This window comes from Streptomyces sp. NBC_00433 (assembly GCA_036015235.1).
Classification (GTDB): Bacteria; Actinomycetota; Actinomycetes; order Streptomycetales; family Streptomycetaceae; genus Actinacidiphila.
Genome location: CP107926.1, coordinates 5218997 through 5276667 on the forward strand (window position 1 = coordinate 5218997; position 57671 = coordinate 5276667).

Consider the following 57671-nt stretch of genomic DNA (forward strand, 5'->3'; position numbering starts at 1 on the left):
CGGCGGGTGTGGGGCGGGGCGGCGGTGTCAGTGGCGGCGGTTAGCCTGACGGGGACGGGGACGGATCCGGGAGTAGGTGCGGTGGCGTGGCAAGGCGCTCATGGCCGGCGGCAGGCGCCCCCGCCGACCGCGCTCCGAGCCCGGCGCCGCAGCCGGTCGCGGTGGACCGGGGACGCCTCCTCGCCGCCCTGCCCGAGCTGGCCGCGGGCGAGGCGGCCTTCCTGCCCGCCGACCCGCCCCGCGAGGGGCAGGTGGCCTTCTGGACACCGGACGGCGACCCGCCCGACCTGGGCATCGAGCCGTCCGACCTCACGGTGGTCGCCCCGGACGGGACCTCCGTACGGCACGTGAGCGCCGTGCGCCTCCCGGTGGAGCACGCGCTGCAACTGCTCACCCGCTGCCGCGCCCTCGGCACCACCGGCCGTGCGTCGGCGACCACAGCCTTCTGGGGCGCGGCGACCACCCTGTCCTTGAGCCTCCTCGCCCGGGGCCGGGTGCAGCCCGCGGTGACCCCGGCGGGCGCGGACGCCTGGCAGGCGGGTCCGCTGGACGCCGCCGATCGCGAGCGGATCGCCGCGCTTGCGGCGACGATGCCGGTTGCCGCGTTCGCGGCGGGGACGCCGCAGGAGGTGCGGGCGGGTGCGGACGAGTGGCAGGGGGGTCCGCTGGACGACGCCGATCGCGAGCCGGTTGCCGCGTTCGCGGCGGGGACGCTGCCGGAGTCGGGCGGGTGGTCGGGGGTGGCGCAGGCGGGAGCGGGCACGTTGCGGGCCGGTCCGCTGGACGCCGCTGACGGCCGGGTGGTTGCCGCGTTCGCGGTGACGATGCCGGTGGAGCAGGGCCCGGCCCCGGTCGCGGTTCCGGCGGCCGAGTCGTTGCTGCGGGCTTTCCTGGACGCCGCGGCCGACGCGCTCACCCGTACGCCCGCCGCCAGGCACCGGCACCGCCCGGCCGGACCGGCGGTGGCCCCCGCGGCAACGGCGCGGCCTGTGGCCGGGGAACCGGCCGGGGCTCCCGCCGCCGCGAGGCTGGAGGTGTCGCTGCGCGTCGAGTTGGCGGCGTCACCGCAGGACGGCGACGCGCCCGCCTTCCGTGTCGTCGTCCAACTGCGCAGCCTGGCCGATCCGGCGGCCCTCGCCGACGCCGCCGACCTCTGGGCGGGCAGGGCCGCGGCGCCCGAACTGTTCGGCCCGCGCGCCCGGTCGGAGGTGGCGCGGGCGCTGCGCCGGGCCGCCCGCGTGTGGCCGCCGGCCGAGCGGCTGCTGGCGGCGCCGGACCCGGCCGACCTGGAGCTGTCCGGCGACGAGGCGGCCGCGCTGCTCGGCCCGGCGGCAACACGGCTCGCCAGGCACGGAATCGCCGTGCACTGGCCGAAGCATCTGGTACGCGGCCTGACCGCCACCGGAGTCCTGGAGCCGGCGGGCGAGAGCCCGCGGTCGTCCGCCGAGACCTTCCTGGCGTCCGGCGGTGTGCTGGACTTCCGCTGGCGGGTCGCGCTCGGCGAGCAGGAACTCTCCGCGGCCGAGCTGGAGAGGCTGGTGGGTACGCATCGGCCGATCGTGCGGCTGCGCGGGCAATGGGTGGTCGTGGAGGCGGAGTTGGTACGCCGACTGCGTCGCCGCAGGCCGCCGCTGACCGCGATCGACGCCCTGGGCGCGGCCCTGACCGGCAGCGTCGAGGTGGACGGCGAGCGGGTGGCGGTGACGGCCGGGGGCGTACTGGCGGAGCTGCGGGCCCGCATCGCCGAGCCTGAGCACGGGCCCCAGCACGGGCCTGAGTGCGGGCCTCCGCACGGCCCTGAGCACGGGCCTGAGCACGGGCCCGGCGCCCGCACGGAACCCGCCTCCCCAGGCCCGCCGGAGGCACTGGCCGGGACGCTGCGGGACTACCAGCTCCGCGGCCTGGACTGGCTGCACCGGATGACGTCCCTGGGCCTCGGCGCCTGCCTGGCCGACGACATGGGCCTGGGCAAGACCGTCACCCTCATCGCCCTCCACCTGCGCCGCCAGGAGCGGTCGGCCACCGCGGGCCCGACCCTGGTGGTCTGCCCGGCCTCGCTGCTGGGCAATTGGGAGCGCGAGATCCACCGTTTCGCGCCGACCGCCCCCGTCCGCCGCTACCACGGCCCCGGCCGCGCCCTGCCCGATCCGACGTCCCCCGAGAGCGCCGGCTTCGTCCTGACCACGTACGGGACGATGCGCCGCGACGCCGACCGCCTGGCGGCCGCGGGGCCCTGGGGACTGCTGGTCGCCGACGAGGCCCAGCACGCCAAGAATCCGCACGCCCGCACCGCGCAGGCCCTGCGCGCCATTCCCTCCCGGGGCCGCGTCGCGCTGACCGGCACCCCGGTCGAGAACAACCTCACCGAGCTGTGGGCCCTGCTCGACTGGACCACACCCGGCCTGCTCGGCACTCTCCCCGCCTTCCGGGACCGCTACGCTCGGGCCGTCGAGGGCGACCGGGACGAGCGGGCGGCGACCCAACTGGCCTCCCTGGTACGCCCCTTCCTCCTCCGCCGCCGCAAGTCCGACCCGGGCATCGCGCCTGAGCTGCCGCCCAAGACCGAGACCGACCGGCCGGTGTCCCTCACCAGGGAGCAGGTGTCCCTCTACGAGGCCCTGGTCCGCGAGTCGATGGCCGAGATCGAGGGCACCGAGGGCATGGCGCGGCGCGGCCTGGTGATGAAGCTCCTCACGGGGCTCAAGCAGGTCTGCAACCACCCGGCGCAGTACCTGAAGGAGCCTGCGAGCGGCGCGCGACTGCCCGGCCGCTCGGGGAAGTTGAGGCTGCTGGACGACCTGCTGGACACCGTCGTCGCCGAGGACGGCTCGGCCCTGGTCTTCACGCAGTACGCGGCCATGGGCCGCCTGCTCGAACGCCACTTGACCGCCCGCGGCGTCACCACCGCCTTCCTGCACGGCGGTACGCCGGTCGGGCGCCGCGAGCAGCTGGTCGACGCCTTCCAGGCGGGCGGGCACCGGGTGTTCCTGCTGTCCCTCAAGGCCGCGGGCACGGGCCTGAACCTGACCCGCGCCGGCCATGTCATCCACTACGACCGCTGGTGGAATCCGGCCGTCGAGGACCAGGCCACCGACCGGGCGTACCGCATCGGCCAGACCCGGCCGGTGCAGGTGCACCGGCTCATCGCCGAGGGGACGGTCGAGGACCGGGTCGCGGTGATGCTCCGCCGCAAGCGCGAGCTGGCCGACGCCGTCCTCGGCGCGGGCGACGCGGTGTTCGGCGACCTGAGCGACCGCGAGCTGGCCGACCTGGTCACCTTGCGAAGGCCGCGCCGCTGACCGCCGTCTGATCTACAGTGCTGCGGTCAGTACCGGTCACCCCCGGTGACCTGAGAAGGACACAGAAGGACCAGAAGGGCCTAGGACCATGTCGACCGAGACGTTCGAGTTCCAAGTGGAAGCGCGCCAGCTTCTGCAGATGATGATCCACTCGATCTACTCCAACAAGGACGTGTTCCTGCGTGAACTCGTCTCCAACGCCTCCGACGCGCTGGACAAGCTGCGGCTCGAAGCGCTCCGCGACGACTCCCTCGGCGCGGATGTCTCCGACCTCCACATCGCCCTGGACGCCGACCCGCAGGCCCGTACGCTGACCGTGCGGGACAACGGGATCGGCATGTCGCGCGACGAGGTGGTCGAGCTGATCGGCACGATCGCCAACTCCGGCACGGCGTCTTTCCTGCGGGAGCTGAAGGAGGCCGGCGACTCCTCGGCGGCGACGGAGGGCCTGATCGGGCAGTTCGGCGTCGGCTTCTACTCCAGCTTCATGGTGGCCGACGAGGTGACGCTGCTCACCCGGCGCGCGGGCGAGAGCCAGGGCACCCGCTGGACGTCCAGCGGCGAGGGCACGTACACGGTGGAGACGGTCGACGACGCGCCGCAGGGCACCGCGATCGTGCTGCGGCTCAAGCCGGCCGACACCGAGGACCAGCTGCACGACTACACGTCGCCGTGGAAGCTCCGGGAGATCGTCAAGCGCTACTCGGACTTCATCACCTGGCCCATCCGGATGGCCGCCCGCCCGGCCGGACAACCGGACGCCGGAGCCGATTCCGACGCGGACTCCGAGGCGGCCCCGGCGGAGCCGGAGACCCTCAACTCGATGAAGGCCCTGTGGGCCCGCTCGCGCGACGAGGTCACCGACGAGGAATACCACGAGCTGTACAAGCACATCAGCCACGACTGGACCGACCCGCTGGAGACCATCCGCCTCCAGGCCGAAGGGACCTTCGAATACCAGGCGTTGCTGTTCATCCCGGCCCACGCCCCGCAGGACCTCTTCCTCCAGGGCTACAAGCGCGGTGTGCAGCTGTACGTGAAGCGCGTCTTCATCATGGACGACTGCGAAGCGCTGATGCCGCAGTATCTGCGCTTCGTCAAGGGCGTCGTGGACGCGCAGGACCTGTCGCTGAACGTCTCCCGGGAGATCCTCCAGCAGGACCGGCAGATCCAGTTGATGCACCGCCGCCTGGCCAAGAAGGTGCTCTCCACGGTCAAGGACATGATGTCCGCGCACCCCGAGCGATACGCCACCTTCTGGCGGGAGTTCGGCCGCGTCCTGAAGGAGGGGCTGCTCGGCGACCCGGAGAACCGCGACGCCATCCTCGGTGTGTCCTCCTTCGCCACCACCCACGACAAGGACCGGCCGACGACGCTGGCGCAGTACGTGGAGCGGATGAAGGACGGCCAGGAGCACATCTACTACCTGACCGGCGAGTCCCGGCAGACCATCGAGAACTCCCCCCACATGGAGGCCTTCCAGGCCCGCGGCATCGAGGTGCTGCTGCTCACCGACCCGGTCGACGAGGTGTGGGTCGACACCGAGCCGCAGTTCGGCGGCAAGGAATTCCGGTCCGTGGCCAAGGGCGAGGTCGACCTCGGCACGGAGGAGGAGAAGCAGCAGGCCGACACCGAGCGCGAGCAGCGGCAGGAGCAGTTCGCCGCGCTGCTGACGTGGATGGCCGCCCAGCTCGCCGAGCAGGTGAAGGAGGTCCGGCTGTCCTCCCGCCTCACCGTGTCCCCGGCCTGCATCGTCACCGACACCCATGACGTGACCCCGGCGCTGGAGAACCTCTACCGCGCCATGGGCCAGGAGATCCCGCACGCCAAGCGCATCCTCGAACTCAACCCGACCCATCCCCTGATCACCGCTCTCCAGAAGGCCCACACCGCGACCCCCGACGCCTCCACCCTCCCCGAGACGGCCGAACTGCTGCACAGCCTGGCCCTCCTGGCCGAGGGCGGCGAAGTCCCCGACCCGGCGCGCTTCGTGAAGCTGATGTCGGCCCGCCTGGAACACACGCTGTGAGCCCGGCCCCGTCCCTCCCCTTCTCCGCCCACCGGGGAGGGACGGGCCTGTCGACCCGGCCGCTCAGCCCGTCTCGCCCCGCGTCATGACCGCGCGGGCCAGGGAGACGCGGGAGCGGACGGCGAGTTTGCGGTAGGCGCGGGTGAGGGCGGCCTCGACGGTCTTCACGCTGATGGTGAGGTGGGCGGCGATCTCGCGGTTGCTGGCGCCCTGGGCGACCAGGAGGGCGACGCGGTGTTCTGTGCCGGTGAGGGCGTCCAGCAGGGTGGGCGGGGCCGCGGCGTCCGCACTGCCGCCGGGCGCCAACGACGCCAGGTGGCGGGCGCGTTCCGCCGGCTCGTCTGCCGCCCCGGCGAGCGCGGCGTGCACCCGGCGGCGTACGGCGGGGGCGGCGTCCTCGTAGACGACCCGCGGCATCAGCGGCTGCGTGAAGCGTACGGTCCCGGCCGGCGACGCCTCGACGATGCCCAGCCGGACCGCGTCGCGCACATCGGCGGGCGCGGATTCGAACCCGGCGCGGCACAGCAGCGCCACGGTCGGGCGCGCGGCGGCGCTCGCCGCGAGCAGCGTGAGGCGGGCCCGCGTGGTCAACGGGGTGATCCGGCCCAGCAGTAGGCGGCGCAGGGCCGGCGGGATCGGCAGCGGGGCTGCCGGGTCCCGCCCCGTGGCGCGGCTCTCCTCGGCCAGCGCGCGGGCCAGCTCCAGGGCGGCATAGGGGTTGCCGCCGGATGCCGCGTGCAGCCGGGCCAGTTGGGCGGCCGTCCGGGCGGTCCCTTCATGTCCGGCCAGCAGCGCCGCGACCTCGCATTCGGTCATCGGCGGCACGGGCAGCGGCAGTACGGGCGCGGGGCACAGCGCCTGGGCCCGCCCGCTCCAGGCCCACGCCGGGCCGTAGGGGGTGCGTACGGCGGCGATCGCGGCCAGCGGCAGCCGGCGCGCACGGCGGGCCACGAAGGCCAGCGCCTCCGCGCTCGGCCGGTCGAGCCACTGGGCGTCGTCCAGCACGAGCAGCACGGGGGAGCGCTCGCACAGCGCGGTCAGCGTCTTGAGCACGGCCACCCGCAGCGTGAGGTCGTCGTCGTGCGCGCTCCCGTACGACCGCCCGCGCGGCGCCTCCGCATCGGAGCGGTGCAAGGCGGCCCGCAGCAGGGCCCGTTCCCGTGGCGACAGCGCCTCGAAGGGGAGTTGGCCCACCTCGGACAGCAGGTCGATCATGCCGAGGAAGGGCAGGTGCCGTTCGGCCTCGGCCGGCGCGCACCGCAGCACCAGGACTCCGGCCCGCTGCGCCGCGAGCGCGGCCAGCGCCGTGGAACGGCCGATTCCCGGCTCGCCCGTGAGCAGCACGCTGTCGCCGGCGTCGAGCGCGGCCCTGGCGGTCGTGAGCAGCGCGCCCCGGCCGGTGAGCCGCGCGTCCGCACTGCCCGGTTCGATCCGGCTGCTGACCATGCACCTGCCAACCTGAGAGGGTGTCCTCAGTGTCGGAAGTGCCGCCCCCGCGGTCAATGCCGCCTCACCCGGCACGCGAACGGCGGGCGCCCCGTCGCGAGGAGAGCGCCCGCCGCCGCCGTGCCGTGTCGGCGGCTACCCGTCGATCCGGTGCGTGGTCCAGAACGACGTCAGGTCCGTCGACGTCGCCGCCTGCGCCGCCGCCTTGAAGTCGGCGGTCGTGGACACCCCGTACCAGTGCGCCTGCGCGTACGTGCGCAGCAGCGACGTCATCGCGCTGTCACCGATGAGCCGCCGCAGGTCGTGCAGCGCGCACTTCCCGTAGCCGTAGACCACGGTGGAATACCGCGAGGAGTGCGCGTCCCAGTAGGCCATCGAGTTGGTGATCTTCTCGCTCGACGAGGCCCACGACACGCTGTTCCAGCAGTTCGTCCCCGTCTTGCCGAGCGCGAGGTCCGTGGAGTAGTCCGCGAACGCCTCGTCCAGCCAGGGGTTGTTGTACTCGTCGTCGCCGACGATGCCGTACCACCACTGGTGCCCCAGCTCGTGGGTGAGCGCGGTGTTGTCCACCAGGTCCAGCACGAAGCCCGGGTATTCCATGCCGCCGAACCAGAAGTTGTTGTCCAGCACGGCGTCCACCTCCCCGTACGGGAAGGCCCCGAAGCGCCCGGCGTGCGCGTCGACCGCCGATATCGACGTGGTGAGCATCGCCTGGGCGCTCGACGAGCTGATCCCGCTGACCGCGTAGACGTTGACCTTCACGCCGGCCGGCGACGTCCCCGACACCTTGCTGAAGGCGCCCGCCGCCCACGCGAAGTCCCGCACCTTGGCGGCGGTCGCCGTGGTGACCGTACGGCCGGAGGCCCCAGGGGTGTCCACCGACGTGCCGGTGGAGGGCACTTGGAGGCTCGTCGGGTGGTCGAGCGTCACCCGGAAGTCCGCGGCCAGCGAGTAGAACGACTCGCCGTTGTTCGTGTACGGGTCCAGGTGCCACCCGGACCCGTCCCTGATCGCCAGCAGCGGCAGCGCGTTGCCGATGAAGCTGAAGGCCCCGTCCCGCCCGAAGCGGTCGGCCCCGCTGGGCACCACGATCTTCAGGTCGAACCCGACCGTGCCCGACTGCCCTTGGGCCAGCGCCGCGGGCAGCGCGATGTCCAGCGCCGTGCAACCGACCGACAGCGCACCCGCGGTGCCGCCCGTCACATTGGTGACGGTGATCGGCGTGCTCGGGCAGGAGCCGTGGTAGTTGTCCCACAGCCGCAGATAGACGTCACCGAGCGGCGAAGCCGAGGCGTTGGTGAAGGTCACGCTCTCGTGCCCGGTCCACGTGACGCCGCTCGCGTCGCTGGTGAGGCTGACGGTGTAACCGGGAGCGGCCGGCGTCCGGGTGGAGTCCGCGGGCGGCGGGGTCGTCGTCGGCGGTGTGGTGGTCGGCGGTGTGGTGCTGTCCCCCGACGTGGTCAGCGCCACGTCGTCGATCACGAAGCTGGTCTGCAGCCCGGAGTCCTCGGCGCCGCTGAAGGCCAGGCTCACGCTCTGCCCGATGTACGCCGAGACGTCGAAGGTCCGCTGCACGTACCCGGAAGCCGAGTTGAGGTTCGAGTACGTCGCCAGCGTGCCGCTGCCGAGCTTCACGGTGAGCTTGTCGTAGGCCGTGGTGGTCGTCGTCTCGGCGGTGTCGATGTGCACCCACACGGTGAGCGACGCGGCACTGCACCCCGTCGGAATCGTCACCGACTGGCTGAGCGTGTCGGTGTGGCTGGACCCGTATCCGTCGAGCCACGCGAAGCCGCCCCCGGTGTGCGAGGTCTGGCCGCCGCCGCTCGTGATCACCCCGCTCGACGCCGTCCACGGCGAAGTCCCGTTCTCGAACCCGCCGTTGCCGACCACCTGCGTGGGCACGCAAGCCGCGGCCGCTCCGGCGCCGGGGGCGACACCGGGTGCTGCACCGGTCGCGCCCGCCGCCCCGGCCAGGCCGAGGCTCACCACGAGGGCGAACCCGGCCGCGCCCGCGCCGGCCATCAGGGAGAGAAGTCGTTTCCTCATCTACTCATCGGTCCTCTCGGAGGTGGGGGATGAGCCGGCAAGTGCCATTGCCGTAAAGGAAGCTGAGCACGACCGCTGCCCGCCGGTAAGGCCCGGCGGGCAGCGGTAGGGATATCCCTATGCGTTCCCTGTGCGCCGCGCGGGCGGCCCGTGGGGTCCGGCTACGGCGTCACGCCGCCGTCGCCGAACGACTGGCTCGGCGTCGGCGTCGGCGTCGGCGGGGCGGACGTCGGGCCGTCGGGGTCAGTCGGGGCCGTCGGCGTCCGGGTGGGGCGGGGGTCGCCGGACGGGCTGCTGCCGGGGTGCGGGGTCGAGGGAGTGGTGTGCGGGCTGGGCCACTGGCCGCCGTCCTGGTGCTGCGGGGTGGTGGCGCCGCCTTCGCCGGTCGTACCGGACGTGTCGGACGGATCGGGCGCGGGTGTGGGCCTGGTCCCGCCGGAGTGGGGCGAGTCGTGCCCGGTGACGGCGTTGCCGATGGTCGTACCGTGCCCGTGGCCGCTGATGTTCTCGCCGGCGATGGCCTCGTAGCCGGTGATCCCGCCCATGGTCAGCCCGAAGGCGATCACGAGGCCGACGACGGGCCGCTTCCAGTTCCTGCCCCGGCCGGCCCGGTAGGAGGTGGGCTCGCCGTAGGCGTCGGAGAGGGCGGTGGTGGCGGGGTCGGTGCCCGTGCCCGTGTCGGTCGCGGGACTCGTGCCGGTCAGGGGCCGGGTGCCTTCGTGGCCGGTCTCCGTGAGCGGCCGCGTACGGTCCGCGGTGTCCGTCCGCGCCGCCCGGACCCGGCGGATGGTGGGCCGGGCCTGCACGGCCACCACCTGCACCTGCCGGCCGGTGCGCCGGAAGACGTGCTGGAGCACCGACCCGCCGCACGTACCCAGGACGCTGACGACACCCGCGCCGACGATGGTCCCGTAGACCCCGAGGTTGGACGCGAGCTTGGCGGCCACCACCGCGGCGACCGCGCTCCCGGCCACCTGCGGCACGCTCAGTTCGAGCCTGCCCTCACGCCCGCCCCGGTCCGCCTTCTCCAGCGACGGCACATGCTCCGTCGGCCCCGTCTCACCCGGGCGCCGGTCACCGCCCCATGCCTCGCCCATGCCGGACCCTGCCCGCCTCTCCCGGTCGTCGTCGTGGGTTCGGACGAACAAGCGGAGGCAGGGGTTCCATTTGTCGCGTTTTCGTGAGGTAGGCCACTGTCATGGCCGCGGGTGCTCCGCGTCGCGTTGGCACGCAGCGTGACGGTCTGGCTACCTGGTGATCCGCGGCCTCGGCCTCCGCCCCGTCGCGCAGGGAGCTGATGCGGGCCTGGTGTGCGACGGCGCTGTCGACGACGTCGTCCGGCGTCTGCTCCGGTACGGAGGTGCCCGTCGCGCCGCTCTACCGCGTGTGCCCGCCGGCCAGTTCCTCGCTCAGCGCCGCGTCGAGGGCGATGGGCTCGCGGCCGAGCAGGGAGGCCAGGGTCGGGTCGACGGTGGCGAACTCGCCCGCCCGGCTGGCGGCGAAGATGCCGAGCAGCTGGTCCGCGGTCTCGCCCGGCACGCCCTGGCCCACCAACTGCTCGCGGAAATCGTCGTCCTGCGCGACGGTCCGCGTCATGGGGCGGCCCGTGATCCCGGTGGCGAGGGCGGCGATGTCGTCGAAGGTGAGCGCCTGCGACCCGGTGAGGGGCGGCGTGGGGCCGTCGAAGCGGCCTTCGTCGGCCAGGATGGCGGCGGCCGCCTCGGCGAGGTCGGCGTGCGCGGTCCAGCTGGTCGGGCCGTCCGCGGGGAGCACGAGCTGCCCGGACTCGACCGCGGGGGAGAGGAAGTGGGCCGCGCTGGCGGCGTAGAAGCCGTTGCGCAGCGCGGTGAACGGCACACCCGAGGCGCGCAGGGCCTCCTCGGTGGCGGCGTGGTCGACGCACGCCTGGAAGCGGGACGTCGTGCTGGCGCCCATCTGGCTGGTGTAGAGGATGCGGCGGGCACCCGCCGCGACCGCCCCCTCGATCGCCACGCGGTGCTGCTTGACGCACTCGTCGCCCATCTTGTCGACCGAGACGATGAGCACCTGGGTGGCGCCTTCGAAGGCGTGGGTGAGGCCGGCGGGTTCGGTGAAGCTGCCCTGCCGTACGCGGACCCCCTGGTCGGCGAGGTCCTGCGCCTTCCGCGGGTCGCGGACGCTGACGCCGACCCGGTCCGCCGGCAGGCGCGTGAGCAGCCTCTCGACGATCTGGCGTCCCAGCTGTCCGGTGGCTCCGGTGACGATGATCATGATGTGCTCCAGTGACGCGTAATGATGTTTCCAGTGGAATCATCTTAACGGTAACACTGATACTAACGATGGAACCACCAGAGCGGTATCGTTGATGCATGCCCTCACCATCGCGCGGCGGGAAGAGCGCCGCCGCCGCCGAGCCCGCGACCGCCCCCACGGGTCGGGAGCAGACCAGGCAGCGGGTCATCGAGGCCGCGATCGACCTGCTGACCCGCGAGGGCCGCGACGCGGTGACGACCCGTGCGGTCGCCGACGCGGCGGGCCTGCAGGCGCCGGCCATCTACCGGCTGTTCGGCGACAAGAACGGGCTGCTCGACGCGGTGGCCGAGCACGGCTTCGCCGCCTTCCTCGCCACCAAGCACGTCGACCCCGACCCGCAGGACCCCATCGAGGACCTGAGAGCCGGCTGGGACTTCGCGATCGAGTTCGGCCTGGCCAACCCGGCGCTGTTCACACTGATGTACACCGAGCCCGCCGCGATCACGTCCGCCGCCTTCAAGGCCGGCATGCAGATCCTGATGGGCCGCGTCCGCCGCCTCGCCGCCGGCGGCTGGCTCCGCCTGGACGAGGAGCTCGCCGCCCAGGTCATCCACGCCACCGCCCGCGGCGCCGTGCTCACCTGGCTGTCCCTGCCCGAGGACCGCCGCGACCCGGCCCTGCTGACCACCCTGCGCGAATCCATGGTCGCCGCCGTCACCTCCCACCGGCCCGCCGTCCAGGCCGCGGGCCCCGCGGGCGCCGCCCGCGCGCTGGCCGCCGCACTGCCCGAGCAGACGACGCTCAGCGGTGCGGAGCAGTCTCTGCTGCGGGAGTGGCTGGGCCGGATCGCCGCGGAGGGCTGATCGGCGGGTACGTCCCCGCCCGTACGTTCCCGCCCGTACGTCCCCGCCCGTACGTCCCCGCCCGTGCGGGGCGGCCGGACGCGGGCTTGTTCGGCCCTCCCGACGACGAGCGGGACAACGGGCGGCGGTTCCGCGAAACCCGGATCGGTGTGTAACAACGCGTCCCGGAACTGTCGTTCACCCAGGATGCCGCGGTGACAAGGCTGTTGCGGTTCGCCTCCGATACTGATCACACCTCGCCACCACGTTCGATCACCGGGAGAAACCGTGTCTCGTGCCCTGTGCACCGCCGCTGTCGCCGCAGCCGCTCTCGTCGCGTCTCTCGGCCTGTCTGCCTGCGACTCGGGTTCGTCCACATCGGCCGACTCGCCGGCGAAGCCGTCCGCGTCCACGTCGGCGAGCGCCCCCGCGGCCGCCCCCACCACGGACGCACCGGGCACGGCGGACGCGGCCGACGCGAAGCCCGACCCGGCGGGCACGAAGGCGTCGTCCTCCGGCGGCGGCGGTGAGCCCGTCGCGGCCACCGACGCCCGCTGCCACACCGCCGGGTTGAAGTTCTCCTTCGGCAACGGGGACCAGACCTACAGCAGTTCGGACGACCAGCAGCACCTTGAGGTCCTGATGACGAACAGCAGCGGATCGACCTGCACCGTCAAGGGCTTCCCAGGCGTCGACCTCAAGGCCGCGGACACCTGGTCCCTGGTCCGCTCCTCCAAGCCCACCCCCGCCGTCACCCTCAAGCCGGGCGGCAGCGCCGGCTTCGTGATCACCTACCTCCCCTGGGAGGCGGGCTCCGGCGTGGAGTTCAAGGCGAAGACCCTCGTCATCACCCCGCCCGACGAGACCACCTCCGTCACCCTCAACTGGCCCGGCGGCAGCATCCTCCGCCAGGACGGCGCCACCCACCCGGGCACGTTCGTCGGCCCCGCCACCACCGCCTCCTGACCCTCGACGCCGTATGGGCTGACGGGACCGTGTCGCTCGGACCGTTGCACACACCGGTGGGCCGGGCGTTCCCCTCCGCCGGCAGCCCGATCTCCCCGCGGCGTCGTCGCATCCCCACGTACGTATGGGATCTCTGCCCCCAGTCCGCCAAGCTGTCCGGCGGCAACGACAACGGGCGGGGCCCGACCGGAGGACGGTGCTTGCCGCGCCCCCTCCCGTCTCCCGGCGTGCCGGTGCCTCAGCGGCCGCCCTCGCCGTATGCCGACGCGATCTCCTGCGAGGTCACCCAGCGGCTGTAGGTCGGTGACTGGGGCCAGCCTTCGGGGGAGTCCTGCCATTCCTCCTGGCGGCCGTAGGGGAGGAGGTCGACCAGGCCGAAGAGGTGGCTCAGCTGTTCGGTGCCGCGGCCGTCGGTGTGCCAGGTGCGGTAGACGGTGTCGCCGTCGCGCAGGAAGACGTTGACGGCGAAGCCGCCGTTCGGCGGGGCGCCGATGTCGCTGCCGAAGGTGCTGTCCGCCGTCGAATACCACGCCATCTCGTTGCCCACCTTGCGCTTGTAGGCGAGCGCCTCGTCGATCGGGCCCTGGGTGACGATCACGAACCGGGCGTCGAACTTCTCCAGGCCCGCCAGCCGGGTGAACTGGGACGTGAAGCCGGTGCACCCGCCGCACTGCCACTCGGCGCCCTCGTGCCACATGTGGCTGTAGACGATCAGCTGCGGGTGGCCGCCGAAGACCTCCGCGAGCCGGACGGGGCCCTCCTCGCCCTCCAGCACGTAGTCGGGCATCTCCACCATCGGCAGCCGGCGGCGCTCGGCCGCGATGGCGTCGAGCTCACGGGTGGCGGCCTTCTCCCGTACGCGCAGAGCGGCCAGCTTCTCCTCCCAGTCGGAGGCGTCGACGACGGGGGGCAGGGCCTTGATGGTGGTGGACATGTTTCCTCCAGGCGGTCGGATGCCTTTCTGGAAGTGCCGACTCCCCGCCCGACCGGAACTCATCGGTCATCCCCCGATACGCCGCACGCCGGTGGACACGGGATCGCCCGCCTCGACCATGCCGCCTGGATGCGGGCGTCGTCAGGGCCGGGGCCGCGGGGGCACCCAGCGTCCCGAGCGGAAGGCGTCGAGGAGGTCGCGGCTCGCGACGGTGAAAGGGTGGTCCTCGCCGAGGCTTTCGGCCCGGCGGGTCACGACGTCGGTCATCAGCACGACGGCCTCCTCGGTGCGGCCGAGAGCGGCACGCGTACGTGCCTGGAGCTGCCGGGCGGCGAGAGCGATGGGGTAGTCGGGCCCGAACCGCTGCAGGTAGGTCTCCGTGACCTCGCGGATCTCGGCGTCGGCGGTTTCGAAGCGGCCCAACTGGTACGACGCCCAGGCGTGGTTGTGGCGGGCTCCGACGGAGACGGTGTGGCCGGCGCCGAGGTGCTCGGCGCACTGCCGCGGCAGCGAGAGCAACTGTGTGCGCTCGTCCTCGGCGGCGAGTTCGGCGGCGCCGAGCGAGGCCAGGAGGCTGGAACGGGAGCGCAGGGTCAGCGGATGCCACGGGCCCAGTGCCGCCTGGCGGCCGGCGGCTGTCGCGTACAGCAGGGCGAGCGACTCCACGTCGCGGCCCACGTTCCGCAGGACGAGCTGGAGTCCGTGGGCGGTGTCCAGGCTGTCCGGGTCGGCGGGGCCGCTGTGCAGCTGTTGCAGGGCGAGGGTGTGCCGCAGCGAGTCCTCGGCCTCGGCGTAGCGGCCCAGCCGGAAGAGTGCCCGCCCGGTGCGCGAGCGCGCGGCCAGTACGGCCCGGTGTTCGCCGCCGAGGGTCCGCGCGGCGAGGTCCGCGGCCCGGCCGGCGGTCTCCCAGGCCGACGGGTAGTCGCCGGTGCGGTGCATGGCGGTGGCCAGCCGTGTGGCGATCTCGACCGCACGCGCCACGGCGGCGGCGTCGGCCGTCGGCCGGAGGAGTGCGAGCACGTGGGGAGCGAGCAGCCGAAGCCGCGGGTCGTACGGTCCCGCGTCGGGTACGTCCGGCAGGGCGGCGTCAAGCAGCGGTCGCGTGTTGGACGGTGGCCGGTGGGGCCGGGGTGTCCGGCGACCGGAGTTCGTCCAGCAGTGCCCGCAGTTCCCCGACCGCCTCGGGGTGGGCGGCGAGCAGGCGCCGGAAGAGCCCCTGCCACTGCGCCCGGAGCTCGCCCAGCGTCTGCTGGTCGTCGGCGGACACCGCCGCGAGGGCGTCCTCGTGGGAGGCGTCGAGGTGAACGGCCGCGGCTTCCGCCCGGCCGGGCTGGACGCGGCGCCACAGGTCCATGACGTGGCCGCGGGCTGCCTGCCACGCGTCGGTCGCCATCAGGGCGACCACTGTGGTGCCCGCGCTCTGGGTGAGGGACGCGAGTTCCGGATCCACAGCTCTCCCCCAGCTCTCAGCGCGTAGTTATCCGATCAGCATGATTGTAATTTTATATGCCGATCGAGTCGCCTCGTCATGGTCATTATTGCACCGAGGGTTCGGATTGCGACAGGCAGGCGAAAGACATAGCATCCGTCCTGGCATATGCCAGGAGGCTGGTTCTCGGTGGGGCCCGTGTGCGGTCGGCCCTGCGCGGGTAAAGTTCGCCCGCGGTGCATCCGCAACGACTGATACAAGGGGGGCGGCTGTGGTAAGACCATGGGAATCCGATCGGACGACCACTTTTCTGAGGCGGCTCGGCAAATCGCCGCAGGAGCTCGGGAACACCACTGACAGCCCGGACTGCCCGGACATCTGGGAACTGGAGAACGGCGACATCGCCGTCATCGGCAGGGACCTGACGGCTTCTCTCGGACAGAAGCTGCCGGACGGCGTCTCGGTCGGCTCCGACGAGCGACTTGTCGTGATCCCCAGGAACATGCTGATCGCGGCGAAGCCGGATATCCCCAGTGTTTGATTCTTTTTCCGGCGGCGTATTCGAACGCCTTGCGCGTCCCGCCTATCACGAGGACTTCTATCGCGTCCTCAAGAGCGGCATCGGGGACCAGCGCAAACTCGAACGCGGCCAGCATTTCAAAGAGCGCGGCTTTCCGAGCTGGGAGGCCTTCGCCGCCGGGCGGTGGGAAGAGGCACTCGAACTCGTCGAGGAAAAGCGCACGGTTTACGCCCAGCAGTTCGCAGAGGCGGAAGACCTCGGCGTCACGCAGCGGCGGCTCAGGGTCGTGGAATTCCCGGTGACGCCGTACGTCCAGTGGGAGCTGCACGTCCTGCGCCTGCGGGTGGAAGTCGGCGACCGGATCAGGATCCTCGACGCGCGGACGATCGCGGACATCGAGCGCAGACACCCCGTGCCCGAAGTCGTCATCCTCGGCGACGTCGTGATGTACGAGGTGCAGTACGACATCGACGGCAACGCGGACGGGGCCAGGCGCTACGGCGACCCGGCCCTGATCGCGGAGACCACAGCCGGTTTCGAGGCGCTGTACGCGCGGGGTGAGCGCTTCACCGACTTCTTCGAGCGCGAGATCGCCCCCCTCCCGCCGCCGGCAGCCGGCGGCTGACACCCACGGACCGCGGCCGACCCCGCCCGCCTCCCTCGTAACCGGGAGCAATGTGCAGGCCCTGCACGACTCGGCACGGCTCTCCCCGTAGGGCTTGACGGGCGGTCGGAGGGCCTGGCGGCATGGCGGATCCGACCGTCGCACGGGTGCGGGCCCGGCTCGCCCCGTCGCCGTCCTGGCAAGATGGCGGCATGGAACGTGTGCTTGGAATCGGTGGTTACTTCCTGCGGGCTGCCGACCCGGCGGCGCTGGGTGCCTGGTACCGCGATCGCCTCGGCCTGGACGCCGACGCGAACGGCCTGTGGAGTCAGGAGGCGGGGCCGACGGTGTTCGCGACGTTCGAGTCCGAAACCGACTACTTCGGGTCCCGCACCCAGCAGAGCATGCTCAACTTCCGGGTCCGCGACCTGGACGCGATGCTCGCGCAACTGCGCGCCAAGGGAGCGGACGTGGCGGAGGAGACGCAGGACATGGACGGTGTCGGCCGATTCGGCTGGGTCACCGATCCCGAGGGCAACCGGATCGAGTTGTGGCAGCCCGCCTGACCGCGTCGTCACGCGGGGGGTGACGTGCCGGTGGCCCACCGGGTCGACTCGACGTTCACCGGCGGCCGCGGTCTGCTCCGAGCGGCCCCCGCCGTCGGGCGGGACTGGCAGGGGGCCCTGCTCCCGGCTCAGGTCTCGGGGACCCACTCCACGGGAGGGGGCATGCGGCTGTAGTGGGGCCCCCTGGTGCCGTAGTGGGCGAGGTGCAGGATCTCGCCGCCGACCTGGAGTTCCGCCGGAGGGGGGTTGGGGACGGTGATCCGCGGCTGGCGTTCGCCGTCGATGTGGATGCGCTCCCGGAGGTCGTTCCGGCCGTCCGCCCAGCTCTGGGCCCGCTCGCGGGTCCACGGGTCCTGCAGGGTCCGGGGGGCGGCGGGGTCGTGGCGGTGGCCGTTGAGGCTGCGGACGAGGCCTTCGCTGTAGACGCCCTTGACCCGGAAGTTCACCAGGTCGTCCGCGCGCACGACCATGTTGACGTACCGGCGCCCGTTGCCCCTGTGCCGGCCGACCGCGGGCCAGCGACCGTCGCCGGGGTCCCAGCGGTTGGGCGGGATCCACAGCAGGGCGCCGACGGGGAAGTGCTTCGTGCCGTGCTGGATCTCCAGGTCGCCTTCGCCGCGGGTGGTCTCCCGCGCCACGTTGGCCACCAGGCACCACCCCAGTAGCCCGTCCGGTGTCTCTTCCTCGCCAGGAGCGGTGTCTGCCACGCCGAGAACTCTGCGGCACGGGGGACGCGCGCGCCAGCCCTTATCGGCTGGGCGGAGGCGTCGCGGACGGCGGCGGTGGAGGCGACGGGCAGCGGGCGCCCGGCCTTCGTACGCCGGTCGCACCGTTCAGCCGGACCGCAGGCGGCGGCTCACAGACCGCACGCGGCGGCTCACAGCGTCCGGGCAAGGAGCAGCGCGGCGTCGTCGTCGTTCATGGCGCCGGACTTCATGGTGTCGACGACGGATCCGCACAGGTCGTCCAGGACCGCGGTGGGACGGGCGAGCGCGGTTCGCAGCCGCTCCAGCCCCTGGTCGATGTCTGCGTCGCGGGTCTCGACCAGGCCGTCGCTGTAGAGCGCCACCACGCTGCCCCGCGGCAGTTCCACCTCGATCGCCTCGAAGGTGCCCAGGCCCACTCCGATCGGTGCGCCGGGGGACACCTCGGCGAAGTCGACCGTTCCGCCGGAAGAGATGATCGCGGGCGGGGGGTGTCCCGCGCTCGCCATGGTGCAGACCCGGGTGCTCGGGTCGTAGACCATGTACAAGCAGGTGGCCCCCGTGGAGGTGGCCGTCGGCTCGGCGTCGTCGACGCGGTCTTCCCGGGCTTGCTGCACGACGAGTTCGTCCATGCGGGCGAGCAGTTCGCCGGGCGGCATCTCCACCGTGGTGAGGGTGCGGACCACGGTTCTGAGCCGTCCCATGGTCGCGGCGGCGTTGATGCCGTGGCCGACGACGTCCCCGACGACCAGGGCGACCCGGCCGTCGGGCATGGGGATGACGTCGAACCAGTCCCCGCCGACGCCGCCGTGGGTGTCGGAGGGCAGGTAGCGGGAAGCCACCTCGACCGCGCCGCCGCCCGACAGGTGGTGGGGCATCAGGTCGCGTTGCAGCGCGAGGGCCGCTGTCCGCTCGCGGGTGTAGCGAAGGGCGTTGTCGAGGCTGAGGGACGCCCGTGCCGCCAGTTCCTCGGCGAGGACGAGGTCGGACCGGGCGAACGCCACCTGGTTCACGTTGCGTACGAAGACGGCGATGCCCAGGATCGATCCCCGTGCCAGCAGCGGGACGATCATCAGAGAGTGCATCCCGGTCTGTCTGATGACCTGCGCCCGGTCGGGGTCGTTGTCGAGCCAGGTGCCGGGAGAGGTTTCGATGACCGGCTCGAAGTAGGTCGTACGGGTCCGCAGGACGGCTGTGAAGGGCGACGTCGGAGGGACGAAGACCGGTGTGCCCCGGTCCCAGAGCGACTCACGCAGGTCGGAGTGAACGGACGCGACCCCCGCACGGTAGAAGCCCGGAATGCGGGCATCGGCGTCCGCGGACCTGAGATGCTCCAGCGGCTCCTTCCCGAGGGGTACGGCGTCGGCCAGATCGATCGTGACGTAGTCCGCGAGGTCCGGCACCGCGGCGTCCGCCAGAGCCTGCGCGGTGACCATGGGATCGAGGTCGGCACCGATACGGCTGTCCGCCGTACTGAGCAGGGTGAGCCGTCCGCTCTCCCGCTTTCCGGTGACGTCGACCGCCACGGAGCACACACCCAGTGGCTGCCCGTCCGGTCCGTCGAGCCGGCTGAAGCAGACCGAGAAGTAGCGGTCTTCCCGCTCCGACCCCGCAGGCCACAGTTCGTGGGCGAGCAGGGGACGTCCGCTCGTGAGGACCTGCGCCATGGCGGATTCCACAAGGGCGGGATGCCTGGTGTCGACGAGGTCGGTCACGTAACCGCCGAGCTCCGGACCTCTGCGGAAGATCTCCGCGTTGTGGACACCGTTGTTGAACCACGTGCAGCGCAGGTCGCGATCCCAGAGCGCCACACTGAAAGGCGCGTGCCAGATGAGCGCTGACAGTGCGGCCGAGTCGAGTCCCGGGCGGGCCGCCGGCTCGGGCGCACACAGGAGCCAGCCCATGCTCCCGTCGCCGTCGTGCAGGGGCGAGACCCGCAGGTCGGCGACTGCCTCACTGCCCGCACGACGCCGGATCCGCGCCCGGCCCGACCAGGGCGTGCTCGCGAAGGTGCCGGCGCCGAGCCCGCAGTCCGCGGCGAACAGGCGGGCGGCAGGCTGGCGCAGCACCTCGTCGGACGGGTAGCCCCACAGACGCTCGGCGGCAGCCGTCCAGGTGGTCACCCTCAGATCAGCGTCAACCACCAGGAGTACGTCGACGAGCACCTCGGCGGCCCCCGCGCCCTGTGAGGACGAAGAATCATCCTCGTACATACATCCCATATGCCCTCAATGCCTGCGAATACGCTCCTCCGTACCCCATGGGTCATCGGTGGATGTGTCCCTCTATGTTCTAGGCGGGCGGAGTCGCCCTCTGTGAGGAAATATTTCGACACCGGCTGCGTCGCGGAGGGACGCGCAATCTGGTGGACGCGGCCCGGTCCGCAGGGGCAGCCGCGGGGAGGGATGGTCGACGGCATCCGGGCGCTGGAAGAGACGGCGTCCTGCTGTTCCCCGCGGTGACGGTCGTCAGGTGGTTGCGCGATCCGGGCTCGCCCCTCTGCGTCGCCGACCTGGACACCGCGCTCGCCGTGGGAGTACCTGCACCCGCACGCCGGTCACGCGCAGGTGGGCAGCCGAGCCTTGCACCCGTCCGGGGTCTCGCCGCGGACCATGACGGCGAAGCGCCGTGTGTCTGCCCCGGTTGACCGTGCGATCGCGGGTCGGTCCGGCCAGGGAGGTGGGTTGCGGGGATAAGGAGCCTGTATGTCCAGTAATGTTCGGATATCGGGCGGTGAGAGCGCGAGCGGGACAGCAGCGAGGAGAGATGCCATCATGCGCAACGGTCCTGGGCGGCTCCTCCGGCGGTGCGCCGTCCTGCTGGCCTTCGCCGTGGCTGTCACCGGCGTCATCACCGTCGTGGGCGCCGCGCTCGCGTCCCCCGCGCGGTCCGCGACCCCCATCGGCACCGTCGCCGACCAGCTCAGGAAGGCACCGGTCTACGTCGATCCGCGCGTGTCGGACCAGCTGACGCCGAGCCAGGCCAAGGCGCTGTCGGACCGGATCAAGTCGGCCGACAAACCGGTCTTCGTGGCCGTACTGCCGGCCACCCCGCAGTTCCCGGCGCAGACCGTGCTGCAGGACCTGCGCTCCGCGGTCGGCATCACCGGCCTCTACGCCATCCACCTCGGCGGCCGCTTCGACGCCGGCGCCGACCCGCAGGTCATGTCGCCCACCGCGGTCGACAACCTGGTCGGCCAGGTCCAGCGGTCCTCCGGCGGCGACACCGCCACCGAGCTCGACAGCTTCGTGGACGGAGCCCTGCCGCAGGCCCGCGGCGTGGGCCCCGACTCCTGGCAGAGCCGCAGCGGGGGCTTCGGCCCGACCGGCTTCATCGTGACGGGCGCGATCGTGGTCGTCCTGGTCGGCGGCGGCTACCTGCTGGTCCGGCGGCGGCGCAAGGCACGCGAGAACCGGCAGCGCGATCAGCTGCAACGGCTGCGCAAGGTCGTCGACGAGGACATCACGGCCTTCGGCGAGGAGCTGGACCGGCTGGACTTCCGGCCCGACGACCCCGCGTCGGACGACCCGATGCGAGGCGACTACTCCCAGGCCCTCAACGCGTACGAGCGCGCCAAGTCACTCATGGGCGCGGCCCGCCGCCCTGAGGACGTGGAGCCCGTCACCCAAGCCCTGGAAGAGGGCCGCTTCGCCCTGGTGACGCTGGACGCCCGCCGCAAGGGCGAGCCGCTGCCCGAACGGCGTCCGCCGTGCTTCTTCGACCCCCGGCACGGCCCCTCGGTGCGCGACGTGTCCTGGGCGCCGCCCGGCGGAGCCCCGCGCGACGTACCCGCCTGCGCCGCGGACGTAGCCCGGATCGACGACGGCGACGCGCCGATGACCCGTACCGTCGACACCGCCCGCGGCCCCCAGCCGTACTGGAACGCCGGCTCGGCATACGGCCCCTACGCGGGCGGTTACTTCGGCGGCGGCCTGCTCCCCGGCCTGCTGGTCGGCACACTGCTGGGCGGATCGCTCCTCGGACCCGGCTACGGCTACGGGGGCGGCGCCGGCGAAGGCGGCCCGGAAGGCGGCGACTACACGGGCTCCGACTTCGACCCGGGCGACTTCGGCGGCGGAGGCGACGGGGGCGGCGGCGGGGGGTTCGGTGACGGGGGCGGCGGCTTCGGGTGACCGGCGAGCAGTCTGCCGATACGGGTACGAAGTGCGGCGGTGTCCTCGCGGATCACCTTCGCGAACGGATCGCGGAGCAGCGGGACGACTGGACGGGCTTCAAGCCGGTGCTCAGGGCCCGGAGGGCCGGCTCCCGTGGCGGGAACCGGCCCTCCGGACGCGGGGACGGGGACAGGGTCAGTTGACGGTGAGCGCGGCCGTGTCGTTCGACGTGTCCGTGTCGAACGCCGGGTGCCCGGCCGGGCCCCAGTCCATGGAGACGGAGCCCTGGGCGCCCGGGATCACCTGGTCGACGCGCACGGTGAGGGAGAAGCCCGTGACGGTGCCGGCCCCCGAGACGATGCTCTGAGCCGAGCACTGGTACCCGCCGCCCTGCTGACGGCAGTTGGCGGAGGAGCCGACGGGCGACGTGCCCGGCGGCAGCCGGACGTCGACGATGCCGACGACGTCGCCGCTGCGGTAGAAGACGGTCGCGGGACCGTTGTTGGTCATCGCGAAGTCCAGTGTCACGGTGTCGCCCTCGGCCGCGGTGGCGCTCGCGCCGGTCACCGAGAAGTCCGCCGTGTTGGCGGCCTGCAGGCTGGTGATGCGGTAGTCGCCGTGTGCGCCGCGCTCGGACAGCGACACGACGCCGGACGGCGCGTCGTTGGCGGTTCCGGGCGTGATGACCTTCAGCGTCAGCTGGCCGCCGGCGCCCTGCGCCCACTGGTGCCCCGCGGCCGACTGCTGGATGCCCGGGTCACCGGCCGGCGCGATCATCGAGTCCAGGTAGGTGTAGTACGCGGTCGGCTCGACATTCAGCCGGACTGCCGGCGCGAGCGCGGCCTTCTCTCCCGGCAGCACCTGTCCGGGGATGGTGCACAGCGCCATCTCCGCCACCATGGGGCCGCCGTCGGCGCTGTACTCGCAGTTGGCGAAGTGCTTGGCGAACCCGATCCCGGGTGACGCCCACAGCAGCACCTGCGTGCCGTCCGCGGCGCGGTCGCCGATGTTGGTGAAGCGCACCGGCTCGTTGACGGTCGACCCGACCGCCAGGTCGGTCAGGTTCGTCGGCTGGGCCTGGTCGTAGGCCGGTCCGCCGATCTCCACCGTGCCCTGGCCGCCGCCGATCGCCGCGTTGTCCGCGGTGCCGCTGACCGTGTAGCCGGCGGACGACCCGGCCGGCGCGCCGGCCTTCGCCTTCACGGTCATCTGGGTCTCGGCGCCGATCGTGCCGACACCGGCCAGGTCGCCGTAGGAGAACAACTCTTCGCAGCTGGCGACATGCTGGACCACCGTGCAGTTGCCCGAGAACGTCACGCTCGCGATCTCGGAGAGCTGCGTCACGTCGATCGTCAGCGTGGCGATGGTGTTCAGGCTCTTCGCCGTGGTCGTGAACGAGAGAGAGGGCGTCGCGGTCTTCGATACCCCGGCCAGGGTGGCCGGGGAGACCGCGACCGGCGCGATCCGCTGGAGGGCGATGACCGGCTGGTCGTCTGCCTGCGCCGGGACGGCGGCGACCCCGGTGAGCGCGAGGCCCATCGCCGCGCCGACGACCGCGGTCAGCGCCATGGCACGGCGATTCGGACTGTGTTTCATGCGGTTCCCCCCACAGAGAGTTCACAGAGCGTGCGCAGGACAGGCTGACACCGGCAGCTGGAGTTGACCATTCCGATCTCGCGCCCGGCGGGGCCAAATCCGGCTGATCCCGCATGAACACCCTGCGGCTTTGCGGACATTTGACGAGCGCGCAAGAGTGCCCTGACCTGAGGCCTCCGCCCCGGCTGCCCGGCCGATCCGGTCCACCGTGTCGTGAAGTGCTTGAACCCGATGGCCGTGCGGGACGGGGGCCGACGCAGAGGAGGCCGAGGTACTCGGCGCCGGCGGCGTCCTCCCGATCGACGAGGAGGGCACGTGCCCGGCAAGGAACTCACTTGGGTGCGCGCGGGGTGACCAGGGCCTGCGACGCGACCCATTCGTGGACAACCTCGCGGTGCAGCAGGAACGTGCTGATGAGCAGGCCTGCACCGGCCAGGAGCACGAAGGTGGTCCGCGCGCCGCCGGAGGACTCGTGGATCCGGCTGAAGAGCACGGGCAGGGAGAGGCACAAGGCGCCGAACAGCCCGCCCAGCAGTTTGACGAGCAGGACAGCCACATGGCCGCCCCGCCAGACCCGGTACAGCAGTACGGAAACCGGCAGGTACACGAACAGCGACATCGTCAGTGTCTCCTCGCCCTTGAGGTGGACCAGGCCGAGGATCAGTGCCGTGGACAGCATCAGGGCGAGGATCGCGACCGCGGCCGTCGCGGGGCGCGGCCGCTGGTCGATCCTGCGGGCGGGCAGTCCGGGCACGGCACGAGCGGCCCGCTGGAAGACGGGCCGGATGGCGAGCGGAAAGGTGCTCTCGACCCAGGCGTGCGGCTTGATCAGCTTGTCCACCCGTACTTCGGGGTCCTGGTCACCCAAGCCGACGGGATGCGGTGTCCAGTCGGCGTCGAACCAGATCACCGAACGGGTGTACGTACGCGACATCTCGCCGTGCCGCTCCGGATCGGCGGGTGCTTCGGGCAGGGGTTGGGGGAAGAGGTCGAGTGTCGCGGCCTTGAACGACGCGTATTGCCGGTCGTCGCGGACGCCGATGAGCACCAGCCGTTCGGGCTGGTTGCGGGCGACGACCTGCTCCACCTCCCAGCGCAGGCTGCGTCCCGGCCCGCAGGCGAGCAGGATCAGGCCGGCCCGGTCCATCGCGGTCAGGACCTGGTTCTGCCAGTCGTGGTCGGAGGCGTAGTGGCGGGCCGCCCCGGCTTGCGGAAGCCTGTCGCTGGGCCGGCCAAGGGCGACGAGGCGGCCGAACGGAGCGGTCGCCCGAGCTATCTGCTGCTCCTCCGTCCTGGACGTCGCCGCCCACGGGCCGCCCTTCGCCGGCCCTGAGGGGATGGACGCGAAGCCCGCGTCGTCGACGAACGCGCGCAGGAACAGGACGATCTCCTCGCCGTCGGCCAGCGTCTCCAACGAGCCCAGTAGCGGGGCCCGGTGCCGCCGACCCTGCCGAACCGCCCACCGCCCACCCGCCAACGCGGCCGCCATGATGACCAGTTCCACCGGAACGGCCGCCCAGCCGTGGATCGCCTTGCCGCTGCGCATCGAGTGGTACGCGTCAGCGCCGATGAACGTGCCGACGGCCAGGGACGCCCAGCCGAGAACTTCCAGCACCGCTCCCCACCGGCGCAGCTGCCGGATGCGGGCCGCCGACCGGGGTGACCGCGATGGCCTCGGTGAAGGACCCAGTCCGGTCGTCATGCCGCCGCCTCGCCACCAGGTCGTCCGTCGTGGGGGATCGAAGCTGACGCCCCCTCACCGCAAGACTGGCAAACTCACCCGCACGGAGCAATCAGCCGAACGGGGTCAGGTTCTCGCCCCGGCCAGTGGGCCCGGGTGGTGGCTGGTGAGGGCGGCGCGGGCGAGGGCTCGTCCGCGTGCGGCGGTGCGGGCGCGCTCGTCCAGGGCGTCCTGTGAGGTGGCGTCCAGGCCCGCGCAGGTGCGGCAGGTGCCTGCGTGCGGGGTCGGCCGCGCGCATGCCGAGCACTCGTGCCGGCGAGGAGGCGGCGGCGCGTTGATCGGCTCGGGTGCCGGGGGGAGCTTGCGGGTGAGGCGGCCGCGCAGGAAGGCCGACGCGCTGTGGACCCGTTCGGGCAGGCCGTCCAGCAGGGCGGCGGTGAGGTCGCGGGGGCCGAGGCCGCGTTCCAGCCAGGGCGTCACGAGGGGTGCGAGCGTTATGGCCTCGGCCGCGCCGAGGCGCAGGCGCGGTTCCGCTGCGGTCACGCGGTGGAGCAGTGCTCCCGCTTCGGCGAGCGCCGCGCTCGGAGGTGTGGACGGGGTCTCCCGCCGCCCTCCCGGTCCCGTGCCGGGTACGGGGTCGGCCGGTGTCCGCTGCGCGGGGAGGGTGGGTTCTTTCCCACGGTCCTTTACGGGGTTGGTGCCGCGGTCACCGGCGGCTGGTCGACCGGCGCCCGGGAGTACGGCACCCGGCGCCGCCTGCGCGGTTGCGTACGCGGTGTGCGGGGTGTCGTACACGTGGGCCTGGCTGACGAAGGTGCCGTCCGGCTGGCGTACCCGCTCGACGCGGTAGTAGCCGAAGGCGGACAGCTCGCGCAGGGCCTTCGCCACGGAGAGGCGTCCCTGGGGGCTGGTCTCGGCCATGCGGCGGCCGTCCTCGCGCCAGCCGTCAGGGCGGGAGAGGAGATCGGCCAGCAGGCCTCGGGCGGTGTAGGACAGCCGCCGGTCTTGCAGCAGCGCGTTGGGCAGGACCGTGAAACCGCGCGTGTGGCGGCTACGATGGATTTGCATGGGGAGGTTGGACTCCTTGTGCCGGACCCCGGAGCGTTGGCGCGCTGCCGGGGTCACTCTATTAAGTTCGTTGGTGACAGAACGTACCACGTGATTCGCCCAAGATCGACTGCTCTTGGGCGCCTTGGTGTCCGGTGGAATGTTCCTCCCGCGAACGAGGAGGACACCGCCGGGACAACCCGGTTGCCCGGCCGCTTCCCCTCCTATAGCAATGCTCCGTGATACGTGGCGACAAGATCGGGCTGCGCGCCCGGCACGAAAGCGATGTTCCGGTTCTCCAGTCCGAGCTGTACGACGATGTGCCTACACGGTCACGCGCCGACTCCCGCCCGTGGCGGCCCATCTCGCCAGGGTCGGCGCACTCGCCGTACGCGGTGGCCGACCCGTCGGACGAGGCGGCCTGCTTCTCCGTGGTGGAGCTGGAGTCGCAGGAGCTGGTCGGCGAAGCCCTGCTGTGGGGCATCGACACGCACAGCAGGACCGCTCACATCGGGATCTCCCTGCGACCCGCGTTCCGCGGCCGAGGGCTCGGCGCCGATGTCCTGCGGGCGCTGTGCGACTACGGATTTGCCGTACGCGGACTTCAGCGCCTGCAGATCGAGACCCTCACGGACAACGCTCCGATGATCGCAGCGGCAACCAGGGTGGGCTTCACACGGGAGGGAACACTGCGGCGCGCCGCCTGGGTGTACGGCGCCTACGCGGACGAGGCCATCCTCGGTCTCCTGGCGAACGAGTGGAACACCCGGACATGAACAGTGGCGGCACCGGCCTGCTCGGGCCACCTCCTGACACCATGGCACCGGGGGAGCGCCAGACGCTTGATGCGCCTGGGAGACGGACATCCAGGGGTCCTCGGGCTGACGTGCCCACACACTGAGGGCATGCGCGAGCAGGGTGGGAGTGCGGCGGTGTGGCGAGTGCACCCGAGGTTGATGGCCGCGGCTGGGCTGCTCCACGGCCTCGGTCACACCCACCGGACGATCATGGAAGAGGCCGCCACCCCGCCCAAACGCATCGACGAGCGGCTCGGGCACGAGGACGTCCCCGTCCAGGCCCGCTACTCCCACGTCACCCCACGCATGCGCGCCCGGCTCAGCGGGAGGACGCGCTCGGAGCCCGGCGCCATATGAGCCCCGGCTCCCCGGTTGTGGCGCTCGACGGGCTTCTGAGATCGGGAGAAAGACCAGGCCAGAGGGCAGAAGAGTCAGAGCTTCACGAGTGCGACGCGGTCACCGCAGAGTTTGCGCATGTCGTCCTCGTCGGAGGTGAATATCGTGACCCGTCCGGGCTGACGGAGGGCTACGGCGGCCAGGGCTGCGTCGCTCGCGTATTTGTGGCCGTGCAGCCCGGCGTCCTGGAGGAGGTCAATGGCGGCATTCGCGATCTGCTCGGTCACCGGCTCTACACGCAGCCGCGACAGCGCCCATCGCCATGCCGGCCGGTGAAGCTTGGCGTGGTATGCCTCAATGAGGGTCATCGAGGTCGTGACCACGGGGATGTCCGAGCGGTCGGCGTCCTTGATGCGCGCACCCATCCGCCGGTCGCCGCGTACCCACTGGGACAGTCCCTCGCTGTCGAGCAGGTAGACCTGCCCGTCGCTCACGCGGCGGCCCCCGGCGGATTGGCCGCCTTGCGCGCCCGCTCCTCGCGTTCGGCGTGGGCCCGCTCGATTTCCCTGCGCTCAGCCTCCGCCTCGGCCAATTCTTCCTCCGTGACGGGCCCGTATTCGGACTCCCACCAGTCGACGGCTTCGTGCAACCGCTCCCGCTCCCGCTGGCGCTCGACAGCCTGTGTGACGTAGCGGCTGAAGCCACCGGGGCCGACCTCGGAGCGGATCTCCTCGGCCAGTTCCTCCGGCAAGGTCACGGTGTACTTCTTGGTTGCCATACCATCGACCATACCGACTGTGTGACACATTCGCCATCACCGGCGAAGGGGCCGTTGGGCGCAGAAGCCCGCCGGCCCGGACGCCCGCGCGCTGCCCAGGACGCGACATCTGCCAGGGGGCTGCGCCCGGGCGGGTCAGTCCAGCCAGACCGCCATCGCGTCGCCGTCACGAGCGGCGGCCTCGAAGAACGGCACCAGGATGTCGACGGGAAAGTCGATCCGCCGCAGCATGAGGGCCAGGGTGTCCCACGCCTTGCCGATGTCGAGACAGCGGGACTGAGAGCCGCCAGTTTCGTCCATCCCGACATCGATCAGCTCCTCGATGAAGTCCAGGGCCCAGCGTGGATCCTCGACCGCGCGCTCGAGTTCGGCCGGCGTCAGGCGGGCATACTCGCCGATCATGCTCATGGTCCGGATCGTAGATGTTGGGGCTGACAGAGGCTCTGGCCCCCTGAGCCCCCATCTTCTCAGCGCCCGCCGTAGCCGACGGCCGGGTCCCTTTGCGGTACAGGTGGCTGGTCTGGGACGTGCGCGCCGGCGGCAGCGAGGAGGTCGAGCATCAGCGCAGGTCGTCCACCAACAGGTCGAGCGTGGCCTCTTCATGGAGGGCGATGCTCAGTGCCTCCATGGTCGGCGCGAGATCGGTGTCCCAGCCGGCGTCGACAGGCCGTCCTGTGAGCGGGAGTTGCGGGACACCCTGGGCCTGAATGCGGGCGGCGAGTCGTTCGTAGTCCTCGGCGCTCATCCGCCACGGTCGGGCGTCGTGGCGCCGGATGATCCGGTTGGCCAAGGCGATCCCGGGCCAGTCGAAATCGCCGTGGTAGGCGAAGTGACAGTCTGTGGCGGCGAGGGCGTCGAGGAGGGTGAGGACCACGGTGGAGGCGCTGCCTGACGTGCAGACCAGCGGCTGCGTGCAGGCTGCGTCGGCCGCGGCCTCCAGCACCCGGGGGTTCTCGCATATACGGATGAGCGTGCCGGGCGGCATGGCCAACTCCAAGGAGTGGAGATCGCGGAGTGTCATGTGCGTCTCGGCGTGGTGGTCCGCCCGGTCCCGCAGGGCCTGCTCGCGCCAGCCGGAGCCCTCCGGGCGCAGGCCGTAGGCGAGGACGGTACTGGAGACCTCGTCCGGAGTGACGCCGGCCAGCCGCCATAGTGAGCGTCGTCCGGCGGCGCCCTCCGGGACTTCCGCGCTATGGGCGAGTGCGATGCCCCGTTGCACGAGCCGGGCGAGCCACGTGCCGTCATCCAGGCCGTGCGCAGACCCGGTCGCCTCGGTGGCGATCTCGCCACGGCCGCGTGCGGCCGTTCCCATCGGGCCGAGCAGCATGACGAGGATGTGGAGGGCTTGGTGGAGGCTGCGGATCGCAGTGTCGGGAGTCACTCCCCGTGGCGCGCCCGCCCGCCGGAGCCCGTCGTACCAATGGTGCGCCCACGCCTCGTCGGCGAGAGGTGAAGAGCTCAGCGCTTCGGACAGTGAGGACCACACGTGTTCGCGGCGGGCGTCGGCGTCCGCGCGCACCGCACGCCGGTCGGTCAGGGGCGGTCCGAGAGCCTGGACGACTGCCACCAGACCGGCTCCGGCGGCCGAGGTGCGAAGGCGGGTGTCGAGTTCGGCGAGCCTCACGGTCGCCTCCGCGCCCGTGAGGGTCCTGCCCAGGAGCTGCGACAGGGCCGTCCGCTCGGACGCGTCCAGGCCGGTGAGCCTGAGCGTTCCGGTCGCTTGCAGCCCGTTGCGTTCCAGGCGGGCGCGCAGGCCGGTCCACAGCCGCTGGAGTCCTGGTCCGGCGAGCCAGGTCCGCGTCTCCGCGGGGATCGTGCTCATACGGACACCAGCCGCCGGTTCCGGCCGTTCCACGTGTAGTGGAGGGTGGCCACACCGCGGACGTGGGGGTCGCGCAGGCACTCGTAGATGTGCAGGGACGGGACGTCGGCCCAGTTGCCCATGAGGCGTTCGCTGGTCAGTACGAAGTCCAGGTCGAGGTCGACGAGGATGCGCCCCAGCCGTGCGTGGGTCGGCTCATCGACCTTGGCGAAGGCGTCGTCGAGCAGGATCAGCCGCGGCGCGTGTGGGGCGGATTCGCCGAGGGTGGTGAAGTGCGAGGCGGCCGCGGCGAACAGGACGAGGTAGGAGAGCACGCGCTGCTCGCCCTGGCTCAGGCCGGTGCGGCCGGTCAGCGGCCGCTTACGACCCGGACGCGCGTCCTCGACGACGAAGGCATGGAAGCGGAACCAGCCCCGGTAGTCGAGTGCCGTGCGCAGGTGTGCGGAGTAGCCGGCCGCCGGGTTGGCCCTGCGAGCGTCCTCGATCCGTCGTTGCAGCACCTCGCGCAGTCGTTGCGTCTGCTCGCGAGTGCGCAGGCCTGATGGGCTGCGCAGCAGTTCCACGGCCGCGCGCACATCGGCGTCCACGTCCTCGTGCAGCTTCCACTGCAGCTCGACCCCGAGGCCGTGTGACGTCCGGACCGTCCTGAGCGTGTCGTTGAGAGCGGTGACGAGACCGGCGGCCGCGATGACCTGGGCGGACAGGTGGTCGCCGAGTTCGCCGGTGAGAAAGCGCTGGAACACCTCGCTTTCGCGCTGGGTCAGCCGGCCGCGGGCCTCGGCCGCCTGCGCGCCGATCCGCAGCCCGACGACGGCGACGTCGTGCGAGCCGTGGTCGTCGAGGAGGCGGCAGACCTTGATGCCGGCCATTTCGAGCAGTTGCGCGTCGAAACCGCCGGCCAGCGCGTCGCGAAGGGTGGTGTAGCGGTTCATGAGGGTGCTGTCCGACACGTCGCGGGCCGGTCGCCCCAGCCCCGCGCTCACGGCTTCGGCGACCTGCCTGAGCATCCGGATCCTGCCGCGGACGTCCGTATCGGGCAGGTCGGCGTCCCGGGCCGGGAGCGAGGCGGTCTCCAGCCCGGCGCCCCTCGTCACGTCTGTGCGCCCCAGCGCGCTGTGCAACGCATTCCCTGCCGCGATCACCGCGGACTCCTGACGCGCCAGGTCCTCCCGCAGCCGCGTCTCCTTCTCCTCCGACCGCACGCGCCCGTCACGCGCGCGTTCTGCTGCGTTCTGCGCGGCGGGTTGAGCGCGAGAGGTCGCATCGATCCGTGACGTGGCGGATGCCTCGCGGGCCAGGATCTCGCTCTCGGACGACCCCACCGCCTTCTCCAGCGTCGCTAGACGGGCACGGGCCGGACGCAGTTCGTCCATCCGGGACCGGTAGTCCGCCTCGGCGCTGCGGCGGTCCGCACGGGAGCTGCCGTACGTCGCCCGCGCAGCCTGGTCGTCACCGAGCGACTCGGATACGCGGTGGACGGTCTTGGACAGTCGCCCGAGCACGCCGAGCACGACCGTCAGGGCGGTGGCGGTACGGGCCAGGTCCTCGGTGCCGCCCGGCAGGTCGTTCGCGGTCGCCGCGGCTTCGGCCGCCGTACGGGCCTGCACCGCGACGGTGCGCAAATCGTCTGCCTTGCGAGCCGCAGCCGACACCTTCCCTGCCAGCTCCCGCACCGCGGCCTCTTTTCCGGCTGCCTCCGCCCAGGCGCCGGACAGCCGCCGGGAAGGCGGGAATCGCCGCAGGGCGTCGTCGAGGGCCGTGCGGCGGAGATCGACGCCCGCCAGTTGTTCCTGGACCTCCGAGAGCTGGACACTCACCTCGGCAATCCGAGCGTCCAGCTCGGCAAGCTGCCGTCGCCGCGTCTCGGCACGCACGCCCGCCCCCACGAACTGCGCGGCGGGTTTGACGCTGCGCCCGCTGAGCACGCCGAGACGCCAAGTGCCGTCCCAGTAGACGGCACTTGTCGTACGGGACTCGTCCCCGGGTGCCAGGGAGACCGACGACAGCACGTGCACGATCCGCTCGACGGCGACGCCGGTGCCGGTCGCGTCCACCGGACGCAGAGCTGCCGCCAGGCTCGGGCCTTCCACTGTCGAGGTGTGAGGGGCGAGGAGGGTGTCGAGCGTGCCGGCGTCGAGAACGGTCCCGTCGGCAGTGACCCATGCGTCCAGTAGTCCGCTTGCCTGGAGAGCGGCTTCGAGGTGGGCTTGCTGGGTGTCGGAGAGCCCGTCCGTGAAGTCGACCAGCCGGTAGAAGGGCGCACCTGTCCCCTCGTGCCGGGCGGCCCGGCGATGCGGTGGCGGAGGGGGAGTGGGGTCAGGTTGCCGTTCCCATTCGCGCCGCTGCTCGGCCAGGCTGTCGAGTGTGGTGCGCAACTGCCGCATCTCAACGGCAAGATGGTCGCGTTCACCGGACAGGCGACCGGCGCAGGGGGCGAGAACGAGGTGGGCGGCCTCGGCGGCGTGGGCGTCGATCTCCGCCGGCAGCGTCCGGTCGGCGAAGAGAGCGTCGGGCGCCGAGGCGAACGCGGTCAGGGCCAGGACCTCGTTGAGGTCGGGGCAGTCGGGGGCGAGCCTGGCATCCAGGCGTTCTGCCCACCTCGCGACCTCCTGCCCATACGAGGCACTCTCCGTCACCACACGTGTACGGGCCGTCTCCAGGTGGGCGGTGGTTTCCTGAAGGTCCTGCTCGTAGCGCTCCCGCTCGGCATCCGCGCCGGCTGCTTCGGTGAGTGCCTTGCGGGCCTCGGCGAAAAGCCGTTGCACCTCGGCGACCGCGCGCGAGCGGTTGGCGGCGACGCTCCTGCCCGCTTTCAGCTGCTGGTGCCATGCGCCCAGTGCCGCCGACGTTGCGACGGTGTCGAGGGCGGCGACACGCTCGTGACGTACTTCGTGGTGCCCACCGTCGGGGTCCGGCACCTCGACGGTGCGCGGTCCGTCGAGCTCGGTCTGCCGCGGGGTGACAGCCTCACCGAGGTGGGCGGCGGGCAGTCCGGCCTTCTCGGCGTCCGACAGCAGTTCCCGGTGGTCGGAGGCGATGTCTTTGAGGCGATCCGCCGACTGCCGGAGTTCGCCGGCAAGCCGCTCCGCGGCGCCCTTCTCCGCGCGGTGGGCGTTCAGCAGGGCCGAGCAGGACGTCACGGCCGCGGTGTGCAGCGCCCGGACGGTCGCGCGGCGCTCCGACAGCTCCTGCACGCTGCGGTACCCGTCGCTGCTCTGTACCGCGGCGAGTTCGTCCTGGGCCGCCTCCCGTTCCTCCGAGATGTCCGTCAGCCGCTGCACGGCCACGCTTTCAGCCTCCCGCAGCGCGCTGACCTCCTTGGCCGCGTCCCCTGCTCTTCTGCGCCATTCAGCGAGCATGTCCAGCTCACCGAGGACCGCCTGGGAGGCTTTGCGCAGGACCCCGGACAGGTAGCCGCGGTAGTCGTCGAGGAAGGTGCGGAGGGCCGCGTCCGTCTTTTCGAGCCGGCCCAGCTCGGTGCGGACGGCGTCCAGGTCGTGCAGGTTGCGTGCGACCTTCTCCACGACCTCGTCGTCCAGGCCGGGCAACGTCTCGCTCAGCAGGGTGACAAGGCCGCCGGACTCGATGCGGTCACCCACCGTCGGGCGGCGCAGCCGGTGGAGGAGCTGGGTGAGGTTGCGGAAGCGTGTCGTGTCGGTGATCCCGAAGACCTCGCGGGCGACTCGGGTGCGATGCTCGACGGCCCGCTCCGTCACATTGTCGGCGCCGACGCGCTCCTTCAGTTTCTCCACCGGCAAGGGCTGGCCCGCTTCCACCAGATGCAGGTCCTCGCCCACCCGGAGAGGTGTGACGAAGAATGCCGGGACGGCCCTGCCGGTCGACTTCGACGCCCGGATCGCTGCACCCAGCGTGAGGAACTCCTCCCGGCCGCCGTCCTCGTCCGCCGGCCTGCGGAACTCGACCCAGAGATAGCCCGCGCGGTTGGTCTGCTCCACGCCGTCCAGCATCAGCCAGACGAGCGTGGTGCGGCCTGTCCCCGTCGCGTCGAGCGCACGGGCGTCGCCGTCGAGCAGGTAGGGCAGCAGCATCTCCAGGGCCTTGGATTTGCCCGCACCGTTCTTGCCGCGCAGCAGCAGTCTGCCGTCGCCGAAGGCGAAATCCTGCTCGTCGTACTGCCAGACGTTGCGGATGCCGGCTCGGTGGAGCCGGAACCGGCGTGCGGCCGCCGCCGGAGCCGGACGGGGGGCGGGGACCGTGGGGAGGTCGGCGGTCATGAAAGAGGCTCCTGCTGTCCGTCGATGGCGGCGGCCGCTCGATGGGCGGGCCGTACGGTGACCTGTGCGGCATACCTGGCCGCGGCGGCCAGCAGCACCAGGCCGCTGCCGGAAGCCCGCGCACCGGATACGTCGGTCACGGGCCGGCCTTCGGGAACGGCTTCGTCGTAGCCCTCGGGGAGACCGGCGCCTTGGGATCGCAGCACGCCGTCGCGGGCCACGAGCCGCATCCGGACGAGCAGGTCCACGACGGCCGCGCCCAGGGCCGGCGGATCTTCGACGAGTTCGCGTTTCCAGTTGCTGCGCCGCCCGTACGAAGCGACGACCTCCGCCAGGATCTCGTCGATCAGGCCGTCCCGGATCGGTACGCCGATGACGAGGTGGCCACCGGTCGCGGGGTGGCCGGGACTCTCGGGACGCAGCCTCTCGACCAGTTCACCCAGCGCGAGCAGGGCGGCTTGCGCCACCGTCCCGCTGCCCGGGAAGTTCACGTCGGACAGCTCGTCGTCGGGGTCCACCAGGGCGGCGCCCTCGGCCCGGATCTCGGTCTCCAGGCCGAGCAGTTCGGAGAACGCCTGGGCCTCACGGCGCTGCCGGGTACGCAGCCAGTCGCGTTCGGCGTCGGTCAACTCGTCGAGGTGGACGACGGGCGTCTCCACGAGCATCCGCCGCACGTACGTACGCGGCCCGCCGAAGCCCGGGTCGGCCGCCCGCCGCACGAGGTCGGTCCCGCTCGTGCTCTGCGTGAGCGGGCCGGCGACCACCGCTCGGGCCATCTCCCGATCCACCGAGATCAGGGCCTCGCCGCCGTCCTCCTGCTCGACGACCCCGACGCTCCCCTCTGTCTCGGCGAGCACACCCCAGTCGACCAGCTGCCGGAGAGCGGCGCCCAGCGTGCGTTTGCCGGTGGCCCTGCCGACGTTCTCCCACTCCACGCCGGCGTCGGCCGCCGCCGCCTTGATGTCGGCGACGAGCTGGGACAACAGCATCTGCTCGGGTGCCGTGACCAGCACCGACAGAGCGAGGGCCAAGCAGGCGTAGGTGCGCGGGGTGAAGGGGGTACCACTGGACCGCACCAGCCGGTGGCCCGCCCTTTGTCCCAGACCCGCCTTGAACAGCCGGGCGTAGGAGGTGTCAACGAGCAGCCGGTATCCGAGAACCTGCTGGAAATGCTGCGTGAGCCAGTCCGCGTGGCGACGGATCAGGGGGAAGAGGCCGGCGTGCGGGCCGTCCGCGGTCACCAGCGGATGGGCGAGCAGCAGCCGTCCCGCACTGCGGCGTTCGGTCGCGAGGGCGACGTCATGAGCCGAGGGCACGGTCACGATGCGCTCGCCTGCGCTTCGACGGTTGCGCGGTCGGTGACTCCCACCACCGCGAGGTCCAGGCCGTCAAGGGTGAGGTCGCCGTCGGCCGCACGCAGCACGGTCGAGAAGCCGTCCACGGACCGGACGGTGAGACGTACGCCCAACTCGACGTCCTCGCTGCTGGCGCCCTCCACCGCGAAACCGCGTTCCTGCGCGGAGTCGCCCCCGGCGCGGCGGAGTCGGGCATTCCCCAGGGCCGTGGCCAGCAGCTCCAGCAGCAGTGACAGGGCAGCCGAGGTGAGCCGTATGTGCGCGAAGCGGCCGGAGGCGCTGCGCAGCTCCTCCGCGGCGGCACGCCTGGCCTCCGCCTGGGCCTGAGCGGCCGCTGCCAGCCGCCGTTTCTGCTCGGAATGGTCCTCCACCGCCGAGGCCCTGCCCCGCTGGGCGCGGGAGCCCCGCTCCCGCAGGGCCACCGGTACCTCGACGACCGGGCCGGTCCACCAGCTCGTGTACGCGGGCACCGCCTCGTCGGCCGCCGGCGGAATCCCGAGGTGCCGGGCACCGTAGAGGCCGAAGGCGGCGACGGCGATGTCGTGCGCATCCTCCGGTGTGGCTTCGTCGAACCAACGGGCCAGCCGCAACAGATCCTTCCGCCGCGACATCTCCCCCGACGCCGAGCGCAGCATCCGCTTGGCGTTGGCGAGCAGCGACTGCAGCGCGCGCAGGGTGGCATCCCGGAGCTGGTCGACCTGGCTCCCCCGCCCCTCCAGGTCGGAGAACCACCCCCGCAACCCGTCCCAGTCCGCCAGCTCACGGCCGCGGCTGCGCTGGACCCTGGCCGCGGACTCCCCGCGCGCGGCCGGCGGAACACCCAAGAGGCCCTGGCTGTGGGCGTCGAGCTGCTTCAGCAGGCCGGGAAGGTGCGGCCACAGCCGGTCCAGCGCTGCCGCGATCCTCGGCGCGCGGAAGGACACGTCCTCGGTGATGGCCTCGACGTAGTCGAGCAGCAGCTCCTTGAAGCCCTGGTACTCGGCGGAGTCCAGGTCGTACCGGGCCAGCACCTGGCCCAGGTAGGCATAGAAGTCCCGTACGGAGTCGGCGAACTCGGCGAACTGCACGAAGAGGGTGCTGATGCGCTCCAGCGCATCCTGCGGCTCCGCGCCGCCCACCCCTACCACCGACTCGGCGAGCTCACGCAGCCCGCGCTCGACGAGTGCCAGCAGCTCGCTGCTGACCTCACGCGCCGCGTCCGCACTCGCGAGCACCTCGTCGGCGTCCCGCTGGATGCGCTCGCCCAACTTCGAGAGCTGGTAGCGGGACCGAGCCCGCTGGTATTCGCTGATGCTGGACGCCTTGACGGTGTGCGTGCTCGGCAGGAGGTTGCCCCACTTGACCAGCTGAGCCAGCCGCGTGGCGAGCGTGTCGGCGTCCAACGCAGCCGCCGGCCCACCGACCGCCTCGAGCCTCTCCCACACGTCCGGCACGGCCAGGTCGGCCAGGAGGGTCCCGCAGAAGACCCGCATGATCGCTATGTGCTCAAGCCGCTCCGGCGCGCTCAGATAGGCGTACGCCGTCAGTCGCTGCCACGCCCCGTCGCGCTCGGCTTGCGCCGAAGGGGCTTCTTGTGACGGTTCCTCCATGCAAACGAGGCTACGCACCGCCACTGACACGGGTGGCCGCTTCGAGCGAAGTCTCCTCGCCTGCCCGCGTCGCCGCCGTCGCTCAGCCGCGGGCCACCTGCCCCCGACCCCGTCACCGCGGCACCCCCTGACGGGGCCACAGGGGGCCGAAGGGACTGTGCGTGGTCGCCGATCCTCCGAGCCTGGGTGGTGGCTGGTCTGAGCAGGTCTAAGGGCTGTCCCGTAATCCCCGGCGGGCGCGCGACGACAGCTACGGCACCTCGCTGCGTTGTCGGGCTCGCCCGAATACGACCCGGTATGAGGGCGACCCTTCGCCTTGCGATGTACCGCATCTGACGCGCGCTGGTCCACCGCGGATTACGGGACAACCCTTAGGAAGGCGGTTCTCGTCTGCGTCTCCGCGTTACGGCCGAGCATACGGGGACTACTGCGTGTCAGCGAAGAGATACCCTGCGGGTCGCCGGCCGGAGAGATCGAGCCGGCCGGCGGAGCCCTTGGAGCTTGTCCAGCACCGCTGTTGGTCCTTCTCCGGTTGCTCCACCGGCAACGCGTTCCGTACGCCATAGTGGGAGCAACGGAGTCGAATGGGGGGATCTTTCATGATCGAGCAGGCGCACGTTCAGCAAGCGGACGTGACCGACCCGGCGGTCGCGTCGTTACGGACCCGGATCGGGGCCGCGATCGACAACAATCCCGCGCCGGGTACGGGAACCGTCCTCGACCGCGTCACCTTCTGGTTGCAGCTGCCGACCACCACGATGGTCACCGCCATGCTGGACAAGCTCTGCGAGGCCCGCGGCAAGCGCGTGGGGACCGCCCTCAGCTCGCTCGGAGCAGGGGGGCTGTACGACCCCGCGGACCTGTCAGCGGCCGGGGACATCACGGCCAAGTGGACCGCGATCAGCGAGCGCCTGCACGCGGACCGCGCCGTGACCGTCAAGGGCCCGACCGACCACGTCGGCGGACCCAAGAGCCTGTTCATCCAGCCCAACGGGGCCGGATTCCACGTGATCGTGCTCCTCGCCACCGGCAACGACGGCGGCCCCGGCGGACGCCCCTTCTTCCTCGCCTTCGACCCCGACGTCAGCGCCACGACAGAGGCCCGACAGACGTGGACGACCAAGAAAACCGTCGGCGACACCGTCACGAAGGTGTCCGCGCTCACCAACACGGACGCCATCGCGCAAATCAAGCTCATGCTCCTCGGCAACGATCCGAACAGCTTCGGCCCGCTGATCCGCAAGTACTACGTCGATACGACCGTGGCCTTCCCCGCGATCTCCCGCGCCGGGACCGGTCAGTAGCCATTCGGCGAGATCGCGCAATCCCGTAGCCCCGGATCGGCCAGAAGCCGGGGGGCGCGCAGCACATCCGCCGTCCCGAACTCGTGAACAAGACCACTGGTCAGAACAGGGCGTCGCCGGTGTCCAGCGCGCCCGCGTCGTAGCCCCCGTTGAGGCTTCCGCCGCTCCTGCTCAGGTACAGCCGGACCGAGCTTTCCGGGAGGGGGCTGTCGCTGCCCTTGCCGTTGGCCGCCGCGATCAGGTCGGGGTGGCCGTCGTGGTTGTGGTCCCCCGCGCTGATCAGCGTGATGAAGGGGCGCCAGCCGCCGGAGCCGATCAGCTTGCGGGTGCCGAAGTTGCCCTTGCCGTTGCCGGGGTAGAGCCACAGGCGGCCGGCCTTGTCACTGGAGATGAGGTCGTTGCGGTGGTCACCGCTCGCGTCGCCCGGTGCGGCGAGGGCGCCCATGGTGTTCCAGCCCCCTCCGACGTAGTGGCGGCTTCCGAACTTGCCCTTGCCGGTGCCCGGGTACATCCAGAGGTGGCCGGCCTTGTCGCGGGCCACCAGGTCGCCCTTGCCGTCCCCGGTGAGGTCGCCCGTGGCCTGGATGGCGATCATCGTGTTCCAGCCCGATCCGACGAGCAGGCGGGTGCCGAAACCGCCCTTGCCGTTGCCGGGGTACGTCCACAGCCGCCCCGCGGTGTCCCAGGCCAGCAGGTCCTCGGTGCCGTCGCCGGTGAGGTCGCCGTGCCGGGTGATGGCCGTCATGGCGTTCCATCCGCCCCCGATCAGCGTGCCGGTGCCGTCGCCGCGCAGCAGCCACAGCCGACCGCTGTAGGTGCGGTTCAGCAGGTCGGGAGTCCCGTCCCGGTTGAGGTCACCGAACGCCTGTGCCGGCAGGGTGTTGCCCATTGCGTAGTACGGGTCGTTCCACCCAATGGGTTCGGGAAGGCCGCCGCACTGCCGCTCCATGTGCGCCCAGCGGACCGAACCGAGGTTGTGACCCAGAGACGCGTTCCCCTCGCGAAGGTACGCGAGGTTGTCGCCTCCTTCGTTCCCCACCATCTCGGCGAACACGCCATTGGATCCGGTGACGTAGCCGGCCTTGCTGTACATGCAGACATTCTCGAAACCGGTGCGGTTGTAAACCGAGACCGCGCGCTTCGACCATGTGCCCAGAGACGATTGCGGCGTGGAGTAGGACACCATCGCCCCGTCGCCGCTGACGCCGTCGAAGACGCAGAACCTGCCCTTCGGGCAGCGGTCGTACCCCACCGCGGCATGAACGGGTGCCACCGAGGCCGCCGCAAGGCCCAGAGCGGCGACAGCCGTCACAAAGGCAGCGCGAAGTGACGTGCGCATGAGATCCCCCCCAGGGAACGTTTCAGAGACAGCAGCTGAACGTTGTCGCGCAGCATAGTCTCCGAATTCCGACGATCGGCTTAGCTCCGCGGATACAGATTCCGCTGGCGGCGGTGCGCTGTCAACGGCCGCTGACTCTCCCCACGCCGCTGAGGTGGCTCACTCCCACGGTGCCCGCCTCTGGTCCTGATCAGGAGCCGTGACAAGGCTCTCATGAGGCCTTCCTGGGAGCCGTCTCAGCCCGCGGTTCCGGGAAGGCGCTCGGTCAGCGGGCGCGGCGGTGGGCGGATGCCGGGTCACTACTCGGCGGCTGTGGCGCCGACGCCGTGGTGCGCGAGTGGGCTGCGGGCCATCGCCGCTCGAGCTCGACGGCTCGGTGCGGGGCGTTGGGCCAAGCGCTGCGGGCGCCAGGTCAGGACCTGGCGGGCGGTGCTCCACCTCATCCTGGCCGACGCCGTCGATGAGGGACTCATCGAAGCCAACCCGGCCACGACACGGCGCAGGCGGGGCAAGCGCGCCGGCCGCTCCCGCACCCGCGGGCCGGAGAAGGTCATCACCGATCCGCTCGGCGCCCTGCTCATCGCGGAGCGGGCCGCCCTCCTGTCCGGGCGCGACGACGAGTTCCATGGCCAGGGACGCTGCACTGCGGGCCGTCAGGTTGCCGCTCTGCCCTTGGCCGGCCGGTGGAGCCAACGGTCGCTGTCGGTATTCCAGGACCTTGCGGCCAGCCCGGATACCGGCGTCCGCCCGGCCAGTGGCATCGAGGCTTCACGGTCTACGGAGCAGCCGCCCGACTGGGCTGCCCCGCTTCCTGGCTTCCGCCCATGCGCAGCGACTGAACTCCCCGCCGGGTTCACGTCCGGCTACCGCGCCACCGTGCCGCTGGTCGGCATGCCCTTCTCCCTGGGATACCGCCGGCAACGCCTGCGGTATGCCGGCGGAACCACCGAGCGGCGGCGACTTGAGTCGCTGGGCGAGGCGCAGCCGACGGCGGCCGTCATCAACTGCTCAGGGCTGGGCGCACGCACCCTCGCACCTGATCCGCACCTGCGCCCGATTCGAGTCGGCCGTGACGGGCAGCCACGAGCCGCTCAGCGGCTCGGTGAACCAAGCTGTGTCCGTTCGCCGTTACGGTCCAACGAGCACACACCGTACTCGGCCTTGCTGACCAAGGAGTGGTGGATGAAAGAGGGCGAGCGACCGATGCCGTTCCTGTACGTCGTGGTGTGCGCGGCGGGCGTCGCGGGGGACGTGGGCGCGCTGATCACCATGGCGCAGGAAAGCGGATGGAACGTCGGGGTGGTTGCCACCCCGCAGGGGCTCGGTTTCATTGATGCCCCGGCCGTCGAGGCACAGACGGGTTACCCGATCAGGTCTGCGTGGCGGTTGCCCGGCGACCCGCGGCCGCTGCCGCCTGCGGACGCCATCGCCGTCGCGCCTGCGACGTTCAACACGATCAACAAATGGGCTGCCGGGGTCTCCGACACGCTGGCGTTGGGCATTCTCTGCGAGGCGTACGGACTTGGCATTCCGACGGCCGTGCTGCCGTACGTGAACGCGGCCATGGCCGCCCACCCCGCGTACCAGGAGAGCTTGGCCCGGTTGCGCGGGATGGGCGTCATGGCCAGTTCCTACGTGTCGCATCCGCCGAAGGCGGGCGGGGGCGCCGACCGATTCCGCTGGCAAGAGGCGCTGGAACTGCTCGGCCCCGCCGTGGACGCGCGGCGGTGAGCACCCTCTTCCTTCTGGCGAGTGCTCTCCCTCGCGGTGATCACGCCACGCCCCGCTTCGGCGTCCGGTCCGGCGACAACGGCTGTGCGCGCTCACGGTGCGTCAGCCGACGGCATGACCGGGCCGACGATCCGTTGATCGGAAAGCGGCGGTCATCAGGCGGGGCGATTCGGGCACACTGGGGCGATGAGGTTCGGGGCAGGGCTTGGCGGGGGTGGCTGGGACGATGACGGGGCACTCCGGGCTGCATTGAGTCGTACGGCCGAGGGGCTCGGGCTTCCCCTGCCCGAGGCGGAGGGGAAGTGGGCTCGCCTCGCTGAGTACGTCGACGCGGCGAGCGGTCGCCGCGTAGTGGTGTATCCGCCCGACGAGGGGCGTCGGACCTTCCCGGTGAACCTCCAGGACAACGGCACGCGCCTGGCCTGTGGGTGGACTGCAGACCTGGCCGAGGTGGTCAGGGCGACGACGGCTTGGACGGGCGGCGCGGGGCTTGAGGAGACCAGGTCGCACGCGCCGTTCGTCCGGTTCAGGCCCTGGGCGCTCGTCCACGAGCGGGAGCCCTTCGGTGTCGTCGAGTTGACGTGGCGCGTCAAGCTCGACCGCATCCACATGCCGCCGTACGACCGGCACCCGCGCCCTCACGCGCTGCTCGCGGCGGCGTACGCTCAGCCGGTGCTCCGCCGGTTGATGCCGGTCAACAGCCACTTCAACCTCTGGTTCTCCACCAGTGTCGAGGAGTTCTGGAAGACGCGGGTCGGCTCTGTCATCTGCCCGTACGACGAGGGGCTGTACGGGGTCCGGACCGAAGGCGAGCCGGTCGCGCGCACCGAGACGCCAGAGGAAGCCGTTGCCTTCGTGGTGGCCGCCCTCCCCGAGGAGCTCGGTCCGGCGAGCTGAGGCTGGAGGACCGCGGGCGGCCCGCGAGGCATTGGCGGCCGGGAAGTCGGGACCGGCCCCCTGGCGTGCTGAGGGCGGCATTCGTAAGAAACGCCCCAGAGCTCCACGCGCGCGTGAGCCTGTCTCAAGGAGACTCGCTCTCACGGCACCTGGGAGTTGTCAGCCGAGGGCAGGTCCACGTGCGACCAACGGGCGGCTGCCGTCCTCGGGCAGGACCGCGATGTAGCGCCGGCCGCCGTCCTCGACTCGGGCAAGACCGATGGCCGTTGTGGTGTGGGGCGCGTCGACGGCGGGCTCGACGCCCTCGGTAAGCGAGTCGAGTCCTGCGTAGTGTTCGGCCAGGTCTGCGGCGGGACCGCGGATCCGTGGACGTACGTCCGCCCCTTTCCGCAGGGCGGCGAGAAGGTCGTCACGAGCCTGACCCGGGTCGGCGTCCTGGAGACTGTCGTGAAGTCGCTCTTGAACGCAGGGCTTTGTCGGAGCCGCTCCTGCCCGCCGGCGGCAGTCCGGACATGCCTGCGGCTCGGCTGGTTCGAAGAGATGCCTGTAGCGGGGGACCTGGTGCTCCGGGATGCCGCAGAGCGTCCCGCTCTCGGCCGCCGCATGATCGACGCCGGGAACGTCTGTCAGCCGGACCGCACCGAACCTGGCAGCCTCCCGCGAGGTCGTGAAGGACCATGCGCGGTCTGGGGCGTGACTCACGCGGGCGAGCACGACACAGCCGTCGCTTCTGGTCAGCTGGGTGGCGCGGCGGTGATTCACCGCCGTCCACATTGCACTGGTGGGGGAGGGGCGACTCGCACATGACGCAGACGACGCCCCCCTCGCTCCGGCGTGTGCGAGGCGCAACTGGCCGTGTGAAGTGGCTTGGTCGTCGCCAGACCGTCCGAGAGCATGCGGCCATGCCCATCCCGGCTCCGAACGGCGACTACGCGGTCACCGCGATGTACTCCGTGGCAGACGACGCCTGGTACCTGGAGTTGGACCTCGTCGCCGACCACCGGACCGTCGTGATGGCGATCGTTCCCGACGAGGACCCGGCACGGGAGCCGACGGTGTGCTTCAACCCTGCTGCGCGCCACTCGGACATTCCGTACGAGGTCCTGCGCTGGTTCATGGGTCGGGTCGAGGAGAGGATCCGCACGTCCCGCGCCTGGATGCGGCTGCGGCCGGAGCTCGTGGAGGTCGTGGAGGTCGTGGAGGTCGTCCACAGGCTGCGCCAGGAGTACTGGGGTGCGATAGACGACGACGAGTTTCCGCGTGTGCTGGCGGAGGTTCGAACCGTGGTCGCGGAGGCTGACCTGCCTGTCGTACTTGCGGCGGCCTTCGGGCGGAATCCCGATGGCACCATCGCGGACGACGTACCGGACCGGGGCGAGGGCCGGCCAGTGCCCTCATCGTGTTGACCGTCCCCGGCAGGCAGTGCTGGAGTCGGCACGTGGACAGCATCCCCGCCAACCGGCGGCTCTGGAACCGGATCAGCAGCGCCTACCAGCACGAGCACGACCCGCAGATCGGCGCAGCGCCCCGGCTGTGGGGCATGTACTCCATCCCTGACGCGCACTTGCACGCCCTGGGCGACGTCACCGGCAAGCGCGTCCTCGAACTCGGCTGCGGCGCCGGCCAGTGGTCCAGGGCGCTCGCCGTCGAGGGCGCCATCGTGGTCGGGCTCGACCTGTCCGATGCCCAACTCGCCGTAGCGGCCCGTGCGATGGGAGCGGCCCGCTACCCGCTGGTGCAAGGCGCCGCCGAACAGCTCCCGTTCGCCGCCGGCAGCTTCGACCTGGTGTTCTGCGACTTCGGTGGGCTCAGCTGGGCGCCCCCGCACCTGGCCGTCCCGCAGGCCGCACGCGTCTTGGGCCGCGGTGGGCGCCTGGTGTTCAACGTCGCCAGCCCATGGTTCGAAGCTTGCTACGACGAAGCCGCCGGCCGCGTGACCACGACGCTGCGGCAGGACTATTTCGGGCTGGACACCATCGCCGAAGACGACGGGGCGACCAGCTATCAGCTCACCTACGGCGAGTGGGTCAAGGTCCTGCGCGGCGCGGGTCTCATCATCGACGACCTCATCGAGCCGCGGCCCGAACTCGGAACACCCAACGGCTACAACGAGACCGACCCACCCGACTGGGCACACCGCTGGCCGGCGGAAGTGATCTGGGTGACCCACAAACCGTGAGTTCCGCCGCGCCGAGACGCGAAGGCATCCACTCGCCCGACAGGCCTGGAAGCCCCGGTTGTCGCGCGGCGATGGGAACGGCGTCCCCGAGGAGCTGCGGTTCGATGAGACGGAACCTGCCGTAGTGGTGGAGTCCGACGCTGCTTCCGGCGACGCGGCGCAATTGCATCGAGAGTTCTCCCGAGGGACCACCACCGCCGACTCTACGCGCGTATAGTCATGCACCTGCCACCTCGCCGGGACCGGCGTGGTGGCGCGCCGCACCACGCTTTCGTCCGCTCCCCCGTCCCCTCGGAGGTTCCCGTGGTCCAGTCGCCCGTCTCCCCGCAGCCGTTGGCGCGTCGCCTGCTCGCCGTCGCCGGCGGACTGCTCACCGCCGCGGCCCTGCTCACCGCCGCACCGACCGCTCAGGCCGCCGTCCCCGGCGCCGGTGGCGGGGTCACCCATCCCGACCAGGACTGGATGGGCTCCACCGTCGCGGCCCACGAGGGCCGCAGCGCCTCCGACGCCCCGGTCACCCTCACGCCGAACGTCACCCAGACCCCCGGCTTCGACGTGAGCCACTGGCAGGGCAGCATCAACTGGGGCACCCAGTACGGCAAGGGCGCGCGCTTCGTCTACATCAAAGCGACCGAGAGCACCGACTACCGCGACCCGAACTTCAACGCCAACTACACGGGCTCCTACAACGCCGGCTTCATCCGCGGCGCCTACCACTTCGCCACCCCCAACACCTCGACGGCCGCGGCCCAGGCGGACTACTTCGTCGCCCACGGCGGCGGCTGGTCCAAGGACGGCAAGACGCTCCCGCCCATGCTGGACATCGAGTACAACCCGTACGGCGCCACGTGCTACGGCAAGTCGCAGGCCGACATGCGGACTTGGGTCACCAACTTCCTCAACGAGGTGCACACCAAGACCGGCCGGTGGGCCACGATCTACACCACCACCGACTGGTGGACCACCTGCACCGGCAACACCGCCGCCTACTCGACCAAGGACCCGCTCTTCATCGCCCGCTACAACTCCACCGTGGGCACCCTTCCGGCGGGCTGGGGCTTCTACACCTTCTGGCAGTTCGCCGACTCCGGCACCTTCCCCGGCGACCAGGACAGGTTCAACGGCCCCCTCAGCGGCCTGAAGGACCTCGCGAACAACACCTGACCGGCACCTCCGCCACCTGACGGCTGCCGTACCTCCCGACTCGGCTTCGGGGCGGTACGGCAGCCGCGACGGCGTCTGGCCGGCGCCCTCAGCTCCGCCGCGGCGGAGTTGGTTCACGGCGGATCATGTACGTCGAGATTCGCGACCCGCCCCACTGGTTCGCCGCGAGGCGGAGGGGTGACCGTGTCAAGGTGATGCCTCACGGCGACTCGGGTGAGGGCTCCTGCTGCCGGGCAAGGGAGGCCCTGCGGCGGGTCCGGTCGATCTCGGTGACGACGACCGTCATCACCTCGCCGACCTGGACGACGTCCGACACGGCTTCCGCTGGTCCCGCGGTGAGGTGTTGCCGGTGGACCAGCCCCTCGATCCCGCCGGAGAGGCGCACGAAGGCGCCGAACGGCACCAGCTTGGTCACGTCGCCACGCAGCACTTGCCCCACCTCGACGCGGCCGGCGAACTCCCGGAAGGGGTCGGGCTGCATCGCCCGCAGGGAGAGTCCGGCCTCCAGGTTCCACGTGTCGAACTGGAGGAACTCGCACGTCACCCGCTGCCCGACGTGGACGACCTGCGATGCGTCGTCGAAGCGCTGCCAGGCGAGTTCGGGGTGGGTGATGAAGCCGGCGCCGGAGAAGAGCGGGTGTGCGGGGCCGTCGTCGAGCGCCACGAACACCCCGAACGGCTCGATCGCCGCGACGGTGCCGGACAGCGTCTCGCCGGGGTTCAGCGATGCGAGGAACGCCCACAGTTCCGGACGCTCAGGGGGACCGTCCATGCGGCCAACCCTTGCATGGGCAGCCGCGGTTGTGACGGGATGTGGCTCTACCCGCCTGCGTCGACCGCGGCCGGGGAAGAGCCGACGCCCGTCGGCCCGAAAGCACGAGGACCGCTCCTGGGCTCGCTACAAGATCGAGCCCGGGGAGCACCGCACCCTTGCCGAGGCCAACAGCGAGGTCTCGCGCTGTCCGGCTCTCGCCGCGTCGACTGGCAGCTGTCCGAGCTGTCCGAGCTGTCCGAGCTGGGCGTGGGCAGTTCCTGCGGCGTCGACCGGTCTCAGCGGTACGCGGCGACGTTGCGGGCGGCCCAGTGGGCGAAGGGGCGCGGGGCGCGGCCGAGGATCTGCTGGACGTCCGGGCTGATACGCAGCTCGGCCGGGCTGGGGGAACCGAGGATGTCCAGTGTGTCGTCGGCGAGCTCCGCCGGCATGCTCCGGGCCATGGCGGTCCTGGCCTCGTCGCGGGTGAGTTCGTGGAACCTGACCGGCGAGCCCAACGCGGCGGCGATGGCCTCCGTCTGCTGGCGCGGAGTGATCACCTCCGGGCCGGTCAGCTCGTAGACGCCGCCGGTGTGCCGGTCGTCCAGCAGGCAGGCTGCCGCGACCGCGGCGATGTCCGCGGGGTCGATGATCGGGACCCCGATGTCGCCGAAGGGCGCGGCGACGATCTGTTGCGTGCGGACGGACTCGGCCCACCACAGGGCGTTGGGGGCGAAGCCGCCCGGCCGCAGGATGGCCCACTCCAGGCCGGACTCCCGCAGCGTGTCCTCCAGCGCGCGCATCGCGATCCGCGTGTGGCCGGAGGGCCTGGTCACCACACCCTGCGTGGAGAGCAGGACGACTCGGCGAACCCCGCCGGCGGCGGCTTCGTTGATGAGGTCGGCAGGGTTGGCCCCCGTGGCGTGCAGATCGCCGGACAGCAGCAGGAACAGCGCTTTCGCCCCGGTCAGCGCGGGCTTGAGGCCGGCCGGCTCGGCCAGGTCGGCCACCACGTGGTGGACGCCGTTCGGCACCGCGGTCGTGTGTCGTGACACAGCCGTCACCTCCTGACCCGCCTCGGCCAGCGCCTGTGTCAACGGCAGGCCGATGTTGCCGGTAGCCCCGGTCACCACGATCATGATGTGCTCCTTGTCAGATGCCCTCTGTTGCCCTCTGTGGCGTTCACGCTAGGAGTGCGGGCTTACTTTTGGTAAGGACATACCCTGAGGTAAGCTCATGACATGGCGGGAGGCGCGCAGACCAGGCAGGCCGAGGCGGAGAAGCGGTATGACGTGTTTCACACCGACTGCCCCGCGCGCGATGTGGTCGACCACGTGACCAGCAGGTGGGGCGTCTGGGTGCTGATCTCCTTGCGGAGCAACAGCCTCCGGTTCTACGAGCTGCGCGAGAGCATCCAGGGCATCAGCGAGAAGATGCTCGCCCAGACGCTGCGCGCGCTGGTCCAGGACGGCCTGGTCTGGCGGGAGGTCGAACCGACGGCGCCACCCCAGGTCACCTACGGGCTGACCGAGTTCGGCCGGGACGTCGGCGAGCCGCTGACGGAGCTGTTCGACCGGATCACGCGGCGGCTGCCGCCGGTGGCGCAGTAGCGCCTGGTGCGCATCAGTCGGACCAGGCCCCGCTGCCCCTGGAGCCACAGCCGCGGACCCTGACCCGCGGCCGCTCCGCCGCCCGCGCGAGGTCCGTACGTCATCCTGATCCATCGTGACGGGGACTGACCTGTCACATCCCGTACGTGGGTCCCCCGTTCCCGTCCCGGCACGGGATCGTCATCCGGTCGGTGCTCGCGCGCAGACCAGGTGGGCACGGTTCAGTCGGTGATGTACCAGTCGTTCTTGAGGTACTCCAGGGTGGAGTCCCCGAGTTCGTCTTCGCTGAAGGTCATGGAGGCCTTGACTGCTCCGACCGGTATCTCGACCTTGTCGGGCGAGCGCATGACGACGCGCTTCGGGTCGACCGTCGCGGTTTGCAGGGCCTTCTTCTGCGCGGGCGAGATCATCTTGAATGACACGAGGAACGTCGAGGTGCACGGGCCGAGGCCCTCGTCCTCTGCCTGCTTCGCGGCGGGTCCCGCCACGTCGCAGACCGTGTCGATGTCCTCGTGGCCGACCGCGTGGAGGAAGACCTCGTACCGCTTGATCGCGCCCGCCTTCGTCCTGGGCGCGGACTTGTCGCCGGTTGGCGAGGGCGACGACGTCTCGGTCCGAGGGGACGCGGACGGCGTGGCCGACGGCTCTTGAGCCTTCGGCGTGGACGCCGAAGACTGCGAAGGCTCCGCGCCCGTGTCGTCCTTCGACTTGTCCGGACCGCACGCGCCCACTGCCAGTGCCACGCAAGCCGTCAGCGCCACGCCCGCCATCGTCCGTGCTCTCATCGGGTCCCCCTCATCACCGGCCGACAACACGTAGACAGGTCACGCAGGGTCGGAGGGAACGGTTCCCGAGCCGGTCAACAAGGGCGGCAGGCTCTCGGGCGCCACCGGATCGCCTCGCCGGCGGGACAGCTCCGCCCGGCGCAGTCGCCGCCAGCCAGGACCGGGGCGCCGGGCGCGGCCCGGTCCGCCGCCGACCACCTCTTACATCGCGTTGAGTACCCAGGCCGCGTCCGGCAACGTCGGCAGCATGAAACCGGTGAGGCCTTCGTCGGCGGTCGGCTCCCGGAGCCAGTCGCTCCTACCGACCTTGCACAGGTGCGCCGAGGCCGTGCCGCGGTTGGTCGAGGCGCGGGTTCGGTTGGCTTCCAAGACGGTCCCGGGGAAGACTCAGGGCCCTGAACTGCTGCTATACCGTCGGGGTGGCGGGATTTGAACCCACGGCCTCTTCGTCCCGAATGCCGTCGGGGCAAGATCGCTAGCAGGACATTTGGCGTTTCCGCAGGTCAGGGTGTTGGTCTGGGTGGGCCTGGGACGGTCTCGCGGGGGCTCGGGGAGCGGTTCGGCTCCCATATGGCTCCCAGCGCCCCGATGACTTCCGCCAAGGGGCGCCTATTCCAGGACGTCCAGCGCGGGTAGGGCGTCCACTATGCGAACCGTCTCCACACTGACCGTCACGATCTTCTTCAGGAGGTCGATGATGTAACGCGGCTCTTCGGACCAGTCGTTAGGGTCGTTGACGATGCCGCTCGCTTTGTCCTGCTTCACCTGATAGCGGTCGATGATCCACTCGATGGCCGAGCGGGCACCCAGCTGGTAACGGTAAGCCACCTCTGGGATGTTGGAGAGAGTGACTCGGCTATTGTAGATGATTGTTGACTTGTCCTGCTTGGAACGCAGCTTCATTTTCACGACGCGGTAGAGCTCGGTCGCATCCGTGTCTGGGGAACCGGTGACCGTCTCGTCTAGGGCGGCGTACGGCTTCACTGCTTCGTAGCTGATGTGCAGGTCCGCGAGCTTCCGACCGGCCTCCGCGAAGCCACGGAAGTCTCGGACCTTGGGGATGCGGGGCAGCGACTTTTTCAGGTCGGCCGCGAACTGCTCTCGGTAGGCGGTGGAGTGCAGCAAGCCATAGATGTAGTAGAAGATGTCGTCCTTGGTGACGGTGCTGCCGTAGGCGCTCTGGTAGTCGGCAATGGCAGCATCAGTGATGTTGTCGATGCGCTCGTGGCCAGCCGCCTCCCCCGCGGCGCTGAACAAGTCGTCGCCAGCATTCGGTGCACGGTAGGTGTATCGAGGGTAGAACTGGCCGTTGCTCGAGCCCCAGTAGGCCAGGTCCGGAATATGGTCGACAGCGTGTGCCGAGAATGGCTTGTCCGACCCCAAGCCCGTGACGTAGATTCCGATGTTATGGTGCTGGGGCGTCGGGAAGATCTGTGGAAGCTGGTAGATCATGTCGTTTAGCTGCCGGTCGAAGTAGACCCACTGCTTCATGAACGGACGATACGCGGAGGTGAAGAGCGAGGCCTCCTTGAGTGCGTAGGCGGTGCCTTGACGGAGCTGTGCTTTGTCTGCCCGGTTCCAGCTGATCTGCCTCGGGTCCAGATCGATGAACTGCTCCACATGTGCCAGGGTGGGGATCGTGATGCCGTTGGCTGCACAGTGCGCGGCAAATCCCTCCACCTGGTCGTTGTAGAAGTCGATCATCGACTCGAGGTTCATCTTGAGGCGATGATCCGAGAAGTTGTACACCCACGAGTCGCGACCGGATTTGAGGCCGCTTGAATAAAGGTGGAAAACTCCCTCCGCTCGGGTCGCCTTGTCCTTGTCACCGATTGAGCGGTACGCGAAGAACCTATCGTTCCGCTGGTTGATCCAGTCACCTTCCGGGCTTGGGGCGATCGGCTGCCACTCCACTGTGCCCAGATCCTGCGCCGCCACGATGGCGAGCTTTTGCTCGCGGCTGAGGTAGTCGCCGATGTCCCGGTAGAACAACCGGCAGCCGCCGCCGGCGCCGGCTCCACCCTTGACTAGGAGCAGGATGGCGATGGTGCTTCGGCTTCCCGAGCCGAAGACCTTGCCGCCTTCCTTCTTGGACTGCTCGCCAGCCGTTCGCTGGTTGCCCCGCAGGTTGTAGCAGTAGATCGCGTCGAACTCCTCGGCCAGGGACTTACGCAGGCCGTCTGCGGTGTTCCCGTCGATGTAACCGCCGTTGGAGACGTAGCAGACGACGCCCTCATCCTTGAGGCGGTCGGAGGCCCATCGGATCGCGCGGATGTAGGAGTCGTACAGCGAGTTCTTGTTCGTGGCCGTGGACTTCGCCGCGTAGGTTTCCGCGATACGTCGGTCCAGCTCTTCGTATTTCTGGTTCTGGTTGTCGTCGTTCTGGCTGTCCTGGCCGGCCGAATACGGCGGATTGCCGATGACGACGCGGATGTCCTGCTCTTGCTGCTTGCGTGCCCGGTCGCTATTGCCGTCGAGCAGGCCCAGGCGTAGCTGCTTGCTGCCTTCGGCCAGCTGGAAGGTATCCGTGAGAACGATGCCTTCGAAGGGTACGTAGTCGTCGCCCTGGTGCTGGTCGTGGAAGGCGGCCTCGATGTTGACGGCAGCGATGTAGTACGCCAGCAGCACGATCTCGTTGGCGTGTAGCTCGCTGGTGTACTTGCGGAGCAGGTCGTCGGGCTTGATGAGGCCGGACTGGAGCAGCCGGACGATGAAAGTGCCTGTGCCGGTGAAGGGGTCGATGATCTGGACACCTGCGTCCGAGAGCGAGGTGCCGAAGTGTTTGCCTAGTGCCTGGTTGGTGGCCCGCAGGATGAAGTCGACAATCTCGACGGGGGTGTAGACGATACCCAGCGCGTTGGCAGTCTTGGGCAGGGCCGTTTTGAAAAACTTGTCGTACAGCTCGATGATGACCCGCTGGCGGCCCTCGTGGTTGTCGATGCCCTCCGCGCGTTCCCGCACCGACTCGTAGAAGCTGTCGAGCTTCTTGGCCTCTTCGCCGATGGCTTGGTCGTCCAGGATGTCGAGCATGCGCTGCATCGCCTGGGAGACCGGGTTGTGGTTGGAGAAGGCGTAGTCGGAGAAGAGCGCGTCAAAGACCGGCTTGGTGACCAGGTGCTGGGCGAGCATGTCGATGGCGTCGGTCTCGCTGATGCCTGGATTTATGTTCGCCCGTAGCTCCTGGATGAACTCCTCGAACGCGGCCATTTTGTCCGGGAGTTTGAGTGCGGCCTTGATACGGGCGACGTGCTTCTCGGCGATCTGGGCGATGTCCTTGGCCCAGTCCTCCCAGTAGTGACGCTCGCCGACTTTGGTGACGATCTTGGCGTAGATGGCCTCGCGCCAATCCTCGACGCCGAAGGCGGCCTGTACCCATTTGGGGGCCGCGGTCGTGTCACCGGTGCCATCGCCGAGAGAGTCCTCCTCCGGACCGGCGTGGCCGACCATGATGTTGTTAGGGCGTTGCTTGTTCAGTTCCAGCTGGTTGACGGTCGCGTTGAAGCGATCGTCGTGCGCACGGAGGGCCTGGAGGACCTGCCAGACGGTTTTGAAGCGTGCGTTGTCCGCGAGGGCCTTCTCCGGGGCCATGCCCGCCGGGATACCAATGGGCAGGATGATGTAGCCGTACTGCTTGCCCTCAGCGAGGCGCATGACACGGCCAACGGACTGGACGACATCCACCACGGAGTTTCGGGGGTGGAGAAAGAGGACCGCGTCCAGATCGGGGACGTCCACACCTTCGGAGAGGCAGCGGGCGTTGGAGAGGATACGGGCTTGGTGCTCGCCCGGGTCCTGCTTGAGCCAGTCGAGCAGCATGTTGCGGCGCAGGGCATTGAAGGTGCCGTCTACGTGGTTGACCTCGCAGTTGAGGATGTCCTCGTCGGCGCCGTCGTAGGCACTGACGACCTCCGCGAACAGCTCAGTGATCTTTTTCGAGTCAGCGATGTTCTTGGCGAAGGCGACCGCGCGTTTCATCGGGGCTTCGCCGGGCTGGAATCCGGTGCCGTCAGCGAAGCTGCCCGACCGCTTGGCCAGACCGTTCCAGCAGCCGATGATCTTCACAGCGTCGTCGAGCTGAGACAGCTCGCTGTTTTCGTCGGCGAACTGCTGCTGGAGAGAGGAGGCGACGTACTCTTCATCAACAGTGAGGATGAGGACCTTGTAGTCGGTGAGTAGGCCCTGTTTGACGGCTTTGCCGAAGCCGAGTCGGTAAAACTCCGGGCCGTACAGCGTCTCATCGTCCATGGAGCACAGGACAGCGTCGTTCTGTTTGGCGTCGGACTTGGTCTCGTCGTTGTACAGACGCGGCGTCGCGGTCATGTATAGACGCCGGTTGGCCTTGAGGAAGGCGTTGTCGTGAACCTTGACGAACTGCGACTCGTCCTTGCCGACCTTGTCGGCCAGGGTGACGCCGGTGGTGCGATGGGCTTCGTCGCACAGGATGAGGTCGAAGTCGGGCAGGCCGGTCTTCTGAGCCTGGGCGACGGTGGTGATCGACTGGTAAGTGGAGAAGATTACAGAGAGGCCGTGGGTGGCTTCGGTCCGCTTCATCTGTTGGATCAGCCGGGCGGGGTCAGTGGTAGCGGGGAAGGCCAGGTCATGGGTGCTCATGTCCTGGTTGTCGCTGTTCACCGTCTGTTTGCTGGCCTTGGCATCTGAACAGACCGCAAAGCTGTGCAGTGGCGTCTGGCTCTGGGCAGTCCATTCCCGCAGGGTCTGTGACAGCAGCGAGATCGACGGAACGAGGAATAGGACGCGCGTCGGCTCGTCGCCGCCCTTCTCCGCTGCGACCCGTTCGGCGATCTTCAGCGAGGTGAACGTCTTGCCGGTGCCGCACGCCATGATCAGCTTGCCGCGATTGTGGCTGGTGAAGCCCTCGAAGACCGCGTTAACGGCTTCTTCTTGGTGCGGGCGCAGCGATTTCTTTCGCTCAAGGTGCAGTTGGATGTTCTCGCCAGGTTTCGGCCAGACGATGTCCCAATCGACGGTGCTCTGCGCGATGTCGGCCAGCCCGATCCGGGTGACCGGGATTTGCTGGCTGTTCAGCGCGTCCTCGGCGTTCTTGCCCCACTTGTCAGTGGTGGAGATGATCATGCGGCTGGTGAAAGGCGCCTTGCCGGAGGCGGTGAAGAATGAGTCGATGTCCGCCTTCTGTAGGACATGATCCGGCTCATAGAACTTGCACTGGATCGCGCAGAAGTCACCAGTGTCTCGCTCCCGAGCCACCAGGTCGATGCCAGTGTCGTTCTTGGTGCCGTTGCCCGGCCAGTCGGCCCACATCCAGACGTCGCTGAAGTGGCCGGCGTACTGAGGGTCGGTGCGCAGGTACTGGACCATGAGTTGCTCGAAGCGCGTTCCAAGATCGCGGTTCGTGTCCGCACCATCGCGGATCGTCTTGAGGATGTCGTGCACCATCGTGGCCACTGCGCCTCGGTTCCCTATTCCAGTCAGTGGGTGCACCCGTCGCGCATCGACAGTCGCACCCAAGCAGTTGCAGAGAGCCTAGTCGACGGTGCCCGGGCAGAGTCCGGAGTCAGCGGGAAACTCGCCCACCTCGATGCGTGCGGGGCCACCACCGCGAAGACTGAGGTGCCGATGGTCGTGAGGCCAAGACCGGTGATGGTCACGCTGACTGTTTGACTCAGTATCCCGGGGCCAGGTGACCTGCTGGCGGTTGAGGCCGATGTGGAAGTCGTCTCGGGCGAAGCCTTCGCTTCGGCGGCGCTGGTGGGTGGGGTTGCCCGGAAGCGGCCCGCTGACGGTGACCTGGTATTCGCCGGCGGCACGTTCCAGGCGAACCAGAGAGGTGTGGCCCCGACGTAGACAAGGAGCTCACCGAGCAGCAGTCCACGACGCGCCAGGAAGGCGTGGATGCCGCGTAGGGCCTGGGGGTCATTCATGGCGCTTGAGGCGGTGGCCACTGGTGGTGATCACGGTGACGCTGTCGGAGGCAATCGTCTCCGTGGCATGCGCAGCAAACCCCCTGCATCTGACCAGCTCAGACCGATGATGGAAAAGGCTCACTCCCTTGCCATTTGTTGTACCAGGTGATCTACTGGAAGATCGCCCGTTCGACCTGCTTGACGTCCTTCCAGGGGCACTGCATCTCGATCAGCTCCGCCTTGAAGGTGCCGTTCAGGGCCTCGGCCATGGCGTTGTCGTAGCTGTCGGCGACGGACCCGACGGAGGCGCCGATGTCGGCAAGCCGGTCGGTATACCGAATCGACACGTATTGCCTGGACTCAACCGGTCGCTGTGATGGACCAGGCCGGAGTCCTTCTTGATCCTCCGCCTCCACAGAGCCATCTCCAGCGCGTCCAGCGGAAGTTCGGTCCGCATGTGGCTCGCTACCTGCCAGCCGACGATCATCCGAGCAATGCTCAAGACCTGTGGATCGGTGTCGGGGAGACGCGCGAAGGGCGTACCTTCCCGAATGATCCTTTTGATGGTCATCGAGTAGGCCGACGTTGGTGCGTCGGTCGGGAAGGCACGCCCGTGCTTACCGTAGTGAATGAGGACGGCTCCACGCGAGACGGCTCCTTGATCGATGAGATCGTCCGTGAGGGCGCTCGGCGGATGCTGGCCGCTGCGTTGGAAGCGGAAGTCAACAGTTACATAGTCGAGTTGGCTGACCAGCGCGATGGTGACGGTCGCCGCCTGGCCGTGCGCAACGGTTACCACCAGCCGCGGATGGTCACCACGGTCGCCGGGGCGGTCGAGGTCAGGGCTCCGCGAGTGAACGACAAGCGCGTCGACGACGCCACGGGGGAGCGCAAGCGGTTCTCCTCGTCGATTCTGCCGCCGTGGTGCCGGAAGTCCCCGAAGATCAGCGAAGTCCTGCCGCTGCTCTACCTCCACGGCCTGTCATCGGGGGACTTCGTGCCCGCGCTGGAGCAGTTTCTCGGCTCGTCGGCCGGCCTGTCGCCCGCGACGGTGACCCGGCTGACCGTGCAGTGGCAGGCCGACCACACCGCGTTCCAGGACCGTGACCTGTCCGCCACGGACTACGTCTACGTCTGGGCGGACGGTGTCCACCTGCGCATCCGCTTGGAGGAGGCGAAAGCTGCGGTGCTGGTCCTGATGGGCGTGCGCGCCGATGGCACGAAGGAACTGATCGCCATAGCCGACGGATACCGCGAGTCGTCCGAGGCGTGGGCGGGGCTGCTGCGTGATTGCGCTCGCCGGGGCATGCGGGCTCCGGTCCTGGCCGTCGGCGACGGTGCGCTCGGCTTCTGGAACGCGCTGAATGAGGTGTTTCCCGACACCCGTCATCAGAAATGCTGGGTCCACAAAACCGCCAACGTGCTCGATGCTCTTCCGAAGTCCGCCCAGCCCGCTGCCAAGCGGGCCCTGCAGGAGATCTACAACGCCGAGGACAAGGATCACGCGGCCAAAGCCATCCGCGGCCTCGAGCGGGCGTACGGGGCGAAGTACCCCAAGGTTGTCAAACGGATCACGGACGATGAGGACGAGTTGCTGGCGTTCTTCGACTTCCCAGTTGAGCACTGGATCCATCTGCGCACCACCAACCCGATCGAGTCGACCTTCGCCACCGTCCGGCTCCGCACCAAGGTCACCAAGGGGGCTGGGTCCCGCGCCGCGGGACTGGCCATGGTCTTCAAACTCATCGAGTCCGCGCAAGCCCGCTGGCGGGCCGTGAACGCACCCCACCTGGTCGCCCTGGTCCGCGCCGGGGCCCGCTTCGAACGTGGCCAGCTCGCGGAGCGACCGGAAAGGCTCGCCGCATGACCGACCAGCCCTTCGACGAGGATCCCCCCGATTACCTCCGCTACCTCAGTTGCCTGCAGGATCTGGAAGATGTCCCCGAGGCGGACGAGGCCGCCCTGGTGGCCGCCGTCCTCGATGATCCGGACGTGTCGATGGCGGAGGCCGCGGTCAACCGCCACCTTGAACGTCGGGCAGCCCACCTGCTGACCGACCCAGCGTTCATCGCTTGGGCCCAAACCTTGACCCTGGCAATAGGAGACCGTCCCTTCCTCGCCCGTCGGCTGCGCGAGTGGACCCTGCTCAGGGCAATCGTGCTGGATGAGCCATGGACCGCCGAGGAACTCACCAGCGCATCCGACTGGTTCCAGCGCACTGCCTCGGTCGTACGTATGGTCACCTCACCTGAGGCCCTCAGCCTCCTCGCCGAACAGGGCCGAACCCGCCGGGTTCGGAACGCAGCGAGCCGCCGACTGATCGAGTTGGATCAACACCGACCTGACTCGATCCACAAGTCTTGACGATTTCTCCGATCATCCGGGAGTACACGTCCAGGACGAACGCCACATACCCACCCCGACCAGGTACGAACATACGTCATGTCCGCGACCCACAGCTGGTCCGGCCGGCTCGCGGTGAAGTCGCGGTCGACCAGGTCCGGTGGCCGCGGCGCCGCCGGCCACGGATCACGCCCTCCACGCCCAGCTCGGCCATCAGCCGCTCGACGGTGCAGCGGGCCACCTGGTGGCCCCTGCGCCCGAGCGCGCGGGTGATCCGGCGGGCACCGTACGTGCCGCCCGACTCCGCGTGGACCTGCTCGATCAGCAGCATGAGCTGCTCATCGCGGAGCCGACGGGCCGACTTCGGCCGCTTTCAGATCCTTTGCGACGTGCGCGATCGGGCGGCCGGTCGTCCGGACCTCACGGATCACGCGCTCACGGAGTCCATCGGGGTATTTACGGGGTGCTGGCATGGTGCTGGTGGTTCTCCTTCGCCAGGATCGTAACCCTGGCATCACGGACTCCACCAAACTCAGAGCAGCTCAGTCTGGTGTTGCAGAATAGATGGTCCGGGAGGCTGGCTTGAGGGGGATCATGGTGCTAGTCCACGTGCACGGAATTGGCAATCGCGGGGTGGAGGACGAGCAGCGAACGGCCTTGCGAAACAGCTGGTTTCGGCTCGCGTTGATGCCAGCGGCAGGCTGTCGGGCGCCCGAGT

General features: G+C 70.3%; 44 protein-coding genes and 2 pseudogenes. 19 read left to right on the plus strand and 27 right to left on the minus strand.

Annotated elements, in window-relative coordinates; translation table 11 throughout:
- Positions 1-86 precede the first annotated feature (86 nt).
- Together OG900_22415 and htpG are read left to right on the plus strand one after the other, a co-directional pair.
- Positions 87-3299 (plus strand): DEAD/DEAH box helicase, encoded by a 3213-nt coding sequence (locus tag OG900_22415; GenBank protein WUH92586.1) that lies wholly within the window; start codon positions 87-89, stop codon positions 3297-3299.
- Between the two features lie 88 nt (positions 3300-3387).
- On the plus strand, positions 3388-5328 hold the full coding sequence (gene htpG / locus OG900_22420) for a molecular chaperone HtpG (protein WUH92587.1): 1941 nt from the start codon (positions 3388-3390) through the stop codon (positions 5326-5328).
- Positions 5329-5391: 63 nt separating this feature from the next.
- Here the strand turns inward: htpG and OG900_22425 are convergent, their stop codons facing one another.
- The 4 genes from OG900_22425 to OG900_22440 all read right to left on the minus strand — a co-directional run bounded on the left by OG900_22425 (position 5392) and on the right by OG900_22440 (position 11070).
- Entirely contained in the window at positions 5392-6774 is a 1383-nt protein-coding gene (locus tag OG900_22425) for an AAA family ATPase (GenBank protein WUH92588.1), read from the minus strand.
- Positions 6775-6909: 135 nt separating this feature from the next.
- A complete protein-coding gene (locus OG900_22430) occupies positions 6910-8820 on the minus strand; it encodes a M1 family aminopeptidase (protein WUH92589.1) in 1911 nt (636 codons plus the stop codon).
- A 161-nt stretch (positions 8821-8981) separates the two neighbouring features.
- The gene (locus OG900_22435) at positions 8982-9917 is read right to left on the minus strand and encodes a hypothetical protein (protein ID WUH92590.1); all 936 of its coding nucleotides are present in this window, start codon (positions 9915-9917) and stop codon (positions 8982-8984) included.
- Between the two features lie 280 nt (positions 9918-10197).
- Positions 10198-11070, minus strand: coding sequence for an NAD(P)H-binding protein (locus OG900_22440; GenBank protein WUH92591.1), 873 nt, complete (start codon positions 11068-11070; stop codon positions 10198-10200).
- A gap of 98 nt (positions 11071-11168) precedes the next feature.
- Between OG900_22440 and OG900_22445 the strand changes: the two genes are divergently transcribed.
- Together OG900_22445 and OG900_22450 are read left to right on the plus strand one after the other, a co-directional pair.
- Entirely contained in the window at positions 11169-11915 is a 747-nt protein-coding gene (locus OG900_22445; protein ID WUH92592.1) for a TetR/AcrR family transcriptional regulator, read from the plus strand.
- Positions 11916-12182: 267 nt separating this feature from the next.
- The gene (locus OG900_22450; GenBank protein WUH92593.1) at positions 12183-12860 is read left to right on the plus strand and encodes a DUF4232 domain-containing protein; all 678 of its coding nucleotides are present in this window, start codon (positions 12183-12185) and stop codon (positions 12858-12860) included.
- Positions 12861-13098: 238 nt separating this feature from the next.
- On the opposite strand, the gene OG900_22455 is transcribed toward OG900_22450, so the two are convergent.
- The 3 genes and pseudogenes from OG900_22455 to OG900_22465 form a co-directional block, all read right to left on the minus strand.
- Complete coding sequence (locus OG900_22455) at positions 13099-13794, minus strand: DUF899 domain-containing protein (GenBank protein WUH92594.1); 696 nt, start codon at positions 13792-13794, stop codon at positions 13099-13101.
- Positions 13795-13935: 141 nt separating this feature from the next.
- Positions 13936-14889, minus strand: a pseudogene (locus OG900_22460) (tetratricopeptide repeat protein).
- Positions 14882-15244, minus strand: coding sequence for a hypothetical protein (locus OG900_22465; protein WUH92595.1), 363 nt, complete (start codon positions 15242-15244; stop codon positions 14882-14884). The pseudogene OG900_22460 and the gene OG900_22465 overlap by 8 nt, the downstream one beginning before the upstream one ends.
- A gap of 250 nt (positions 15245-15494) precedes the next feature.
- On the opposite strand from OG900_22465, the gene OG900_22470 reads away from it, so the two are divergent.
- The 3 genes from OG900_22470 (at position 15495) to OG900_22480 (ending at position 16913) form a co-directional block, all read left to right on the plus strand.
- Positions 15495-15764: a hypothetical protein gene (locus tag OG900_22470; protein WUH92596.1), complete on the plus strand. Its 270-nt coding sequence runs from the start codon at positions 15495-15497 to the stop codon at positions 15762-15764.
- Positions 15757-16368, plus strand: a complete 612-nt coding sequence (locus OG900_22475; GenBank protein ID WUH92597.1) for a hypothetical protein — start codon at positions 15757-15759, stop codon at positions 16366-16368. The genes OG900_22470 and OG900_22475 overlap by 8 nt, the downstream gene beginning before the upstream one ends.
- Before the next feature lie 191 nt (positions 16369-16559).
- Complete coding sequence (locus OG900_22480) at positions 16560-16913, plus strand: VOC family protein (protein ID WUH92598.1); 354 nt, start codon at positions 16560-16562, stop codon at positions 16911-16913.
- 128 nt (positions 16914-17041) lie between these two features.
- Here the strand turns inward: OG900_22480 and OG900_22485 are convergent, their stop codons facing one another.
- Positions 17042-17620 (minus strand): hypothetical protein, encoded by a 579-nt coding sequence (locus OG900_22485; GenBank protein ID WUH92599.1) that lies wholly within the window; start codon positions 17618-17620, stop codon positions 17042-17044.
- A 170-nt stretch (positions 17621-17790) separates the two neighbouring features.
- Positions 17791-19830 (minus strand): SpoIIE family protein phosphatase, encoded by a 2040-nt coding sequence (locus OG900_22490; GenBank protein WUH92600.1) that lies wholly within the window; start codon positions 19828-19830, stop codon positions 17791-17793.
- 561 nt (positions 19831-20391) lie between these two features.
- Between OG900_22490 and OG900_22495 the strand changes: the two genes are divergently transcribed.
- The gene (locus OG900_22495; protein WUH92601.1) at positions 20392-21750 is read left to right on the plus strand and encodes a hypothetical protein; all 1359 of its coding nucleotides are present in this window, start codon (positions 20392-20394) and stop codon (positions 21748-21750) included.
- 177 nt (positions 21751-21927) lie between these two features.
- Here the strand turns inward: OG900_22495 and OG900_22500 are convergent, their stop codons facing one another.
- The 3 genes from OG900_22500 to OG900_22510 form a co-directional block, all read right to left on the minus strand.
- Positions 21928-23328, minus strand: a complete 1401-nt coding sequence (locus OG900_22500) for a hypothetical protein (GenBank protein ID WUH92602.1) — start codon at positions 23326-23328, stop codon at positions 21928-21930.
- 331 nt (positions 23329-23659) lie between these two features.
- On the minus strand, positions 23660-24943 hold the full coding sequence (locus tag OG900_22505) for a hypothetical protein (GenBank protein ID WUH92603.1): 1284 nt from the start codon (positions 24941-24943) through the stop codon (positions 23660-23662).
- A gap of 192 nt (positions 24944-25135) precedes the next feature.
- Positions 25136-26077, minus strand: coding sequence for a hypothetical protein (locus OG900_22510; GenBank protein WUH92604.1), 942 nt, complete (start codon positions 26075-26077; stop codon positions 25136-25138).
- Between the two features lie 218 nt (positions 26078-26295).
- Between OG900_22510 and OG900_22515 the strand changes: the two genes are divergently transcribed.
- Complete coding sequence (locus tag OG900_22515; GenBank protein ID WUH92605.1) at positions 26296-26832, plus strand: GNAT family N-acetyltransferase; 537 nt, start codon at positions 26296-26298, stop codon at positions 26830-26832.
- Positions 26833-26961: 129 nt separating this feature from the next.
- On the plus strand, positions 26962-27210 hold the full coding sequence (locus tag OG900_22520; protein ID WUH92606.1) for a hypothetical protein: 249 nt from the start codon (positions 26962-26964) through the stop codon (positions 27208-27210).
- Positions 27211-27284: 74 nt separating this feature from the next.
- On the opposite strand, the gene OG900_22525 is transcribed toward OG900_22520, so the two are convergent.
- The 7 genes from OG900_22525 to OG900_22555 form a co-directional block, all read right to left on the minus strand.
- Positions 27285-27683: a hypothetical protein gene (locus tag OG900_22525; protein WUH92607.1), complete on the minus strand. Its 399-nt coding sequence runs from the start codon at positions 27681-27683 to the stop codon at positions 27285-27287.
- Entirely contained in the window at positions 27680-27967 is a 288-nt protein-coding gene (locus tag OG900_22530) for a hypothetical protein (GenBank protein ID WUH92608.1), read from the minus strand. Before OG900_22530 ends, OG900_22525 begins: the two co-directional genes overlap by 4 nt.
- Before the next feature lie 135 nt (positions 27968-28102).
- Positions 28103-28375, minus strand: a complete 273-nt coding sequence (locus tag OG900_22535; protein ID WUH92609.1) for a YfbM family protein — start codon at positions 28373-28375, stop codon at positions 28103-28105.
- A 151-nt stretch (positions 28376-28526) separates the two neighbouring features.
- Complete coding sequence (locus tag OG900_22540) at positions 28527-29789, minus strand: TIGR02679 family protein (GenBank protein ID WUH92610.1); 1263 nt, start codon at positions 29787-29789, stop codon at positions 28527-28529.
- On the minus strand, positions 29786-34024 hold the full coding sequence (locus OG900_22545; GenBank protein WUH92611.1) for a TIGR02680 family protein: 4239 nt from the start codon (positions 34022-34024) through the stop codon (positions 29786-29788). Before OG900_22545 ends, OG900_22540 begins: the two co-directional genes overlap by 4 nt.
- Positions 34021-35346 (minus strand): TIGR02678 family protein, encoded by a 1326-nt coding sequence (locus OG900_22550; GenBank protein WUH92612.1) that lies wholly within the window; start codon positions 35344-35346, stop codon positions 34021-34023. The genes OG900_22545 and OG900_22550 overlap by 4 nt, the downstream gene beginning before the upstream one ends.
- The gene (locus tag OG900_22555) at positions 35343-36968 is read right to left on the minus strand and encodes a TIGR02677 family protein (GenBank protein WUH92613.1); all 1626 of its coding nucleotides are present in this window, start codon (positions 36966-36968) and stop codon (positions 35343-35345) included. Before OG900_22555 ends, OG900_22550 begins: the two co-directional genes overlap by 4 nt.
- Positions 36969-37567: 599 nt before the next feature.
- On the opposite strand from OG900_22555, the gene OG900_22560 reads away from it, so the two are divergent.
- Positions 37568-38272, plus strand: coding sequence for a hypothetical protein (locus OG900_22560; protein ID WUH92614.1), 705 nt, complete (start codon positions 37568-37570; stop codon positions 38270-38272).
- A gap of 100 nt (positions 38273-38372) precedes the next feature.
- Here the strand turns inward: OG900_22560 and OG900_22565 are convergent, their stop codons facing one another.
- Positions 38373-39584, minus strand: coding sequence for an FG-GAP-like repeat-containing protein (locus OG900_22565; protein WUH92615.1), 1212 nt, complete (start codon positions 39582-39584; stop codon positions 38373-38375).
- Between the two features lie 1209 nt (positions 39585-40793).
- On the opposite strand from OG900_22565, the gene OG900_22570 reads away from it, so the two are divergent.
- The 5 genes from OG900_22570 (at position 40794) to OG900_22590 (ending at position 45582) form a co-directional block, all read left to right on the plus strand.
- Positions 40794-41342: a flavoprotein gene (locus tag OG900_22570; GenBank protein WUH95878.1), complete on the plus strand. Its 549-nt coding sequence runs from the start codon at positions 40794-40796 to the stop codon at positions 41340-41342.
- Positions 41343-41528: 186 nt separating this feature from the next.
- Positions 41529-42239 (plus strand): DUF6193 family natural product biosynthesis protein, encoded by a 711-nt coding sequence (locus tag OG900_22575; protein WUH92616.1) that lies wholly within the window; start codon positions 41529-41531, stop codon positions 42237-42239.
- A 902-nt stretch (positions 42240-43141) separates the two neighbouring features.
- Positions 43142-43645: a hypothetical protein gene (locus tag OG900_22580; GenBank protein WUH92617.1), complete on the plus strand. Its 504-nt coding sequence runs from the start codon at positions 43142-43144 to the stop codon at positions 43643-43645.
- Positions 43646-43677: 32 nt separating this feature from the next.
- Positions 43678-44418: a class I SAM-dependent methyltransferase gene (locus OG900_22585; protein ID WUH92618.1), complete on the plus strand. Its 741-nt coding sequence runs from the start codon at positions 43678-43680 to the stop codon at positions 44416-44418.
- A gap of 303 nt (positions 44419-44721) precedes the next feature.
- Positions 44722-45582, plus strand: coding sequence for a GH25 family lysozyme (locus tag OG900_22590; protein ID WUH92619.1), 861 nt, complete (start codon positions 44722-44724; stop codon positions 45580-45582).
- A gap of 199 nt (positions 45583-45781) precedes the next feature.
- On the opposite strand, the gene OG900_22595 is transcribed toward OG900_22590, so the two are convergent.
- Both OG900_22595 and OG900_22600 read right to left on the minus strand, forming a co-directional pair.
- Complete coding sequence (locus tag OG900_22595) at positions 45782-46354, minus strand: S1 RNA-binding domain-containing protein (GenBank protein ID WUH92620.1); 573 nt, start codon at positions 46352-46354, stop codon at positions 45782-45784.
- 278 nt (positions 46355-46632) lie between these two features.
- A complete protein-coding gene (locus OG900_22600; protein WUH92621.1) occupies positions 46633-47472 on the minus strand; it encodes an NAD(P)H-binding protein in 840 nt (279 codons plus the stop codon).
- A gap of 102 nt (positions 47473-47574) precedes the next feature.
- Between OG900_22600 and OG900_22605 the strand changes: the two genes are divergently transcribed.
- A complete protein-coding gene (locus OG900_22605; GenBank protein ID WUH92622.1) occupies positions 47575-47943 on the plus strand; it encodes a helix-turn-helix transcriptional regulator in 369 nt (122 codons plus the stop codon).
- A 221-nt stretch (positions 47944-48164) separates the two neighbouring features.
- Here the strand turns inward: OG900_22605 and OG900_22610 are convergent, their stop codons facing one another.
- The 4 genes and pseudogenes from OG900_22610 to OG900_22625 all read right to left on the minus strand — a co-directional run bounded on the left by OG900_22610 (position 48165) and on the right by OG900_22625 (position 55115).
- Positions 48165-48728: a hypothetical protein gene (locus tag OG900_22610; GenBank protein ID WUH92623.1), complete on the minus strand. Its 564-nt coding sequence runs from the start codon at positions 48726-48728 to the stop codon at positions 48165-48167.
- A gap of 201 nt (positions 48729-48929) precedes the next feature.
- Positions 48930-49097 (minus strand): hypothetical protein, encoded by a 168-nt coding sequence (locus OG900_22615; GenBank protein ID WUH92624.1) that lies wholly within the window; start codon positions 49095-49097, stop codon positions 48930-48932.
- Between the two features lie 240 nt (positions 49098-49337).
- Complete coding sequence (locus OG900_22620) at positions 49338-54143, minus strand: DEAD/DEAH box helicase (protein ID WUH95879.1); 4806 nt, start codon at positions 54141-54143, stop codon at positions 49338-49340.
- A 694-nt stretch (positions 54144-54837) separates the two neighbouring features.
- Positions 54838-55115: pseudogene (locus tag OG900_22625) on the minus strand (IS3 family transposase).
- Positions 55116-55223: 108 nt separating this feature from the next.
- Between OG900_22625 and OG900_22630 the strand changes: the two are divergent.
- On the plus strand, positions 55224-56477 hold the full coding sequence (locus tag OG900_22630) for an IS256 family transposase (protein ID WUH92625.1): 1254 nt from the start codon (positions 55224-55226) through the stop codon (positions 56475-56477).
- Complete coding sequence (locus OG900_22635; protein WUH92626.1) at positions 56474-56974, plus strand: hypothetical protein; 501 nt, start codon at positions 56474-56476, stop codon at positions 56972-56974. Before OG900_22630 ends, OG900_22635 begins: the two co-directional genes overlap by 4 nt.
- 76 nt (positions 56975-57050) lie before the next feature.
- Here OG900_22635 and OG900_22640 read toward each other — a convergent pair whose 3' ends face one another.
- Complete coding sequence (locus tag OG900_22640; GenBank protein ID WUH92627.1) at positions 57051-57284, minus strand: IS3 family transposase; 234 nt, start codon at positions 57282-57284, stop codon at positions 57051-57053.
- Positions 57285-57671 lie beyond the last annotated feature (387 nt).

Excerpts from the sequence above, each read along its gene's own strand:
- OG900_22425 (WUH92588.1), bottom strand. The coding sequence starts at position 6,774 with ATGGTCAGCAGCCGGATCGAACCGGGCAGTGCGGACGCGCGGCTCACC.
- OG900_22520 (WUH92606.1), top strand. The coding sequence starts at position 26,962 with ATGCGCGAGCAGGGTGGGAGTGCGGCGGTGTGGCGAGTGCACCCGAGG.
- OG900_22620 (WUH95879.1), bottom strand. The coding sequence starts at position 54,143 with ATGGTGCACGACATCCTCAAGACGATCCGCGATGGTGCGGACACGAAC.
- OG900_22510 (WUH92604.1), bottom strand. The coding sequence starts at position 26,077 with ATGCAAATCCATCGTAGCCGCCACACGCGCGGTTTCACGGTCCTGCCC.
- OG900_22570 (WUH95878.1), top strand. The coding sequence starts at position 40,794 with ATGAAAGAGGGCGAGCGACCGATGCCGTTCCTGTACGTCGTGGTGTGC.
- OG900_22455 (WUH92594.1), bottom strand. The coding sequence starts at position 13,794 with ATGTCCACCACCATCAAGGCCCTGCCCCCCGTCGTCGACGCCTCCGAC.
- OG900_22435 (WUH92590.1), bottom strand. The coding sequence starts at position 9,917 with ATGGGCGAGGCATGGGGCGGTGACCGGCGCCCGGGTGAGACGGGGCCG.
- OG900_22560 (WUH92614.1), top strand. The coding sequence starts at position 37,568 with ATGATCGAGCAGGCGCACGTTCAGCAAGCGGACGTGACCGACCCGGCG.
- OG900_22575 (WUH92616.1), top strand. The coding sequence starts at position 41,529 with ATGAGGTTCGGGGCAGGGCTTGGCGGGGGTGGCTGGGACGATGACGGG.
- OG900_22545 (WUH92611.1), bottom strand. The coding sequence starts at position 34,024 with ATGACCGCCGACCTCCCCACGGTCCCCGCCCCCCGTCCGGCTCCGGCG.
- OG900_22430 (WUH92589.1), bottom strand. The coding sequence starts at position 8,820 with ATGAGGAAACGACTTCTCTCCCTGATGGCCGGCGCGGGCGCGGCCGGG.
- OG900_22480 (WUH92598.1), top strand. The coding sequence starts at position 16,560 with ATGGAACGTGTGCTTGGAATCGGTGGTTACTTCCTGCGGGCTGCCGAC.
- OG900_22610 (WUH92623.1), bottom strand. The coding sequence starts at position 48,728 with ATGAGAGCACGGACGATGGCGGGCGTGGCGCTGACGGCTTGCGTGGCA.
- htpG (WUH92587.1), top strand. The coding sequence starts at position 3,388 with ATGTCGACCGAGACGTTCGAGTTCCAAGTGGAAGCGCGCCAGCTTCTG.
- OG900_22595 (WUH92620.1), bottom strand. The coding sequence starts at position 46,354 with ATGGACGGTCCCCCTGAGCGTCCGGAACTGTGGGCGTTCCTCGCATCG.
- OG900_22500 (WUH92602.1), bottom strand. The coding sequence starts at position 23,328 with ATGAAACACAGTCCGAATCGCCGTGCCATGGCGCTGACCGCGGTCGTC.
- OG900_22535 (WUH92609.1), bottom strand. The coding sequence starts at position 28,375 with ATGAGCATGATCGGCGAGTATGCCCGCCTGACGCCGGCCGAACTCGAG.
- OG900_22640 (WUH92627.1), bottom strand. The coding sequence starts at position 57,284 with ATGCTGCTGATCGAGCAGGTCCACGCGGAGTCGGGCGGCACGTACGGT.
- OG900_22530 (WUH92608.1), bottom strand. The coding sequence starts at position 27,967 with ATGGCAACCAAGAAGTACACCGTGACCTTGCCGGAGGAACTGGCCGAG.
- OG900_22635 (WUH92626.1), top strand. The coding sequence starts at position 56,474 with ATGACCGACCAGCCCTTCGACGAGGATCCCCCCGATTACCTCCGCTAC.
- OG900_22495 (WUH92601.1), top strand. The coding sequence starts at position 20,392 with ATGCGCAACGGTCCTGGGCGGCTCCTCCGGCGGTGCGCCGTCCTGCTG.
- OG900_22440 (WUH92591.1), bottom strand. The coding sequence starts at position 11,070 with ATGATCATCGTCACCGGAGCCACCGGACAGCTGGGACGCCAGATCGTC.
- OG900_22540 (WUH92610.1), bottom strand. The coding sequence starts at position 29,789 with ATGAGCACGATCCCCGCGGAGACGCGGACCTGGCTCGCCGGACCAGGA.
- OG900_22555 (WUH92613.1), bottom strand. The coding sequence starts at position 36,968 with ATGGAGGAACCGTCACAAGAAGCCCCTTCGGCGCAAGCCGAGCGCGAC.
- OG900_22445 (WUH92592.1), top strand. The coding sequence starts at position 11,169 with ATGCCCTCACCATCGCGCGGCGGGAAGAGCGCCGCCGCCGCCGAGCCC.
- OG900_22600 (WUH92621.1), bottom strand. The coding sequence starts at position 47,472 with ATGATCGTGGTGACCGGGGCTACCGGCAACATCGGCCTGCCGTTGACA.
- OG900_22605 (WUH92622.1), top strand. The coding sequence starts at position 47,575 with ATGGCGGGAGGCGCGCAGACCAGGCAGGCCGAGGCGGAGAAGCGGTAT.
- OG900_22580 (WUH92617.1), top strand. The coding sequence starts at position 43,142 with ATGCCCATCCCGGCTCCGAACGGCGACTACGCGGTCACCGCGATGTAC.
- OG900_22490 (WUH92600.1), bottom strand. The coding sequence starts at position 19,830 with ATGTACGAGGATGATTCTTCGTCCTCACAGGGCGCGGGGGCCGCCGAG.